The sequence below is a fragment of the Mesorhizobium sp. WSM4850 genome (assembly GCF_055811735.1).
In genome coordinates this window covers 46,185-99,134 of sequence record NZ_JBVVPV010000003.1, presented here as the reverse complement: position 1 = coordinate 99,134, position 52,950 = coordinate 46,185, and the positions used below count along the sequence as shown (strand labels likewise).

Here is a 52,950-nt window from a genome sequence, read left to right as displayed (position 1 = left end):
CGACGCCGGCGAATCGCTCGAGATCGTCAAGCGTATCGTGGCGCGCACCAGGCTGCCGGTCATCGTCGGCGTCTCCGCCCCTGGCTTCGCCGCCATGCGCAGCCTTGCGCGCGCCGCGATGGAGGTTGGCGCTCAGGGCGTGATGATCGCGCCGCCGCCGGCGCTGCGCACCGACGACCAGATCGTCACCTATTTCCGCAACGCATCCGAAGCGGTCGGCGAAGATGTTCCTTTCGTCCTGCAGGATTATCCGCTGACCCTCTCGGTCGTCATGACGCCGGCCGTCATCCGCCGCATCGTCACCGACAACCCGGCCTGCTTCATGCTCAAGCACGAGGACTGGCCGGGCCTGGAGAAGATCAGCGCGCTGCGCGGTTTCCAGAAGGACGGCTCGCTGCGGCCGCTGTCCATCCTCACCGGTAATGGCGGCCTCTTTCTCGATTTCGAGATGGAGCGCGGTGCCGACGGCGCGATGACCGGCTATGCCTTCCCCGACATGCTGGTCGACATGGTGAAACTGTCCGCCGCCGGCGAGCGCGACAAGGCGCACGATCTTTTCGACGCCCACCTGCCCTATCTGCGCTATGAGCAGCAACCCGGCGTGGGACTTGCGGTACGCAAATATGTGATGATGAAGCGCGGCGCCATCGCGTCGGACGCCCAGCGCAAGCCGGGCAGTGCATTGTCGGCGGCGGCCAGACAAGAGGTCGACTATTTGCTCATGCGGCTGGAAAGTCGCGTCCGCAAACAAGCCTTGAGATAATGCACTAGCGGGCTATTTTGCCGCGCAATCACATCAATATACAGCCGCTTGCGTGGAAAGCGCATTTTTCGCCGAGCATTCCCACGTGTCCGTTTAGCGGCACGGTTCGGTCTTTGAAGCAGCTGGCATATGATGGCGGGTCAAACCACGCGGTCAGGGCGCGGCATTCCGCATCCAAACAGCAACGGGTTCGCGCAGTGTTCAGTTTGCACAAACAGTCTTGGAAGGACTGCAGGGAAACAAAAAACGCACAATAAAAATAACAGCCTATTGGATAAAGCTGGTGCGGTCGAGATGCACCCGCACCTGCGTGTGCTTTTGATATCATTGGCGAATTCGGCAAAACTGGAAAATTTGTGGCACGATACGGGGCACAATTGGTGGTACGCGTAGGTGCGGCAAAAGGCCTGTCCGGTTTGCGACATATTCAGCTTTTCTGAGCGCTGTCAGCGCCCTTCCCTCGCCTTACGATAAGCACTCACGTCAACGCGTTTCATCCCGTCGTAGTCGGGAGTGTAGGTCAGGCCGACCTGCTTGCCGCCGCACCTAGCGCATTTCAGCTTTGGAATGAGATCATCCGACATTGCCGGCGCGTCGGGGCCGAGCTTGGCCTTGATCGCCTCCAGGTCGAGCTGGCATTTTGGATTGTGGCAAAACGCGACGAGCCGCATCTTGCCATCGATCAATGATTGTAGTGTCCAGCCTTTCGCCATCAGTTCGATATAGCGCTGGCCCTTGACGAATGCCAAGCCCGCGCCATCATCCCGGTTTGGAGGGGCCCCAATCATCAGCGAGCGCGGATCCTTTAGCTGGTGCGCATGGCAATCTGAAAAGGCATGTTCGACATGAAACCTGGACTACTTGAAGAAGTTCCCTGGTCAGATGACTCCATCACGGCTTACGACAGAGAGCATTTCACCATCTATTGTCAGTTCCTCGACTACTGCGCCGACAATGCCAGCATAGAGGAGATGGCCGAGCGCATTCTCGGCATAGACCCAGTTCAAGAACCGGTCCGAGCCCGCAAGGCTGTTCGCAGTTATATCGACCGGGCGAACTGGATGGTGACGACCGGAGCAGACACTCCTCCTCGACGCGTGCTGTAATCTTGCGGCATGGCTCGCAGCTTGCCTTCTGAAGGACCATGGCTTCGCTCTCGCCAGGAAGAGACTTGTCGCCGCCTAGTCCACGTGGAATCACATGCTCGCGCGTCAGCGGCGGTTGTGTGCTTCCGCAGTAGATGCACTTGCCTATAGGTGGATAACGGGTGCCCCCCATGATGAACTCCAAACCCAAGGACGATGTCAATCAGCGGCGGGACGCGGCGCTGAAGGCGGGCTATGAGATACCCTGGATGTTCTCATTGCGTTCACGATCAGGCGCGAGAGTCAATCCAAACGCAAAAAGCCCGCCGCACCTTGCGGCACGGCGGGCGATCAGTTGTTTTCACCGAGCACCAGGGTGGGCGGGGGGTGGTGTGCCCGGTGCGCAGAAATCCTACGCGTGCCGCGTAACGCGCGTCTACCAACCGGCAGTTGGGTGCGGGCGAGTTCGACCCTGAAGGCGTCAGCCGGCCGGCTGCTCTGGCGTCAGCGGCTCAAGCGGCGCGGGCGCCGGCGTGATGGTGAATTCCACCGACGGAGCCGAAACAACGATCGGCTTTGTCAGCTTGTGCCAGAGGTTGCAGACATAGGAGAAGCGGGCATCATAGCGCGCCTTGCCAACCGCGGCAGCCAGCGGGATGGTGACGGAGCGCTGGTAGCTCTCGCGCCCTTCCGGCGGGTACGCATCGATCAGCGCACGCCGGCCGACCGTATAGGTCGAGGGTACGTGAACGGTTCCCTCCGAATCTGTCACGAACCGCTCGACCGTGGCAGCACATAGACGGCTCTGGACGACGGTGTATTGGATATCGAGGACACCCCCCTGCGGAACCTCCGGCGTCAGCACCATCGCCTGTTCGAACGCGATCGGCGGGTCCCGGTCGAGCGCTGATGAAACCAGGACGGAAAGGCCGACACCGGCGAGAGCGGCCATGATGAACACCATGGCCGCCGGCACGTCGACCTTGCGCCAGAAGGCATTCCATGACCGCTTCAGGATCATTGCTTTCCTCCGGAGGCGCCGAAATAGGCCATGACCTGGTTGAGCGCCACCAGCGTGCCCGCCACGAACAGCAGGAGCTTTGTCGCCGTCTTGGCGACCCACGCCGTTTTCGTCCACAGCTCCACGATCTTGAAGCCGGCCTGGAATTTGTCCTGCTCCAGGGCGAGAAACAGATCGAGGCGTTCGCGCTTGTATTTCGGCAGTTTTCCCGCCCAGATCAGCGCCGTTCGTTCTTCTGTAGTCAGCCGGTCCAACCATCCTACCGTCTCCGGATCGAGGTCGAGGAGCCTTCGTGGCAGCTTTCGATCGTCACTATTTTCCGTCATCGGTTCCCCGCCCGTGCCTGCTTCAGTTTTTCAGTTCGGCGCGGCGATCAGCGCTGGCCTTGGTGTGGCGGTCACATTCGGCGGGCTCGTAGAGGCCGATGGCACAGCCGGGCGCCATGGTGCGATCGATCCTGTTCTGATCCTCGATCGCCTTGCCCTGGGCGCCAGCGAGGCTGCTACCGAGGGCCGAGCGTAGCGCGGGAACACCGCTGACGCCGGAAGTCCCACACCCCACCAGCAGCAACGCACTCGTCAAGAGAGCGGCTGGCCTCAATGCCCTTGCGAATCGCATCCTGATTGTCCTTTTCGATCTTGTCGCGAACCTCTGCCGCGCCTTGTTGCTTGACGTAGGTGTAGACGCCCCATGCCGCGCCCGAGGCGACGACGACGGCCGCGCCGATGGCGATGACGCCGGCGAGCATCCGGTTGACGCCGAGGGCGCCGGCAACTAGGCCGATGAGTGCTGTCATTCGCTGGGTTCCTCTGTGAGGCGTATGCCCTTTGCGTGACGAGGGCCTTTATGCCGAAGGTTCGCCCAGGTCTGAGGTTGGATCTTGAAGTCGATCGGAAGTCCGGTCTGGGATCTCAGCCAATCGGACAGCGCGACGGTATGGATCAGCCACTTCGTGTCGAGCTCGAAAGCGCCGCTATGGATCTCGGCGGCCGGAAACTCTCTCTTGAATGCTTCATCATCCATGATCATGACGACGTCGACGTCACGCCAGTCAGGACGCTCCAACGCGCTGCCAACGAGATAGCAACCGAAGCTGTCATAGGCCTCGTTGAGGTGCTTGCAGGCGAGTTCCAACTTGAACACCGCCGGCACGCCGACATAACTGGTCTTCTTCTTCGCGGCCGGCTTTTCCAGTTCGTCGCTCATGGGATGCCTCCGACGATCTGGCCGTTGGTGATGAAGCCGTGCCAGAGGCCGCCGGGGCTGCCGTCGAGGGACGGGGTGACCGACATCGTTTCGAAGCTGGCGTTATCGATGCCGCCAGCTATCCGCCACCGGGCTTTCGGGTTGCAACCTTGGATCAGGGTCGCACCGTACTGTTCCATCTCGTTGAAGATGGCGAACTGTTCCTTGTGGGGCGGTGGCGTTTCGAAGCACGACTGGTATTCGCGAATTGTGCCAGCGAGCTTGGTCGGCGACTGGAAGATAAAGCCGATCCGCTTACCGTCTTTCATGATCCATCGCGGGGAGAGTTCTGTGAGCTTCATCATGAAATCAGCAATCATCCCTCAGAACGCCGTGATGGAGAAAACCGTGAAAGCCGGGCACGGCGATCGAGCCCGCTCCGGCCGCGCAAGTGTTGCCGTTCTTGTCGACGTGGATCGTTTCGCCGACGGTCCCGTGACGCACCCAGCAGCGATGCTCTTTGTCATCCGGCTTGGTGCAGTTGCTGCACCGGCTGTCGATGTGCCACCAAGTCGTGCCGCGCGGACCCTCGCGAGGAATGACGCATACGATCGACAGGCCGTCCGGCCCCTTGGGACCGGATCCAGCCGAAAACAGGGCGCCGATCGGCAGTCGCGCGGTCTCTTCGCCGGTATCGAGACTGCGATAGATGCAGCGCGAAATGCCATGCTCGTCGGTCGGAGCATGCCGGCCGGTATCTTCCCACCAGGTGTGCAGCGGTATTCGGTCATCGCCGTGCTCCGGTCTTGAAGGCCTCGACACCCTTGGCCTCGCCGTGGCGCGCAATCAGGAACAAGCCCCCGGCGACGCCGGCGATCGCCAGCATCCACATCCAGCCGGGCACATCGCCGGCGGCATCTTTGACCGGCTGCATGAAACCGGAAGCCTCATCGAGATTGCCGAGAATACCGTCGAAGAAGCTGCCGATCAGCGCGGCGATCGTGGTGAAAAACGCGCCGATCTTGGTCAGCCAGTTGGTGCGGACCTCCGGCACCTTTTCGCGCACGATTTGAGGCGCCGCTTCACTGCGCGCCGGTGCCAGCACGCGCGGCTTGGCCTTCTGCAGGGCGAGCAGCAGCGTATCGTCGATGCCATCACCTTCCGGCAAGCCGTTCTCTGCGCGGAAGGCGCGGATCGCAGTCGCCGTCATTGTGCCGGTCTTGCCGTCGACGCCGCCGACCTCGGTGTAGCCGAGATCCTTCAGCTGCTGCTGGACGCGCTCGACCGTTTCCCTGTCGACGGCCGGCGCTGCCGGTTCGGGAGTAGCTCCGGCCGCGAGCTCGGCCGAGGGCTCCTCGGCAGCGACCACGGAAGGCGCTTTAGCGGGCTTAGGCGTCGGAGCGTCTCTCGGCGGCAACGGCGTATCGCGGATCTTCTGCCACTTTGCGAAGGCGGCCGCGAGCTTCGAATCGTAACGGTTCTTCTTGTAGCCGGCCCCGTTGTAGCCCCTGGCGAAGCCGGCCCAGTTGTGGTTGCGCAGCTCGTCGTCGAGCTTGTTGGCCTTGATGAACCGGACCGCGGCCTCGAGGTGCGCCGCCTCATCCGCCATGAAGGCCTGCACCATCGCCTGCACGGTCGTAAAGCCGGCCGCCTTGAAGTTTTCGCCCAGGATCTGGGTCAGGCCCCACGAACCCGACTTCAGCGCCGCCGTCTCGTCGATCTCCATGGCAGCGACCAGGCGCGGATAGCTGTCCTTCGGATAGGATTTTGCGTCCCACTTGGCGTAAGCAAGCCCAGCCCTGACCGCGGCGGTTCGTTTGGCGCCGGCCAGGTTGCGATAAAACACATGCGGCTCGAACAACAGCTTCGGCCGGCCGTGGCGGTCGAATCCGGATCCTGCCGCCTCGACATCCATGAAGGCGTGCATCTCGTCCTCGCCGACGCCGATCATTGCGCCGATGCGCGAGATGTCGCGATCGGCGATGCGCTTCGCGGCGCCCTTGAACGTTTTGTCCATGGCAGTTCCTTTCCGCCCTCCCGGGCAGGTTGAGATGGTTCTTGGGGATTCACTTAGTTGCCGCGCGCCATGGCCAATTCCTTGGCGATGTGATGGATTGCGACGGAAGGGGATATCCAATGACGCTCTACGAGATTTTCAGATCGCAGTTACCTGCAAATGTCTCCCAGCTGATGGATGATCTTGAAGCGTTCTCAGGGACGAAGATCGAGATTCACTACCGGGGGGACGGCGGGACCACCATGGGGGCCGTCCTGGAGGATGGCGGCGCCAGGATTCTGGTGCCGCGAAAGCAGCTTGACGATTTGAACCTGTTCAGCACACACAGCGCTTGTCACGAGTTACTTCATGTCAAACGGTATTGGGTTGATCGCGTGCCACGTATAATAACGAGAGACACACAAAATATCCCCAAGACAGACCAATCTCCCGAGCACATAGCCACTCTGAATAACGAAATAGAACACATTGCCTTTTATAAATCTGAAATCGAGATGGGTTTTGATCCTATCGGATTTTGGGATCACCAGACGAAAACCAAACTGATAGATCCCCTAGCAAGTAACGCCAATTCTGGCACCCTGCTTCTCAATAGGCCACTAATATTTACCACACTCTTAGCTGGACGTCTTATCCGCCCAGAGACGCGCATCTCACTTGAACAATGGGTTCGTCGTTTTGGGGGCGAAGAATTGATCACAGAAGCTCAGCGAGTGGCGAAATTTGCTGTAAGGGATAAGAGAAAGGCTGCGGAAGAATTCGTAAGGCTGATGTCCATCGATAGAACCCGCATTGCGATGAGATATTTTCAGATCAAGCAAAGAAACTCGCTTATTTCACCTCTCTAGTCACTGCCACAGCCGTTCCCATCCGGCAATCAACCGACGCTCTTCTTCCGAGACTGGTAGAAGCAAAAAAAGACTACGCCCGCATCCATAACATTCCATGTCCTGCATGCGGCACAGGAGACACCCGTTGCCCCGACGCTCGCATTCGTCCAGAATCAGCCGGATTTTTTCATCGGGTATCTTCTGTGTCCCGCGACGAGCAGCATCCTCGTCGAGGAAGGCTTTAGCATCCTCGAAGGATGGGGGCTGGTAGCCTTCAGACGCCTCGGCCGATGCCTGCGGCGCGGCGGCCGGGAATTTGAGGCGATCGGCAAGCTCGCCGATGGCGCGCAGCGTCGAAGCATCGAACATGGAAAGTCCTTTCCGGCCTCGCGGGCAGGTTGTGCAGTTTGGGATTTTGGGTAGGATCGGCGCCGCGGAGGTGCCGATGGCGAATTTCAAGGTCGAGACGATGGAAGGCGACATCGTGCTGAGAAGCACGGAAGTCCAATCCAACAGCGATGTTCAGGCCGCCAAGTCGGCAGCGATCCGGCCGGTCGAACCGGGGCGTGCCGGAAGTGGCGGCTGGCTACGGGTGACCCATATCGCCAGCGGCCGGACCAGCGAGTTTCTGTTTGCGTGAACTTCCGCCGTTGACTGTTCCGCAAGGTGAGTGCTTGTATTGCACTGCACAATGGCGGTTAATCAAAATGGCGTTGCGGATCAAGTTGCCGAGAGGCACCCTGAAGGTGAAAACCTATCGCGAGTTGCGAACCCGCGAGCGCGACCGGCGCGTGCCGGTGTTGAAGGTGGGATCAATGTATTTCATCTGGTGGTCTGATACGCAGAAGCCGTCCGGCAATCGGCAACAGGATCGCTAGTTGGGGCTGTACATTTATCCGTTTGACCTACTATAGGCTGGTCATGATACTTGACAGGGCGCTAAGCGCCTAAGGGGGGACTGGTTTCCATGCTGAAGAATGCTCTGCGGCCATTTGTGCTCGGTGCGCGAAAGATCGCGGCCAGATCGAAGCTGCAAAGGCTATCAGGTGAAGGTTTTCCTCAAAGTGTCCTTCCCGCAGTCACTTATTTGGTCACTGAAAAGGCCGACGAAAGGGCCGAAGAGATCGCAGACCGCATCGAGGCAGAGAGGAACCGGCTAGCTTCGTTCGGAAGCCAGAAGGTGGATATTCTATATTCACCAAAGCCAGGTTCGGCTGGCTCAGAAGCAACTGTCGATCTTCGTCCATCCCATGGCGAGATAATGCAGTTCACCATGGAGCAGGTAGCGAAAACCGGCAAAACGAGGCGCTGGGGGCTGTTCATGCACCTGCTTGCTCGCGAGCACCGATCTGCCAACCTTCTAGAACTCGGCACATGCGCCGGTATTTCCGGCTCCTACATCGGTTCATCGCCGCATTGCCGGCACCTAACCACAATCGAGGGATCGCCGGCCCTCGCAGAACTCGCTCGATCAGTGCTGCCGCTGACGGTCAAAAATCCGACCGTGGTCAATTCCCTCTTCGATGAGGCGCTCGACGATATCCTTCCGACAATCGAGCCGATCGATTTCCTTTTCATAGACGGCCATCACGAAAAGATCGCGACGATTCACTACTGGCAACGCATCCGCTCAAAATTGAATGATGGCGCTGTTGTCGTGTTCGACGACATCTCCTGGTCGCAAGATATGCGCGATGGCTGGAACGAAATCGTCCGTGAACCGCATTTCTCTCACGCGATGGACTTCGGCGTCGTAGGTGTTTGCATATACCGCAATAACGGCACAAATCCACCGCGGCAGTGGGATCTGAGAACAGTAGCCGGCGTCGGTAAAGGTGTCGGCGATCCCCACGGGTGGAAAACCCGAGAGGCCGCTGTAGCTGATTAGGCGGCCAGATCATTGGCCCGGGCCTGCATGTGCAGCCTTAACGCCAGAAGGTCTGGCGCGGTCGGTACGTACGGCAGGTGAACATAATCTGCCAGTTGACCGACAAATTGGTCGTTAGTTGCCGCGCCAAGCCAGCCGAGACGATAAGCGCTGATGTCGCTAGGCGCGGCCCCGGATGCCCCAGCGACTGCTGCCGATACGGACTCAGTCCCGAGCAAATCGTGAATCGTCACGAGGTTGTTGGTCCAGTCGAAGACAGCGGCTGCAGCCAGCCACCCGCCTATCCGAACCGGCTCTGCTATCGATACGACGGCGGCGGCAGCGGCTGTGGTCCGTTGAGCGCGAGCCTGCGGTATGCCGGAAGCATCTTCTCGCAGGGTAGCTCTTTGCACCGTCGTGGCGGTTAGATACGCCACCGCTATATTCTCGCGTGTCTTACTGCCAGCAAACGCGTCCGTCACCTTCCACATCGCCGCGAACGTGTATTGGCCAGTGTTCAGCCCACCAAAGCCGAAGTTCTGCATGGTGTACCCTGTGGGGGTAACGGCCAGAGTAGGATCGAATTGAGCAACGTTCACACCGTTAACCGCCACGACAGTCGCGATGTCCATGTTGCTGTTCGCACCATAGAGCTGTCCGTTGATCATGTTTACGAACTCATTGACCTTCCCGGAGGCGATGGTGACGTGGTCTGCATCCAGCCTGATGCCGCCTGGCGGCAGGAGTCGGAATTTAGCGCTGGTCGGAAGCCCGGCAGGAGCGGCTGCATCCTTGTTCAGGTGCAAAATGCGGGTGGTCATATGAATGTGCTCCTGAAGGCCGTCAGGTCGATCGTGATCCTGTCGGCGTTGAAGTTGTAGAACATCGCATACCCGCCGCGCGGCCCGCTGCCGCGCCAGTAGGATACTCTGGAGGTAAGCTCCTCCTTGACTGCGGAACTCTCCCAATACTGCCTGGCATGTCCCTCGGGCCGAGCTATTTTACCTGCCGCACTGTCAAGCGTGAGCGTGTCCCAGTCGTCCACACCCTGCCTTGTGCAGAGTACGAGGTCGCCGTATGTAAGCCACCAGCGAGCCGCCACAATCTCGGTGGGTCGGTCGGTCAGGCAAGCCCCAGCGACATAGCTGGATGTCCCAGCGCTCCTCACGTACTCGCCGTTTAGCGAGACCTCCTCCTCTATTTTTCCGCCGCACCCACACACGGTCTCAACGGTGGTGACGTCGGTAGCCGGGTTGTAAGTGGCTAACTTGTAGTCTCCGGTTATGGAGGACACGCCAACGGTTGGGAAATCGGCGTACAGGAAGCGCACCAAGCCGTCATCGTACTCCCGGGCGTCGAACAGCCGAAGCCTGCGGTCTCCTGTGGCTGTGGCGATCACGGTCACATCTGCATCGTCGAGGATGTCGATAGGCGTCACCTCGGCCCGGATGTCGGCAGAGATCACGGTCCCGTCCCCAGCGACTAGCGACCAATCCCACAGCAGCTTAGCGAGAGTGACCCTCTTAGCGCCAGCCACCGTAGGGTGCCGCACACAGGCAAGCCATGTGCCGTCACCGTCCAGCGCGGGAACGGTCAGGAAGTAGGCTCCGTCCCCGCCAATCTTGTTCTTGTAGTGGGTCCACGAAGCCATGGTGCCCGCAGGGTCGCACTCAAAGAACGCCCACACACCGCTATCAAAGTCACCGATCCTGTAGCAGCCGCGCAACTGGTTTGGACTGGCGCCGTTCCACCACAGCTGGCCGTAGCTGTGATACTCGCCGGCAACGGTCGGTGTCTGCCCCACCAAGGCGAGATCTTCAGGATTGAGCGTTGTAGATCGCCAGAAGCGGGACCACTGGAGGGCGCTGTGGTCGCTCTGGAATACGGCCAGCCGAATGGGGGCCGCGGGGTTGGGGTGCGAGAGGACCGGACCTTTGTTGTGGTCGTCAATTGGGCCGCGATCGGCGTACAGCCCAGAGATTTCCTCAGAGTACCCTATAAGCACCTTCTTGGCAGTCGCCGCATAAGTTTCACGGTACCCAACCCACAGAGGCCCTGGCCGCCCGACAAGGCCAGATCCGCTATCCACGAACGGGCCTTCGGACTTGCCGACTGAACCCCATATCTGTGTGATCCGATCATCATCTTCGACTTCGATCGTGCGAGGCCACACCCATTGCGACCACATCTCGTTGGGGCTGACGAGGTACTTCGTGCCATCGGCATAAGCAGTGGCGGCTCCAGATGAGGCGCCGGGCATGTCATCCTCGTGCAGCGGCGTCATGAACCGAAACTGGCCAGCCAGAGTCACCGCCGCCACGACGGAACCTCCGACCTCTAGGACGGCTGCCACGCCGGCATTATCGCCGCCGCTCACAGTTTCAGCGATAGCTTCGACTTCCGTCTCTAGATCGGCCACCACTCCGGAGAGTGCGCTGGCCGAGGTCGTGCGCACGAACTCGAGAGCCGTCGTGCCCAGCACGATCGGCGACGGTGTCTGCAGCGCCCAGGTCTCTGCCGCATGCGTTCCGGCATCCACATCGAAGCGCGTGCCGAGCATCTCGTCGGCAGTGTCCGTGTCGGCCGACCTGGCGGCAGCTCCGGATGTCGAGACCACGTAGATGCCGTTCTGCGCCGGAGCGGTCTGGCCGGTCAGCGCAACACGATTGCCGGTGGCCAGCACCAGAGCGTCCAGGGTGTCGCCATTCTCAAGCGCAGTTGCGATGTCGACGTTGGTCGTGACGAGCAGCCGCACCGATTGCTTCGGCGGCTTGACGCCGCTGAGCGCTAGCGCCTCGACCTCGTCGACACGTTCGCTGAGGTCTTCGATCTGTCCTGGTATCCCGCCGACGGCGCCTTCCACTGCAGTGACACGAGTGTCCAGACCGTCGACAGAGCCTTGGATGATTCCGCCGATCGGCCTGATCTCTTCCTTTTTGGGATTCGAAGGCTCCAACACTGGTCCATCGGCGTAAACCGAATTGAAGGCATCGCGAATTTCATTCGCCATGGTTTTATATCCCGATCGTTAGAGAGTTAGGTGACGACGACAGCGCCAGACAGCGCAACGAGCGTGCTCTCGACCGCCGAGGCGTTCACCGAGCGAACGAAGTAGTAGTAGGTTCCGGGCGCCAGAGCGGAGTCTGTCCAGGCGTCGGCCGAGGAGGGCGGCCCGTACTCGGTGCGAACCAGCGCCGCCGTGCCCTCGTTGTTTACAGTGTTGCGGCGGATATTCGCCGCGTAGTAGTTGCCCGAGTTCGGGCTGTTCCAGGTTAGGCCCGCCTGGCCCACGCCTCCAGTAACGACCAGATCGGTCACGACGCCGGGCGGCACGGTGTCCACCGTCGACACTACCGTTTCCGTGTCGGACCAGAGATCGCCGTAACTTCCGTTCGAGCCGATGTAGTTGGCCTCGACCTCGATCGACGTGTTCGTCGGGACCGGGTTGGTGTTGAGCACGATCAGGCCACCGTCAGGCTCCGCATCCGGGAACTTCTGCTCCACCCAGGTGCCAGGCACACCGCCGCCAGTGTCGGCGACGCGATAACGAACGACCGGGGTGAGATCGTCGCGATCCGGATCGACCAGAACGACGCGGACATAGACTGATCCGCCCCCCGAGACGGCAGCCACCGTGTCGACGATAGCGACAGGAATGCCTTCCGAGACGGGCTTCGGTGGAACCGGCGGTGCGGCACCTTCATCCGTCGCGGGGTCCCATGCCTCGATATCCGGCGGCATGACGACGAAGGTCATTTGAAAGCCACCCCGAGATACGGACAACACGGAGCGGCGGTTGTTGACGAGCTTCCCGTTCAGCGACGGAATGCTCACCGGCGTCTGCAGCCTGACCCACGGGGCATAGATAGCGTTGATGCCGGTGAAGCGAACTTCCAACGAGCCGCGCTTCTTCTGGCGCATGCGAGCGAACTCGCGCTTCGCCAGCCGCCTGGCCTGTCGCCACTGCTGGACCCACAGATAGTTGCCGTCCTGCGGCAGCACCCGACCTGCCTGGAGTTGGGCCGGAACGTCCTCGAAATAATCCGTGTCGGTCGATGTGTAGTCTGTCGCCGGGTAAGTGAACTTCGGGACTAGCCGATTGCACTCCTCTTCCGGAAGCACATCGTGCTGAATGGTGTAGCCGACGATATCGGCGTCGGTCAGCGTGGCGACGTACTTCTCGCGGAACTTGCCGGCGACGAACAGCAGAGCACCATCGCCGCGCTCGCACATCCAGCCGTCGCATGTGGCGAGGATCGCGTTGGTTCCTGCCTTCGGATCGTGCTCTGTGGTGTCGAAGCCGCCGCACTCGTAACGCTTTTCCGTACCCCCGGCGGCACGCGGAACGAGCTCGTCGCAGACATCGGCCTCCTCCTGCCACATGTCGAGCACCGGTAGGATGGCCTTCTTGAAGTCGCGTTTCGTCCCGAACGGATTGAAACATTCGTGCCAGGCGAGATGAATGGCCGGGTTCTTGGTGAAGACCCACGTCGAAGGATCATCCGGATCCTGCAAGGGATCACGAAAATCCCAGCACAGCGATAGCTCGGCAACCACGGATAGGGCCGGCTTGCCATAGGGGAATGCCTTGGTGAAATTATCCTGTGCCGGCGTGACGCAGAACATCGCGACAGAGGCCTGACCATCGCCCCGATGATTGACTGTCCAGATACCCTGAGCGCTGAGTCTGTCCACTAAAAATGGGAATGCGGTCTCCGGCGCGAGACCTAGGTTGTAGAATATCCGAACCCTGTTCGAGCCGTAACGATTGGAGTGCACCGGGTCTTCAACCCCACCGCCCACTTCCAGTGTGACCTTGTCGTCGTTCAGGTAGAAGTCGACATAGGCGTTGATCCGGTGGGCGACGATCGCCTGCACCGAGTACATGTTGCTGTCGACGGACTCCCACAGCATCATCGCGCCGGCCAGCCTTGCGACACCAACACCCCAGAAGCGATAAGGGATCGGTTGCGTCAGCGGCACACGCCCGTCCTCCGGCTTGGGCGGCTTCGGTGCCATCGCGTAGGTCAGACCCACGGTCAGGGCCGTGGTGACGATGGCCGAGGCGATTGCCGCATAGGAGATCGTGACCGCGCCACCGAACAGCGAAATGCTGCCTGAGCCGAGAATGGCGGTGAAGATCGGCGTGAAGATCGGGTCCCTGTGGACCGGCCAGTGATATTCGCCATTCCATCCCGAGGCGAGAAACTCCTGTGTCGTCGTCGTCTCGAAGGCACCGATGCCAGTGCTGTACGAGATGGCACGACCCTTCAACGCCTCCCGCAGGACGTCGTCGAGCGAACTTATGCTATGCGCCATGCCACGCCGGTCCAATCGAGCTTTTTGACCATTGGTCCGCGCGCCGACATTACCGCCCACAGCGGACCGAACTTGATGCCGGGGATGTCTTTGACTGCGAGCCCGTCAGCGTCGAAGCCGGTCAACGTGCGAATGATGCCTATGTCGCCGTCCGCCGGCTGCTGGACGCGCTGGAAGCCCAGAGCGCCGAGCCTTGCCCCGACGAGGCTCTGGACGCCTCCAGCGGCCTGCAAAACAGCCTCGGCGTCTTCGGCGGTGAAGTAGGTCCCACGCAGATCGGCGGCCGGATCCTTGCCTGTGGCCTCGAATACCCAGGCGGCGCAGAAGGTCGTGCAGTCATCGCCGCCCATGCCTCCCCAGCGCCACCGGTGCGGCAGCCTGATGTATTCTTCGAGGATCATTGTATGCCTCAGTAGTCGGGCCAGGGCGGCGCCACTCCGCGGCCTAGCCGGGCGACGCCAGAGCAGTACTCATCTGTCGGATAGAGAGCCTTCTGATGCGCGGGTGTCCACGTCACCTGGGCTGATCGAGACCGGGTGTTGGTGCCAGAAACGACAGCCAGGCTGAGATTTGTCTTCTTGTCTTCGCCTCCCGTGACCGGAGGCGATGATTCCGTCGGGTGTGAGGCCGTTCCCGTCCACAGCGCCACGATGTTCGACATCGGCTGGTAATACTGGTCCAGCGTGGTGAAGCCGATTTTGATGTCCTTGCCGCGCACATCCGGCATGGTGTCCACCACCTTTTGAGCGGTGGATGGGTCAATACCCGCGATGCCGAACTCTACGCTGCTCGACTGGCCGTTGACCAGCACCTCGAGCGTTGGGACGTTGAGCAGTCGGCCGCCGCCGAGATAGACCGTCCCGTCAGGATCGATGCTGTCGAAGCCGGCCGGGATATCATTCACACCTGCCCAGATGTGCAGTCCCGGGTCGGTCTCCAGGCGAAAGAAGATGCCAAGGATATGGCTTCCAGCCATCGCGTCGAGCACGGCTTGCGGCACGTAATCGACCGAATAGGAGCCGATCAGGCTGGCGTAGGTATCCTGCCAGGCCACTAGAACGCCTCGACGAATTGAAAGCTGACGCTCGACTGCATGAAGCCGCGCGCCTTCCACGCCAGCGTGAATCCGACGGGGAACTTGGCCACACAGCGCGGTCGGGCAAATTCGATGCGGGTTCCCGCGATGACGGCTTCCCGAAGCGGGCGGTCGAGCGAGATTACATATTGCGATCCGCTATAGCTGACGCCATCGACGTCGACGGTAACATCGACAGGATCGGAGGCCTCCCAGTATCGATAGACGCGCCAGCCCTTGACCGTGTGCGATATCGAAAACCAATCCGACCACCGGAGCCGACGACTGGCCCCGAAGATGTTAATCGTCATCTGGCCGGCGTTGAGGGCTGCATTGGCCCCTACGGTTCCGAACACCGTCGCCTGGCTGTAGCCGGAATCATCCGAAAACAGAGAGCCGTCAGAATGCGGGATACCGCCGATGATCGGCTTGGGCACGCCGTTGATCAGTGGGAACGGACCCATCCAGTCCGAACGAACCGGCACGTTCATGAACCGGAAGGAGCCGTTCATGCGGGCCGCTACCCAATTGATGTATTCGTGCTCCTCAGGCCTTTGAGCGAAGCAGTTTTCATAGCTGGCGACGAAAACCCCGCCGCCGGTTGTCTCGATCGTGACGGACTCGCCGAGGCCATTGCGCCCGCCCTCGATGCCGCCGCCCTTGCTGTCGAACGACATTTCCGACGCCTTGATGAAGTCGATGTCGAGCGTGGGCAACCCGGTATAGCGACCCATGCTCTAGCCCTTCTGCGAAGCATATTGCCGCTGTAGTTCACCAAAACCGCCGCTGGCCTGGGCTTGATGATATTGAGCAATGCCCTCATCGAAGGCTTGCCTCGCCAGCATACGAACGTGCGCATCCCCATTCGCGCCGTCGATGTTGACGTTGAATTCAACCCGGCCGTGTTGACCCCGGCCACCGCCCTTGGCACCGTTCCCATTCGCGGCCATGTCCATCGAGCGGCCGTGACTGCGTATAACATCGCCGCTGCGCAGCTTACGCAGTTCCGGACCGCGCTCACCAACCCATGCCCAGCCTTCCGGAGCGTTTTCCGTGCCCTCAGCAAAACCGAACAGTTTCGGGAGGAAGCTGAACAGCATCGACAGGATACCGCCGCCGCCGCCAGCAGCGGGTGCTGGTGCGGCTGCTCCGCCATAGCCGAGGATCGCCGAAAGCGAGGTGTTCGCCTGGAAGTTCGCGGGCTTGAGACCCTCGAGTATTGATGCCAGACCACCTTTGCCGCCAAGGCCTCCAGCCAGCGCGTCGACCGCGCCGGTGACCGAAGTGCCGAGCCCGCTAAGGTTCTGGGAGGCGGCGATAGCGTTCGTCGACATCTTGTCGAGAGCGGCCGAGGCCTTCTCCGCCCCTATGCCGATCGGGTTCGCGCCCGAGAGTCCCTGCCAGTTGCCGACGCCAGCCGCCTTGGCGCCATACCAGGCACCCCAGCCATTCTTGGCGGCGTTGTCCAAGGCAAAGTCGACACCAGCACGAGCATTGGCCGGGTTGGCAGGGTCGAGCCCTGTCTGCCTCATAAAATCGTTACCCAAACCGGCCGGGTATCCGGTCCCAGCGCCGCCTTTGAGCAATTGGAACGGCCCATAGGACGGTTCTCGGATGCCGTTCTTCATGGCATTGCTTTGCCATACGCCTGGTGCCAGTCCCTCGGAACGAGCGACACGAAGGGCAGTGTCAGGATCGATCCCGCGCGCGGTAGCCGCTTGCTGAATGTAGCCGGCCATTCCCGTCAGACTGGGCAGAGGTGCGCGCGTCACCGCGCCCTTCGCGTAATTGTCGTTGGTGGCGGTGCCGCCAGCACCAAGGAACGCGGAGAGCGTCGTATCGGCGACAAAGCCAGCGCCGCCCCCAAGGCCCGCGCCTGGCCTCTGGCCTGTCAGCGCTGCAGCGATCCACGTCCCCAGCCGGTCGAAGATGTCACTCAACTGCTTGTCCATCGACGTCGTCAGCGCATTGAGGATTGATTCCCCAAGCGCCTTGCCGACGTCGCCACCATTACTCATCAGCTCGGATTTGAAATCGGTCAGGAAGCCGACAGCGAGGCCTTTCGCGTCGGCGAACCTGGCGAGGTCACGCATCTGCTGCGCCGCCGGCGAATTGAGGTCGACAGCCAGACCAGCGCCCTGCTGCCGTGACGCGATCTGCTGGTCCTGTGCCGAGCGGAACATCTGGTCGCGCTCGAAATTGAGCTCGCGCGCAAGATTGGCACGGGCGATCTCGTCGGCGAACTTGCCGTAGGCCTCGGCCTTGGCCTTTATCGCAGCGATCTCGCTTTCATCCGCCGCAATACCCTTCTCGGCGGCCTCCTCGCGGATCGCAGCGATCTGTTCGAACTCCATCCGCAGTTTCGCCGCCTCGCCGGCGGTCTTGCCGATCAGAGTGAGGTCGAGTTGCTGGCCGGCCAGCGTCTTGTCAATCGCAAGGCCGCGCGCCACCTGGGCGTCGCGCGCATCGATCGCCTGCCGGTTGCGCTCGGCCTCCAGCGCACGGTTGACCCGGGCTTGCAGGCCTCCGCCCTTGTCGCCGTCTTCCACGGCGCGAGCCCTGACCTGCGCCTCGATCGCAGCGAGTTTTTCGGCATTGGTGCGCGCCCGCGCCATCTGCTGCTCGGCTTCGAACTGGTCGTTCTCGCGGCGAAGCGTTGCATCACGGACGGCGACATACCTGCCGAACGAGCGCAGGTCGGAGAGGCCAGGGCGCGTATTCTCCCGGTCGATCCGCGCCAGTATCTTTTCCAGTTCCTCCGCCTGCCGGGCGAGATCGACGATTTCCTTGCCGGCGATGATGGCTTCGTCAGCGAGCTTTTGCAGGCCATTGGTCTGGCCGATACGCTCGATTTCCTGGTTGAACTGGTAAACATCAGGCGCGCCATCGGCGGCCTCGACCTTGAGCCGGTTGATGGCATCGGCGAATGGCGCGAACTTGCCAGTGACGGTGAAGGCATTGTCGCCGAGCAGGAGGATGGCGTCGGCCGTGTTGCGCAAGGCGGTCGGATCGCTCGCGGCAGGCAGAAGCTTCTGAAACAGACGCTCGACCTCATCGTCGAAGCTGGCGAGGTCGGTCTTGCCTTCGCGTGCGCTTTTGATCAGCGCGTTGATAGGCGCCGCAAACTGGGCCTGGCCGCCGGGCAAATCGCGAAGCCCGGCGATGCCGCCGCCATTGCCGAACAGGCTTTGCGTCCAGCTTGTGCCGCTCAGCTGTTCGAGGAACGGCCCAGCCTTGTCGCGCAGCATCGCGTCCAGCATGGTCTGGTTGCCGCGGGCTTGCGCGGAGATGAAGGCCTGACCACCGATCGAGCCGACACTTTTGACGGCCTCGCCGAGATCACCGTATTCATCTTTCAGGAGCTTCAGGTTTTCGGAATGCAATTTGACGGCGTCGTCCATGGTCTTGGCGCCTTCGCGCCCTTTCGTGAACCACTGGACTGCCGCCGCCGTTGCGCCGACGAGGCCGAGAACGATGAGCGAGGTCGGATTGACGATCGACAGCAACGCAGAACCCAGCGACTTGGCCGCGCCGGCTGCCCCCATCGGGCCGAGCACGGCGGAAAGCTGAGTGCCCTGCTGGAGGGCGATCTGGAGCGGGCTCATGCCCATCGCCGAGGTTACGGCGATGTCCTGGAATTGCGCTGCGATGTTTCCGGTGCTGAACTGGTTGACGCCTCTGTACGCGTTCTGGTTCGCCGCCGAGCGGCCACGGGCCATAGCCTGCGCCTGAGCAAGTTCGTCCGCGCTGATGGCACCTCTTGCCGCCAAAGCGGCGTACTCGGCGATCTCGGCATTGACGCGGTCCTGCGCAGCAGCCAGAGGATTGAGCTCTGCACGCAGAGCCGCGACCTTCGCAGCCATCAGATCTGCCTCACGGCCGGATTCCTCGAAAACAGAGGCTGACGCTCTTGCGGACTTCCCGGAATTCGTCATTACCGACGCGTTGAATTGATCGGCGAACACGGAACCCGCTTGCTGTGCCCGTAGACGCGCAGTCTCCTCCAGCCGGGCAAACTCGGCTTCGAACACCGATGCCGACGCGCGCGCCCCGGCCGACGGCGCTGTCTGAACGCCAAGGACCGTGTTGACCTGGCCTTGGTTCGCCGCGCCGATTTGACGGCTGTTTTCGGTGGACTGGTCTGTCCGGGCTTGCGCAATCATCGCGCGGTGCGCCGCAGCGGCGTGCACCAGCGCAGAAGCTTGACCCTCGATCTGGGCGTTCGCGGCGCCGACTGCGGCCGCGAGCTGGGTTTGTCCTTTGGCGGCAAGTTCCGAGGCGTTGGCGTTCATGCCGAGCTTCTGGTTCATGCCGACTAGGATTGTCGCAGCCTGTTCTACCGACAGCTTGCCGGTTTCGAGCTGGCGGTTTAGGCCGCGAAGGTCGCGCTCAAATGCCTGCGCTTCCTTCTGGCCCTCGACATAGCGACGCGTCAGAATCGACACGACGTTGCCAGATGTGCCGATCTTGGTGTCGCTCGCCGCGACGGCCTCCCCGACGGCGCGAGCCGACGCCACCATGGCCTGATCGGAGGCGACCTTCTGGTCGGCGCCGGCCTTGTATTTCGAGGCGTCGATCTCGGCCGAGGTGACCAATCGGGAAAGCTGTATGGTCATTTGTTCTCAGCCTCCCCTTCCTTTTTCGCAACGTGGATTAGCCACTCGGTGTCGATGGCGGTCATGAAGGCGTGGAAGCGGTCGAAGGCTTCACCCTCGAGGCCGTAGCGCCTGGCGTAAGCGTCATAGGCGATGAACGCGATCGGGGACTCTCCGCCCATCGCGCCGTATTGCCGGTCGAACCGAAGCGCTTCCCAAGCCCGCCAGTAGAAATCGTGCCAGTATTCCGCACGAGCCTCTTCCGGGCGTGTAGGGACCTTCTCTCTCGGCAGTTCCAGCGGGAATTCGGCCGCGATCTTCGCCAGCCACTTGTCCTGGCCATTCCGCTCGAGGTCGTAGCGGAAGGCCGCCGCTAGTTTTTTGTTGCGGCCTTGACGAACTCTACCTTTTTCTTGCCGACGCGGCCGGCGCACCAGAATATCATCTGACGCATAACGCGATGCTCTTCGGCAACGAGGATGGTACCGACCAGGTCGGGCGAATATTCGACGTCGAGGCCCTTCCAACCAAGGAGAAGGTGCTCGACTGACAGCTGGCCTTCAAAGCGCGCCTGAACGTCAGACGGCACCTTGTCGTTAGGGTACTCCTGCTTAAGCTTTTCCAGCACGTCCTGACGCGCCGTCACGTAGTCTGGATAGTTCGTCGACCGCACCAGAAATTCGAGCCCGGGCAACGGCGTAGTCTCGTAGGGCTTTTCCGGGTCAAGACCTAGCCATTCCTTGACAGGGATCCAGTCGCCTTCGCGTTCCTTCGATAGGTCAGCGCTAAGGCTGCTCAGCTTGATGGTCATGATGAAGTCCTTTGTCGGAAGGTTATTTTGAGGGATGGTGAGGGGCAGGCGCAGGATGCGGTTGCCGTACTTGCAGGATGGCATCGTCGCGGAACTCACCTTCGACCAGTATCTCTCCCATGATCTCCAGACGGAGCATCGTGGCGGCCTGGTCCGCGTTGAGGTCGAAGGAGATGCGACAGACGCCCTTAAGCGGCAACCCGTTCATTTCCACGGTACAGTCCCGGAGTTGCTTCCCCACGACGATCTTGAAGTTATTCACATTTCTCTCCTGTCGGGGAGTTGGAGGACCGGGCGGCTCCGACAAGCCGCCCGCCTTCTGCGCAGAACCAGTCCCGGTGTCGGCCGGGAACTCTAGATCAGACGAAATATTCCAGGCGATCGATGATGAGATGGGCAGAGGTCAGCTCATCCTTCGAGGCCTGGCCGACAAGCGGGAGAAGCGTGTCGGTGTTCTTGGCACTCGCCGACGGCGAGCCATCGGTGAAGGTAATCCGCGGAATCGCGAAGATGATTGCCTGGTTGTTCTTGGCGACCCGCGTGTTGATGTTGCTCGGTGTCCCGGCGAAGAGCTTGGTCAGCAGTGCGTCGGAACCGAAATAGGTTGGCGCGTTGATTGTGACGTCGAAGCTGCCTTTGCCGATGTCGACCGGGCCGATCGTCTCGTCGCAGTCGAGCGCGTTGATCATGCGCAGATTGTTGTTGACGCTGATCTGCAGCGACTGCATCCAGTTCGGCGACCCGAGACAGACGCCGTTTTCCGCGATCCTGCCGACATTGACGGCCGCCGCCATGACTGCATTGGTCGGCGCCGCATCCGGCGCGCTGTCGAGCGACGTCGTCGAGGCCTGGCCGCTCATCCCGGAGAAGGTGAACGTGTATTTCGCCTTGTCCTCGGTCGTGAAGTTGAACTGGCCTTCGCCGGCGACCATGCCGCGCTGCGCGATATAGGTCGGTACCGCCTGACCCATGAAGCCGCGCTCGATCGTGCAGCTCTTGGTGTCGACGCCGTTCTTGATCTGGTCACCGAAGAACACCTGGATCGTCTTACCGGTTCCGACATCAGTCGCCCAGCCGGCCGGCAGGTTATCGAGCGTCAGTTTCGCCGCGGCGACCGCCGTGATGCGGGCCCAGGCGTTGCGGCGGGCGATCGCGCCGGCAGTGACCAGGAAGGCGAAGCTGGTGATATCGGCGGTGCCGCCGATCTTGACCCACTGGCCGACGCGCAGGCCGAGCGTGGTGAAGTCGAGCAGCGTCGACCCGAGACCGTCGGCGAGCGCCGTGATGTCAGCCGCGGCGCCCATGAAGCCAACCACCTTCATGCGCGCTGTAGCAGGCGGCGCGGCTTCGGCGACAAAGCCGGCGCCAAGGAAAGCCGGAACCGTCGCGCTGCCGGTCGTGCACTTGAAGACGCCAATGTTCGCCGAGGCGGTGAAGCCGGTGAAGCGCACCAGCTGACCGGCTACGAATGCAGCGCCGGCGGTCACCGTGGCGACGTCAGTTGTGTCGGCCAGCCCGGTGATGACGGAATCGGCGACACCATCATTGTCGCGGAATGGTGTGTTCAGCCAGGTCGAGCACATCAGCGACTTCAGCCAGAGCGACAGCGGCGAATCATCGACCGGGAACGAGAGCTCGCCATTGACCGGACCGCTGTTGGTCTCGCCGATTTTGATCGGGTCCGAGTTCATCCGATCATCGCGGATCTCCTCCGAGGTGACGAAGGTCGGGCGAAATGCCAGCGTCTCGCCTGTGAAGCGCGCCGTGCGCATGCGCGGCGTGACGGGCGTGATGCCGAGGGTCACTTCCTCGACGACGGTCATGCGGGTGCGGTTGGAATCCATTGGAGGCTCCATCGATGGGCCGCCTCAATGGGCGGACGGGGTTGATTGGTTGAGAGGAGAGGCTAGTCCGCCTTGGACGGATCCTGCTTTTTCGTCTTCGCGGCGTGCGGCAGCTTTTCGATATGACCTGTCTCGACCAGCCCGTCGAAGCTCTGCGGCGACAGATCATCCTGCGGCAAGACGCGGTCGCCTTCCTTGAACCGGCGCAGGCGCGTCGGGAATGCTTTCAGCACGAGTGCCATCATTCGTCCCTTTCGAAGTTCACGGTTGCGGTCATGGCGTAGTAATTGGCGAAGGTCCTGCCGGGATCGCCGGCGCCGATCGAGGCATCGCGAAACGTGACGCTGTCGATATCCTGGCCCCTGAACATGCCGACGAGTTGCTTCGCCAGCACGCGCGCCCGGCGGCTGCCGGTGCTGTTCGGGGTCATGACATGCAGGTAGATCTGGCCGGCTTCGCGCCAGAGGTTTTCGTCGCGCAACTCCGCCCCGATTGACACCTGATCGAAGAAGTCCCCGAACACCTCGACGTAGACGAACTCTGTCGGCGTGTCCGGCAGCTCATAGGGATCGTTCTCGAAGACGACATCGGTCAGCCCCCACTGGTCTGCGATCTGCTGGACGACGACGTCGAAAGCTTCAGGACTGGCCATCAGAGTGCGTTGATGATGATCGAGGGATAGGTGATCGGCATGCCGGCCTCACGGTCCTTGCGGCGTGACAGCGTTGCCCTTCCGGCGCGGAACGCACTGGAGCGATTGTTCTGCGCCGCCGCCCTGAGCGGTGCGCCGTCTTTCAGGATGTACGGCATCGCCGGATGCACTCCGCCACCAATGTTCAGGAACCTGGTCTCGAAGCTGAAACTGTCGCGGTACCGATAGGCCATAGAACTTTTCGTGCCATCGAACACGCGCCGGCGCTTCACGCCAGAAAGACCGCCCTCGACCTTGCGGATGTATGGTTGGAAATTGGTGATGATGACTTCCGCAGCAGCTGGGATCGCCGAGAAATCCGAAACGACGGCGCCGCCAGCAATGACAATGAATGAACTCGCGAACCGACCGGAGCGCCGCGGCGACCGCTTCTGCAGTTCGGCGAGGACAGTGGTGACGATCAACGGCCAGTTGACGAATTCATAGATGATCGGCCCGGGTGCCTTCACCGCCTCTTCCGGCGCATTGTGGACGCCGTTGACATAGCGCTCATAGGTCGGGCTCGCGACTCCCTCTCCGATAACGCGCTTGAGCTCCTGCTTGGCAAAAGCCGCCAGAGCCTTGTCGATCGCCTCCGGCTCCATGCCGGCGGTCGCGAGCTTCAGGTCGCGCTCGAAGAACTCGAATCCAGCCATCAGCCGCCAACCGTCAATTCGACCCGCACCAGGACGTTCTGGACCCGGATATGCTTGGCAAACTCGACATTCCTCACCTTGGTGTCCTGCACGATCTTGTCGCCCTTGCGGACAGGCAGTGAGAAGCCATGGTTGATGTCCGTCGGGCTCAGGATCACTCGAGACCAGGTCTGATCGATGCTGCCGGTAAGCTCTTCCGGCCGCAGAGGCCGGATCGAAGCCCTGACGTCGACATCGAACGGGATCTGGATCGCATTCGGACCCAGTGTCACCCGGCGAAGCTTCGCGTCTTCGCCCGCATCGAGCAGCGCTGCATCGAGGTCAGCAATGAGTTCAGCAGGCGTCGTCACCTGGCGTGGATCCTCGCCGAAAGCACGGTGCTGCCGGCATAGGTGCCCGTCGAGACCACTTTCAGCCGGACGCGATCGCCGAGCACGATGCCGGTTGCTGCCGTGTCGTCGGCAAGAGCGCCATCGGTCGGTGTCTGTTCGATGCCGTCAGGCTTCAGACGCCGCGCACGCACCTTGCTTGCGGTCGCACCGGCAAAGCACCATAGATCATTCCACGTCGTCCCCTGATCGAGCGAGGTTTGAAGGAATGCCTTGATCGACGCGCCTCCACTGCCATAGGCGAGCCGCAGTTGCACATCGATCTCAGACACGCCGGCGAGATCGTCGATAACATCGCCGATCTGCGTTCCTGCCGCAGCAACGGCAAAATCGCCGAGCGAGTAGAGGCCAGGATTGTCCATTATGCCACCATCATGTTGCGGAAGCGGGTGAGCTGGCCGGCGACGATGTCAGGCACAGCGCCTTCGTTGGATTGACCAGGAACCGATCCTACCCAGTAGCCGCGCTCGACACGCCGGACGTCAGGAATGTCGATCACCTCGGATTTCAGCGATGGATCCCGTTTCTTCTCCGCCCAGGCCAGCCGCATGAAATCCATTGCGGCCATCTTGAGATCACCCGGAACGTTGACAAAACCGGCTTTGTAGACAACCACGACCTTTGCGGCGCACCAGCGGCGAGGACGATCGTCGCAGAGCCTGGTCGCGATGCCAGATTCCGGATGGACGATGAATGAGGTGTCCACGGTCTGGGCAACACCATCCTCGACGAGGCTGGTGATCTCGATTTCATGCCGGCGCGACAGCACAAGCTCAGCGACATCGACATGCCGGAAAGTCTCGGTGAGCGTCTCCCGGTGGAGTGTCGGTTCAGCGCCCGCGCCGATCGCGATGTCGCATTCCGTCATGATGGCGGCAGCGAGACGAAGATCGAGCGCCGCCAGTTTGATGTCCTGGCTCGAATCGGTCACGCCGATCGCTTCGCGACGCTCAGCTTGGGTCAGCAGCGATAGATCGCTGGCCGGCGTCGTGACCACCAGGACGGAATGCATCGATTATTCCTTGGTGGCGAGGCGAGCGTCGGCGATCTTGGCGACCACGACATCCTTGCTATCGCCATCAACGATCGCGACATTGCCCTCAGCCGCAACGGCGGCAAGTTCCGCGTCGGAGAGCTTCATAAGGTCGTCGAGAAGGGCATCCCGAATTTTCAGCCGCTCGGCTTCCGCCTTGGCTGCGGCCTTCTCGGCTTTCTCAACCTCTTTGGCCTTGGCGGCTTCGGCCTTGGCGAGCGCGGCGTCCTCCGCCGCCACGGCCGCCGCGATTTCCTCGGGAGTGCTGCGCGAAGCATAACCTTTAGGCGGGTAGATCGACGCCAAGTAGCCCGCAGCCACATACTCGCCGACGGTGGGTCCATCCTCGCGAAGGCTCGGAGCCTTAAGCGGAATGTCTCCGATGAGCCCCGCCTTTTTCAGCCCTTCGGCCATCAATCCGAACTCGCGCTCATCTCCCGGCTTCAGGCCTTCTGCCTTGATGCCGTCGAAAGAGCACGGGAATGCTTTCAAAACCTTGTGCATGGGATCATCCGATCAGGAAATGGAACGTCCCGGCTTCGTGTTGCCGCCTGAGGCGACAACGATCTTTGATCCGGTCGTTCGCGATTGCGATGTGGTCATTGACTGCGAAACCTGTCCCCGAACTCGGCCGCGACGTCTGGCGCGGCGCTCTCGAGGCCGACGCGTTGACGTCTACGCCCTCTCGCCTTGGACGAACAAATAGTCGACCAGGACGTTGCGGGCTGCGGCACCGCGGTTGTTGGCGACGATGATGGGGGTCAGAGCAACTGTCGGGGTCACGGCGTCAGGGACCGGATCTCCGATCGCGACGCCATCGATAAACCCCTGAACGGCACCATCAGCGCTGACCTCGACGCGTACAGTGTAATAGGTGGCTGCAGCAGGAGCATCGCCATTGAAGGCCGGCACCGTATCGACGGTGGCTTTCACACCGCCATGGCACCACTCGTCCGTGGTGCCGTCGGTATCGAACAGAACACCGCAGGCATCGTCGGCGGTGCTGTCAATGTCGGCGGCATTGAGGAATATCGGCATCTCGACGGTCGACGCCAGGGCATCGGTGAAGCCGACGAAAACGGCGACAGCCGTGATCGCGTCGATCTGAATGCGCGCCTCCATGACAAGCCCGCCCTGATTGGCCATCCAGTTCAGACCGCCAAGGCACAGGCTGGAGATATTGGCGGCATCAGCGGCATCGGCACTGGATGTCTTGATCTCAACGCGACCACCAACCCCGGCCGAAATCGCAACGGCATTGCCGGTACCGCTGCCGACGCCGGCGAGCAGCTCATCCTCCAGCGCATCGCCGAGGAAATCCGTGAAATAGCTGACGGGCCCACCGCTTTCGATGACGATTAATCCGCCACTCTCGACGGTGATCTTGCCACCCGAGGCAACAACGAACTCGTCACCGCCCTGCTTGCGATAGACCTTCGGTTGATAAGTGTCGTCCATGAGGAGTTCTCCTTTGCTACGAGGTCGCCCGCGGCGCCTCTAGCGCTATGCGCTTTGGAGGAATGGGGCGGGCCCAAAGGCCCGCCGTGGGATCAGACCTCGCTCGGATCGTTTATAAGCGCCGACGCGATTACCGAGGCATCCTGCGTGGTCGGGGCCGACCAAGGCATGTACTGGATCGCGATGATGCCATCGACGACCGCATTTGCGGTGCCGCGCTCCAGTACGGCGCGGACATAGCGTTCTCGCGGTTTATGGACGTCGAGAACCAGAGCCTTGCTGTCGGCGCTGGTGGCGCCGGCCGCAAATGAGGCGGAGCCGACCAGTTCGGCCATTCCGCCAGCCTGGTTGAGCGGGTTCTGCTCGGCCTTCAATGCAAGCGCCGAGGTGTCGGCAACATCGCCGGTCAGCGCGATGAACATGACGCCTTCGAACCCCGCCATATCGAGGATAGATCCATTAACGTCGGTCTGAGCCGCGACCGCCGAAGCAGCGACGCGGGTAATCTTGCAGTTCTTGAGAAGAGACATCGGTTTCGGTCTCCGAAACGAGGAAAAGGAAGGGCGGTAGCGGCGGGATTGCCCCGCCGCCAGAGTTTGCAGGAACCGCTTAAAACTAGGCCGCGATCTTGAGCTTCTTCAGGGCGTCGGGCTGACGGACGCCGCCGCCGACACGTTTCCGGCAGCGGAAGACGACGACGCCATTATCGGCGCCGGTCGTGTAGTCTGGCTGGAACGAGATCGCGACGCGGTCAACGATGACGTAGGCGCGACGGAAGTCGCCATAGGCGATCGGGTAGGTGCCGGCAGCGATGTCGGGCATATCCGGGAATTCCAGATAATTCGCACCGAGGATTGAGTTCGGCACGCTTCCGGCAATGCCCGGCAGCCAGATGTACTGCCCGTCACCGGTTTTCAGTTTCCTAACCGACGCGATAGTCGACCGGTTCATCGTGAAGACGGCGCGGCTGGCATAGCCGGTCTTCAGTGCCGCCCAGAGGTTGATGATACCGTCGCCGGTGAGCGCCGCTGCGGCGCCGCTGACGACTTCCGCAACGCCGGCGCCGGCCAACAGGAAGCCCTGCGCCTGGTTCGATGCACCGGTACCGGACACAAACTCCTGCCCTTCCTTGACCGCGAACTGATCGACGAACTCGCCACGGAGCTCCGCGATCAGGTCGTAGTCTTCATCCTCGAGCATCTGCAGCGAGATCTCGCCACGGGCAAACATCTCCGGTGCCGGGAAGTCGAACATGCCATAGGCAGGGTCGCCCGTGTTGGTACGCGGCTGGACCTCGCCGACGCGAGTTGCGGCGCCGGCCGCTGCGGTGCGCTTCGGCTGCTTCAGGGAGGGTCCGCCGATGATGCGGACGGTTGCGATCGAGCGCATCGGAGACATCTCGATGATGTCCTTGATGATCTCGCGGTTGACGTCCGGAGGAGCCAGCAGATAGCCAGCGCCGGCGTCGTCACCCTTCACCAAGGCGGCGCGCCGCTTGTTGATGAGGTCGACCTGGGCGGTATCGCGGCGGTCCGGTGCACGACGGATGCAGTGATTGAAGGCCGCGTTGTATTCGGCGTCCTCTTCCTGCCCTTCCTTGCCTGTCTTCGGCCTATTCAGGACCTTCTCGACCTTGTCGAGCTGCTCCTGCATGGCCTTTTGGCTGTCCTGAACCTCCTTGGTGAACTTCTGGTTCAGCGGCTCCCACTTATCGAGATGGGCGTTGATCTTGGCTAGTTTCTCTTCGAGCACGACGTCCCGGTTTTTGAGATTAGCATCGTTGGTCTTCTTGAACTCCTCGAAACCGTTCATGAAGTCGCCGACGGACTTCTGCAGGGTTTCAAGCGAGGCTACGGGTGCCACCGTAGCCATGAGCATTTGCCCTGTGTCGATGTGGCCAAATGCCGACAGGATGCCGGACCCGGCGTCCGGGAACGCCATGACGGCGAAGGCGGCGATCAACGCAACAGCGCAAACCGCCGCAAGAATGCGGGTGATTTTCATTTCAGGTCTCCAGTTTCAGGATTTGAAGAGGGATGTCGCGCGGTCGAAAACCGCGGCGAGTTCGGCGATCGCTGCATTCCCGCCCTCTTCGCGAGGCTCGGCGTACGCCTCATCACGAGGCGCCTGGAAAACCCGTTGCGCGGCGGCAGCAAGACGCTTCGCGAGGGCATTGGGCATCTGCTCTGCGTCGCGCAGGAGATGCTCGAATTGGCGGACCTGCGGCGCATCATGCGTCGGCTTCAGGTCGGATGGGGTATGATTGTAGAGTTTCAGCAACGCGGAACGCGCCGCCTTCTTTTCCTTGCCCTTGTTGGGAACGACGGTATCGGCGAAACCGTTGTCAACGGCCTGCTGACCCCTGAACCAGGTCTCGGCGGCCATCAAGTTCTTCAGCTTTTCGTCGTCAAGTTCCGTGCGAGCCGCATAGATGTCGACGATTGCCTGCTCCAGATTGTCGAGGATGGCACCTTCCTGCCGCATGTCGTTGGCATCACCGATCACAAAGCTCCACGGCTTGTGGATCATGATGTTGGCGGACTCGCCGATGCGGACCTCGTCGCCGGCCATAACGATAACCGAGGCGATGCTCGCGGCAATGCCTTCGACATTCATGATGACCTTCGCGGAGTGAGCGGCGAACGAGTTGTAGATCGCGATGCCGTCAAACACGAGGCCGCCAGGGCTGTTGACATGGACGTTCAGCGTCTCGACGTCGAGTGCCGCGATTTCGCGCGCGACATCCTCGGGCTGGATGCCATCCCACCACCCGCCGATGTCGCCGTAGATGTAGATATCGGCGCTGTCAGCCCCGGATTCGGCAGCGACCCGAACGGAGCCGACCCCGATAGAGTTCGGTGCGCGGTTACGCGCGGCCGATGCCTTGAAGGGCGCGAGGTCGATGATGATTTTTTTCATCGTCAGGTTTCCTGTTGCTCGTCCAATTTCGCCAGGACTGCGTCTAGGTTGTCGCGAGCGCTTCGAATTTTGCCTTCATTCTCGGCCGAGAGAACTCGGCCGGCATTCATGCGATCTCGAAGGGCGTTGGCTGCTGCACTTGCATTCTCGGCGGCCTCGTCGTCGAGCGGTGGACCGCCGTTGTCGCCGATCCCGCGGCCAGGCATCGCCTTGGTCGCGTTCTCGACGGTCATCATGTTGCCGGGCACCAGGTGGATATCGCCGCCTTCGTAGCCGTCCTCGTCCTCGAGCTCTGCGATCTGGTTCGGCGACATGCCCATCTGGAATCGCTTCCAGTAATATTCGGCGCGATCCTTGGCGGCGCCGCGCAGCAGCTCGGTATCGAAGAACTTGAAGTAATAGCCGGCCTTCACCTCTTCCTTGGTGAGAAGCGAGCGCCGCATCGACTTCTCAAACCGACGATGCCAAGGCCGGATGGTATGTACGGCATGTGCGAGGAACATCTGTTCGGCGCTGGCATAGGTTGCCGCCTTGTCGGAGAAGCCGACCATGATCGGCATGACACCGAAGGCGCGACAGATCTCCTCGATCTGCAGTTTCCGCGTCTCAATGTGCTGGGCATCGACGCCGGTGAGATCCATCGGATGCCACTTGGCGTTTTTGTCGAGGAGAAGCGGTTTGCCGCTATTTTTGGCGCCGACGTAGTTCTGCGTGATGAAGGCGCGGAGCCGCTTGTATTGGGGCTCCTTCAACTCGCCTTCGACCGAATACATGCCGGTCGACTGGATGCCATTGCCGAACCGTCGGGCATGTGCGTTCTGGGTTGCCATCGACAGGCTGAGTGCTTCGCGGGCCAGTCTGGTGACGTCGAGGCCGGTCCATGAATTCCATGACGGGCCGCGGAAATGCCAGATCGTTTCCTGCGGATACTCTTCGGCCGTCCCGTCCTTTGCGGTGACGTGGTAGACCAGCCTGTAGTCGTCTTTCTGTTCGACGCGGACACAGTCCGGCATCAGCGGGATCATCTCGACGATGCGACCACGCACCCGGTTGAGAAAGATGTAGGCGTTGCCGGTGAAGACGGCGTGGATGGCAACCGTCTCCATAAACTGAAGCGGGTCCATCCAGTCGTTGACCTGATAGCCGAACAGATCGCTGAGCGGATGTTCTTCAGCTTCGGCCCGGCGACCAGTGGCCGGATCCTTCCGCATCACCTTGCACGGCACGGTCGAAACGCCGTCCGAGATTGTCAGCCCGCAACGAAGAGCCGTCGTCTGTTCGAGTGTTGTCTTCCATGTGACGCGCTCGCCCGAAAGCGTCGGCAGCCCTACCCCTAGATCGTCGCGCCAGAACGATTCGCTGAATGCGACGTTCTGTTCTGACTGACGCCGGAAGGTGGCCGACAACTGACTGAATGGCCACATCCGGTGATGTCCCTCTCACGCCGTTTCTGATGCGACATCGTCCGCGGCTTCATCTTCGTCGAACTCAACGTCGTCCCAGAATGATTTGCCTGCCACCAAGACTGGCTCGGGGTTCGTAACCATCACTGAAACTGCATCGAACAGCGCCATGGCCGGATCGATCTTCGCATCGCCGGCATTCTGCTTGGTCGCGCGAATCGCGGTCGCCGTCGGCTCGATCTTGATGTTGCCCACGCACCAGTCCATGAGCTGGCTCGACCCATGCTTGAGGGTACCGTTGGCAAGCTTTCGCTCCGAGGTCTTGATGGCGTTCATCAGCCGGTAGCCTTGACCGACACCGACCAGGTTCTTGTTTTCCTGCGTCACGCCGATCAGCGCCAGCGCATCGGCAAGTTCGCCATATGGCCCCTCGACGTCGATCGCCACCGCGGCCAGCTTGCCGGCTTCAAGGACCCGCGACACCAGGATCAGAACGCCGGCGACATCTTTCGGCAACAGCAGCGCGTCGCAAGGCTCGAGCAGCGGCACCAGGCCTGCGACGTCGACGAACTCATCGTCGATGATCTCGATCTCGCCAACATTGGAGAAGTCCAGCAGCCTGGCGGCAATTGTCTTCCGCCTTTCAAGGACGCTCTTGTGGCACCATGCTTTCGAAACCGACAGCCAGGTCTTGGAGCCTTTCTCGCGGCCGAGCGCGCTCGCGCCGAACAGATCGTCGAGGCCACCGCCGTCGATGCCGACGACGATCGCCTCCGAGCGCTCGATCAGGCTGTCGAGGTCAAGCTCCGGTTCTTCAGCGCCGGCCCAGAACTCGGCGCCAGGCCAGCCGTCGGTCTTGTGCCCGACGCCCATTTCGATGTTGAGATATTGTGACGCCCACTCGCGGATCGAGCGCTCGCCCTTCTCTTTGTCGGAATTCCAGCCTTGGACCAGATCCTTCAAATGAACCGACCGGCCTAGGTTCGGCTGCACCATCGGCCAGTTGGCCGGATCACGCCATTTATCAGGGTCCTTGGCGATGTCCTGCGGGAATTCGAACATCACCGACAGTGTCGGCCTTGCTTCCTTGCCGCGGAATTCGCCGTCGCGATGTTTGCGCGCGCTATGCAGTTCATCTTTGAACGCGCCGGCCGGGATGTCATCGCTCTCGGTCGTCGTGATCAAGAACTTGCCTTCAGGCGTCTTGTCGATGCCGCCGCGGATTTGCCGGATCACCTTGCCGGCGTAGGAAGACTTGCCGAGCAGGTGGATTTCGTCGAGGTGAGCGAAGATCAGGATCGCCCCGGTGAGAATATTGAGGTCGAACGTCTTGACCTTCATTTCCGACCGATTGACCAGATCCTCGATCGTCTTGAGGTGATCGCGCGGGCGAAAGCGCCGCTTGAGGTCAGGCGATTCCTCGATCATGCCGACGGCTTGTTCGTAAGCGCGATCGGAAATCGCCTGGGTTGGACCAATGAACAGGGCCTCTGCACGTGGCCGCCGGTTCATCAGCATCACGGCCAGTGCCAGGCCGGCACCGTATGAGGTCTTCGAAGAGCCCTTGGGTGCAAGGACGAAGATGTCGCGGATAAAGTTCTGCTGCGAGACAGGATCCCACGACCCAAACGAAGTGGCGACAATGTCGCGGAACCACTGCCCTGCGGCATCGCCGAGCCGCGGCTTTCCCGGAACATCCGGCAGTTTCAACTCGTCGAAGAAGGCGAGGCCCATGTCGGCCTCGGATCGGATCAGCGGCAAATCCGGAATGAGAGACCGGCCTGTGCGGATGCGCTCTTCCCAGTCCGGGCAGCTCAGATCCCACATATGAGGCGACGCATCAGTTCACTGGATCCTGCCGGCGCGCCATTAGATCGCCGAGGCGGTTGCCCCGATCCGGCTGGTGAGCCGCGGCGGCTTCGGCTTCCTTTTTGCCGAGCTTGGGAGCTTTTTCCTGCTTCGTCGGCTGCGCGCTCTGCCCGTACAGCATCAGGTCGTTCTTCTCGACCAAGTCTCGGAATTCCTTCCCGGCTGCGACGTTGCCCGCCATGAATAGTTCCCACAGCTTGGTCGCCATGGTTGCGTTTAGGCGGTCTCGGGCCACATCCCTGAACTTGAGCTCGGAAAAATAATGCTTCCGCAAAGTCGGCAGGGTCACGAACAGCGCCGAGGCAATCCGCGCATTGGACCAGCCCAGCGACACTAACATGCTGACGCGATTCCGATTTTTCTGGCTCGCGATGTGCTGCGGTCGACCGCGCTCACCCCAATTCGCCGGAACGGGCTCACCGAAGAGGTCCAAAATCTCGCTCATCGAAAAAAAAACCTCTGAATGAACCCCAAGCGGTTAGGACCCCCGGAAGGCCCTAGAGATTTGCCCCCCCCTCCCCATCAGGGTCGGGCGGCCATCCTCTTGGCCCGCTCGGCCAGCGTCTTCTTGGTGTGCGATGCTCCGCACCGGAGCATGATGTTGCGCTTGTCGAGCGGCGCGCCGCCGTCCCTGAGCTCGACCACGTGATCACCGAACACACGCATGCCCGGCCGATGCGTCCTGCCATCGCATTGCGGGTCCTCGCATCTGCGACCACGCTCGGCGATGATCTCTGCCATCAGCTCGCGCCACTCAGGCGACAGGTAGAACGCATCAGCAGTCTTGGGTGCGACCTTGACCGTGCGGGTGTCGATGGTCCGGATCGCCGGCGCCATCATCTTCAGCTTTGCCACTGGAATCTTATCCATTGCGGGGAAGCATTCCGGGCCGCGCCCTTCGCTTCACCTGGGGCCGATGGCGCTTCCACTTTGCAGTGTGCGACTCTTTCGGCTCGTCCTGGGTCGATTCCGCTAATACGCTTTGCTGATTTGAGCAAGGTCGAGGTCGACCGACACTGCACGCCCGAAGATCATCACTTCGATCATCGCCCGGCCCTTGTCGCTGACAGACTGCACAACGGCAGGGAAGGATGCGAATGGCCCGTCATCCACGCTGACCTCATCGCCTACATTGAACGACTTGATCATCGCCTTGATAGCTTCTGGGTCGTGCTCAACATCAGCACGCAATTTCAACATCTTATCAGCTGGAACCGGAGCCGGACGATCAGCTCCTCCAAGGATGCTAACGACCCCTTTGATGCTCACCAACGCGTGCCAGCACGGCGCACACCAGACCACTTTCACGAAGATGTATCCGGGCAGGAATGGCACCGTTCGGGCCTTAGGTCGCATCATTCCGAAGCGACCACGCCGACGCACAACGATTGTTTCCTGCGCCATCCAGCGCTCAATCCGAGCATCGCCGAGCGACTTATCCACAGCAATATCGAAGCCGTGCTTCACCTGCAGCACATACCAGCGCGCTTCCGGGCCATCCATACCGGCCGCCGCGAGCATCGCCTGCTCTCGCCGGCGCAGGGCGATTCGCTCATCGCTCGTCTGCCAGGCATAGTCGATGTTGATGGGCTTGCCGTCGTGATCGAGCCATGCACGCTCCACGTCACTCGGCCGCTTGCTGTGCATCATTGGTCCCTCGCACCGCCTGTTCGAATTCTTCCAGTCCTGCTGGCCCGCCAGCCGGGAAATACACGCCACGCATCGTTCCGGGATCTGGCAGCCAGGGCCAGCCGCGCAGTTCGTGCTCGACCTTCCAGGCCTTCCAGACTTCACTGCCGACCGGCACGAACTCGCACAACTTCCCGAGCCGCTCTTCATCGGGACCGTAGCCGTGAATGCCGAGCCCGCGCGTCTCGGCTGCCTGGTGCAGCGCGTTGACCATAGGCCACCCTGCCCGCATCCGGTTGCCCTTCTCGAGGGTTTCCCGGTCCAGCCTGCCGTTGGCGATGGCGCTCTCTTCCCAGCCCTTCAGCGGCGCCGGCGGCGCCTTCGGCCCTGTGACCAGGTCGCGCATGCGGATCGCCGCCCACACCGGCCCGAAGGCCGGCGCATAGGCTGGCTTCTCCGGCGCTTCCGGCTTCGGTCCAAGCCGTTCCCAGCGCTTTTCCGAGAGATACACGCCGAAAGCGCAGCGCCCGCCGGAAGCCTTCTCGGCGGCGAGATAGTTAGCCATGCGGTCGGCTGCCACCTCGCGTTCTTCCGCCGTCAGTGCCATCGCCGCGGCGAGCGCGGTCTTGCCGCTGTCGGCGATGAAGGTCGGCCATGTCGGGTGAATGCGCTTCAGCCAGCGCTCCACCGTTTTTCGATCTTCAGGTTCGCGCTCGCGCTCTCTCTCAACAGGTTCACTTACCGGTTCCCTTACAAGGTTAGGCGGCAAATTTTGCCGGTTGAAACTGTCGGAATCTGCCGGTTGAACAGGCTCGATTTCGCCGGTTGCGGCGGGCTCGGAGCTACCGGCAGAATTTGCCGGTTGAAAGTCTGGCTCAAAGCCCAGCCGGTAACGGTTTGAGCCGCGCTTGCCGTTCTCACGGACAGCGTCCCAATCAATCAGGCCGCGCTCGCGCAAATGGGTGAGCTGGTCGCGCACGGCGCGCTCAGCAAGGTTCGTCTTGCTGCAGATGTAGTCCTGGCTCGGGAAGCAGCCGTTGACTGGATTATGGCAGTCCGCCAGCACCATCAGCACCGCCCATTCCGACGGCTTCATGTCGCGGTGAAGCTCCGGCTGGTCGAAAGCCCATTTCGTCGCGGCGTGGCTCATACGAACATCCCCACCTGTTCGTCATAGCGCTCGCGCGTCTTGGCCGACCGCCGATAGTCCGCGAACGGCGTCTTGCGCCAGATCATCGGCGAATTCGCCCAGCGCGCCACGTCACGCAAGAGCTGTTCATTCCAGTCGAATCGAGGAAATGGTCGGCGCTCCAAGGCATTGAGCTTCATGAAGGGCTGCACGTGCGGCTCGCCGCCCCAAGACATCACTTCGCGAATGCGCTCCATGCAGGCCGCAAACGGCTCATTGCCTATGAGGACATAGACGCGCTTCCGGCGGGGTGACACGTCGGCCAGCATCCGCATGACGAGCTCGACGAACGACCGCTCGGCCATGTCGTCGTAGGCGAAGCGCCAGGGACCGCGATTGATGACCTTCCAGCGAGCATAGACTTCGTCGTTGAACGTGCGGGGCTCGAAACCGCTATTGGCGTCGAGCAGCGGCACGCCGGCGGCGCGGTAGCGCGAGACGATGTGATCCTGGTAATCGCTGGGCAAAGCCGACAGGTTGTTGTCACAGAGCACCGGCCGCACCGGGAAGTCTGGAAGCAGCGTGAAGGCTTTCCCCTCCATCTTCGGGACGATGCAGAACCAGCAGCCAACCGGGCAGCCGCGACTGGCGATGGTTGCCATGGGATTGTGCCGCGCCACTGCATCCTCGATCGCACCGCCGATCTCGGCGACGTCCGCAAGGAAGTGCTTGCGCGTGAAGATGCCAGGCCCGCCGGCGCGGACCTTGTAGCCGGCCGCCTTATACCAGCAGGCGCGCTGATAGGCGTCGTTTAGCCGCCAGGTAAAGGCTACCGACAGATACGCGGTGTCATCATCGGTCCACTCAGCGAGGCCGCCAGACCAATGGCCGATGTCGAAGCCTTGGCTCATGCCGGCACCTCGCAGTGAAGGCCGCACTCGACGTCGTATTCTTCGTCGTCGGCGGAATCGAAAAGGCTTGGCGACTTGCGGACTTGACCGATCAGATCTTCCACACTGTCGCGTTTGTCGAATTGTCCGCCGGTTGCAAGCTCTCGTGCTGCCCACCATGCAGGCACAACCATATTGTCGCGGATGATGCGCTTTCGTATCCCTTTCCCTTTCAGGAAACAGAAATCGCAGTTGCCCTCCCAGGGGTGCAGGCCGACGTCGAAACCTTGCGGCAACGGGTGCCCCAATCGTCTCGCGTCCAGGTTCTCGCCGAGCCAGAAGCGCCAAACATCGTCTTTGCGCACCTTCGCCTTTGCCAAAGGATAGGTGACAGAACGGCCGGTTTTTGCCGCCCTTTCCATGCCGCTGAAAATGCGAAGGCCCTCGTCGTCTCTCAGGCCGATCACCTCTTCGTAGCCGCCCGGTTCAAGCCCTAGTTGGTGGCGCATCAGTGCAAAGATCGGCAGAACTTTAAGGTATTCGGTGCACCACCGCTCATGCCCGTTTGGCAGCCGCTGCTTGCTCTCGATCAACGCCCGGAATGGCTCGCCGCGCTGTGACGCGCTGTTGTAGCCGACCAACTCGAATCCTCGCGCCCCCTTGCGCCACTCCACCCAATGGATACGGACGCTCCATCGCGTCTCGCATTCGTGGACAAAGCGCAACGTTTTCATGTGCTCTTTGCCAGTGTTGGCAAAGGCGACAATCACGTCGTCGGGAAGCCTCCCACCATGCGCGCGCAGGATCTCATGCAGCATGAAGGCGATTGTGCGCCCGCCAGAGAACGAGATAAGAGCCGGGCCGGCGATCAGATATGGGTTCGTCACTCCGCAGCCTCCGCGAAGGCGTGCCGGACATTGCATTCGGCCAGCAGCTTGATCATGTGCGGCGGAACGCTGTTGCCGACCAAATGATACTTTTCGGTCTTGGTCAGGCGACGCGTCTTGCCGTCGATGGTGATCTCGGCCGGCAGCGTGCCGGGCTTGAAGCCGTGGGCGGCAGCACCCTCCTCCGGCTCCAGCATGCGGATGCCGATGTCGTCGATGTAGTGCAGGACGCCCTTCACCATCACTTCGACCAGGCCATAGCGGGCCTTGCCGGTCAGCGCGCCGAGCGGCTGGCGCACGTCGTCATCCTGCTTGCCCGAGCCGAAATAGTGCTGGAGGAAGCCGAGGATCAGATTCGCATGATTTCCGCCGGCAGCGACCGTAGCCAGCGGCTCTTCAATCGGTCGCCCGTCGCGGCTCGTGCCATGCAGGTTTCCTAGCGCTGCTGCCACCAACGCGGACTTTCCTGAACCGCCCACCGTGACCGTCGGCGCAGGATCCTCGACGTCCGCTCCGATACTGGCCCCGAACTGGCGCTGAAGACTGACGGCGGCAACGCCTTGCGTCGATCCGAGCGTGACAATGGTAGACAGCGGATCCTCCGCTGATCGCCCGGGCTCGCCGGTGTTGTGCTGGGCGATGAATGCGGCGCTGACACCAACTTGCGGGCTGGTCGTGAAGGCACCAAGCGGCTCGTCGATTGGTCGGCCCGGCCGCGCCTCTTTGCTGCCGTCAACGCGCGGATCGCCGTTGTGCTGTGCTAGGAAAGCCGCGATCAGCGCATGCTTGCCGCCGCCAGCAACCTGCGCGCCGATCGGCTCCTCGACATCGAGTGCGCGGGGTAATTGCCCCTCCCGCTCGCCATAGCCGGCCTGTATGAGGCTGGCGGCGACGACAGCATGCCGAGGTGCGCCCGCCATCACCGTGTCCAACGGTTCCGTCGGCATGTAGCCGTCGCCGTTCTGATTGAACTTGGTCATGTGCGCTGCGACCAGCACCCGGTCTTCTTTGCCGGTTGTCGTGCCAAGCGGTTCCTCGAGGTCTCGCGGCGCCGACTGGGCTGCCCTCCCGCCGGCGCCAACGATGGTCGCTCCCATCATTGCGATGCCGGACGAGGTATGCAGAGTGTTAAGCGGCTCTTCGACAGATTGGACGCCATTGCGAGCCGCGGCGCTCTGCTGATCGGTGCGGATCAATGCCGGCGTCACCACCGACAGTTCGCCGCGGTGTGCCGTGGTCAACGTCCGCAGCGGCTCTCCGGCATCATGAACGCGATCCCCGCCCGAATGCGTGATCGGCACGATGAACGGCTTCGCCGCATCGACGACATAGCGCATGACGCCGCGCGCGGTGCGCCGCAGCGTCGCCTCGGCCAGCGGCTTCTTGCGGCCGAAGATCGACTTCACCGGCAGCGACCAGTCGATGATCGTATGCGCGCCGACCCAAGGCTTGAGGCCGAGCTGCTTGGCATCCTTGCGCGGGGCGTGCGTGCGCACCGGCCAGATCACCGGCCGGCCATCCGCTTGGGCGACACCGAAGAAGCGCTTGCGGATGGTCGGCACGCCATAGTCGGCGCAGATCAGCACGCGATGCTCGAAATTGTAGCCGAGCCCGCGCAGATGTTTCAGCCAGGCGCGCCAGATGCGGCCCTTGTGGCGAGGATCCGGGATCAGCCATTGCTCGGCGATTGGCACGCGCTCGCCCTTGGCGGCGACCGAGCCGTCGAGCCGCAGGACACGCCCGGTTGCCGGATCGCGCTTGGCGACCAGCGGCCCCCATGTGGTGATCTCCTGCACGTTCTCCATGGTGATCGTCTCGGGCCGCACCGCGCCGGCCCAGCGGCAAATCACCCAGGCCAGCGAACGCCGCCGCTTGCTGACCGGCTTCGATCCCTTGGCGACCGAGAAATGCGTGCAGTCCGGCGAGGCATGCAGCGCGCGCACGCCGCGCCCGTTGGTCACCTTGCGCGGATCGGCTTCGAACACGTCGCAGCGCAGGTGCCGCGTATGCGGGTGCCGCTTCTCATGCACGGCAACGGCGACCGGATCGTGGTTGATCGCGACATGGACATGGAAACCGGCCTCTTCCAGACCGTCGCAGCCGCCGCCCATGCCGGCGAACAGCACGACAGTCAGGCGGTTATCGAGGGAAAAAGGTGCGTTCATCGATCAGCCCTCGCGTCCAGCCTGGCGCCGTCGCGCGCCATTGCGAGCGTGCGGCACACCGCGTCCTCGCGCACGGCAAGCACTGCGGCGATGTCGTTGGTGTCGAATTTTCCGCTCGACCACAGGACGATGGCGGCGAGCGCGCTGGAGCCGGTCAGCCAGCCCCCCCCGAGACGCATCAGGATGCGACGAAGCTCTGCTTCCGGGATCTCGACAAGCGGGGTTTCAGCCAGTTTTTTCATCGTCCCGCCTTGCGCCATGCGTCGAAGGCGCCGCGCAGCGCTATCCACGCCTGGCTTGCCCGCCCGCCACTGTTGAGTTCTTTTCGTGATTGCACGCCGAGCAGCGAGCGCACCTTTTGCGTCACGCGTTCATCGGTCAGCGGCTTTTCCAGCCCGTGCTGCTCATGCAGGAAAACCTTGAAGGCCGCGTCCTGACACTTCATCGCGCATTCGGCGGCGAAGTTCTTCACGTCGCGCGCCATCGGTTCACCGCGTTGCTGATCGGCCCGGCGCGGTTCCGGCAGGCCGCGCAATTGGCGAATTTCGCGGAAGGCGGCATCGAGCAGCTGCAGTAGGAATCGCACCGTGTCCGGCGCGTCTGTGACGAAGGCGATCTCGTCAATCGTCGCTTCGTCGAAGCGCGCCAGCACGAACAGCTCGCCCATCTCGCCGCGCGATTCTACGAATGCCGTCTCGCCATGCACGCGCGTCCATACCGCCGGCTCGATGGCCGCCAGCGCCGCGCGGATGGCGCGCAGGCGCGCGGCATCGGGAGAGAGCGCGACGGCGTTCATGCTGAAGCCCTCCAAAGGATGGGCTTCTGATCACGCGGTATGCGGTGGACGCCACGCGCCATCGGATGCTTTGGCGCTCCGCTGGCGGTCTTTCCGAAGCAGAAGAGATCAGGCCAAGGCGCTCCGCCGGACTGGATCGCCTCAACGACATGATCGACCCATGTATCGTCCCACGCGATGGCGCCCCAACAGGCAATGACGATGTCGGCGGCCTTGGCCTCTTGAACCACGATATCGAGGTTGTGCAGCAGCGCGTCACGCGCATACCAGTCGGGGCCATTGTTTTCCCAATCCGCCATCTTGCGGCATTCGGCCGGGCTGCTGGTCACGAACGGATACATGTTCACCGCGACATAGCGGCCGTAGCCGAAGAGTTGCGACCATGCCGTCCACCAAAGGCACGTCGGATCATCGACCTTCTTGCCGGCCCTAGATGGATTGCAGCCGATGAAGCACGCCTTCGGCCCCGGTCCCCAAGCACGCGTCAGCGTGACGCGGTCGTCGCCATGGAAGGTGGCGTCGCGGTGCATCGTGTCGTGGCCGAAGAGGTCGACTTTCATGGCATCCGCCCGTGCTTGCGCATGGCGCGGCCTAGAAAGTTTGCGGCACGTTCCAGCGATTTGCGCGCGGCGATCTCGCCCACACCGAACTTTGCCTGCGCCAGCCTGTCGGCGGCGCTGGCCACCTGGCGGCAGGCCTCCATGATGTCGTCATCGGCCTTGGACTTTGGCTTTGCTACCGGCATCGCCGCAGCAAGCCGCTCGACCTCGGCGATCAACATTTCCCGCACCACCGGCGCCAGCGCGCGCGCCAGCGGATCGACATTCTTGCCGACGGCACTCACGATCCGCCTCCCGCGAATTCCGCCAGGCCGGCGCGCCAGCGCTCGGCCAACGCCGCCAAATCGGTCGGCGGCTTGCCCTCACCGTCACGCACAGCAAGTGACAGTGAGACGCGCACCGCCACGAACTTTGCGCCGGCATCGAAATCCGCGCGTCGGCATGCTCCTTCGATCACGTCGTGATACTTCAGCATGACCGAATCGGGCATGCGCAGCAGCGTGTCAGCCCGCGCCCGATCGCCGTCGGCGTCGTGAAGCTGGCGCAGGATCGGCAGCATGGAATCGGTCATCAGGAGTTCCGTGTTTCACGTTGGACAGGCGGTGTAACCAACTGTTCGGCAATGGTTTTCATGGTCACATGGCGGCGCGGGCACGGCTTGAAATAGGCGTAAGGGTCAAGGCCGGCATAGTTGCAGAGCAGCAGGTAATTGCCGGCCGACAACGTCTTTCCATTGACGGCGCGCGACAGCATCGCCCGGTCGGTATCTGGCCATTTCTGTTCTGCGACGCGCAGCGAATAGCCGAGCGAATCGAGCCGGTCTTGAAAGGCGATAGCGAATGTGTGGAAGGCGATGTCAGCCATGGCCACCGTCGTTCAGCTTGCGGTCGAGCGCGCGCTTCAGCCGCTTCAACTGGCGTTCGGTTTCAGGATCCGGCTTCCGCTCCTTTGGCTCCGGCCAATGCGTGTCGCCGCGCAGCCGCTTCGCCTCTATCGCTGCAGCATAGGAGCCGGCGGAATCCTTGCCGGGGTCGTATTCCGCCGGGCCGCACGGCGCGTGCTTGCCGCCGCCAAAGACGTATTCACGCCATGGCGTCCAGCACCAATTGCCATCCCGATTGCGCAGGAAACCCCATTTGCGCGCCGACTTTCCTTGCCAGATGATCGTGAAAATCTTGCCGGGGCCAACATCACTGACATCGACAAACGGAACGTTCTTGTTGCCCGACCAACGGCCCAGAACCCGATGCGTATGTTCGGCCGGCCGGTATGACCAACGCCACGCCGGAACGACCTGGCGCCGGACATTCATTGCAGGGAGGTCGACAACCTCTTCGACGTAGGCCGTGAGAGGAAAGGTCCAGAAATCCCACGGATGATCGTGCGGATCAGGATCAGCGTCGCCGCGGTGGAAGATATGGACGCGGAGACGCCCGATGCGAATCCGCGTCAGGAACGGTGTCGCGTGTTCGCCATCGACGCCGTAGATCGTCTCAAGGCCAAGGAAGCTTTGTGTCACTCCGCCGCCTCCAGCTCGTCGCCGATGCCAAGCATGTCGAACATGGTCGGCACGGCCATCTGCGCTTCGGCCTTGCGGCAGTAGTGCGTGCCATCATGGAAATAGGTGGCGGATAGCTCGGAGGCCTGCCCGCGCCGGCCCTTGAGGATCGCCCGGTAGGGCACGGTCATCAGGCCGCCGAACGGGTCATAGACGATGTCGCCCTTGTTCGAGTAGCGCTCGATCAGCCGGTCGACGATGTCGAACTGCAGCGGGCAGACATGCTTTTCCAAATTCTTGAACGCCTGCTCGCCGTTCAGCGTCAGCATGCGCACGACGTCGGTCCAGACAGCCTCGTGTTTTGAGGGCGGATCGAGCGTCATGTAGGTTTTCGAAAGGCTGTCCCGCGCGGCCAGTTCCTCGCCGAGCTTTACATGCATCTCGAAATCGTAGACCGCTTCTTCGCTGACCTTCTGGAACAGCGCGCGCAGCGGCTTCGGGCCGAGCCGCACCAGCTCGTCAGTGGTCAAGAGCCGGTCGCCGGAGGACGGCCAGAAGGCGTGCGCGTCGAGCTGCCAGCGCGCCAGCGTGTAGCCGCTGGCCGGCACCTGCGGCCGGCGGTCGCCGTCGCTCCAGCGCCCATGCGTGCCATCCGGCGCGATCACCAGCGGTTTATCGTGCACGACAGGCTCGTCGGCGTAGCCGCGCGAAAGGTCGCTCTGCGGCCGGCGGAACAGCAAGACATATTCCGGACAGCCGACGCCCATCTTGGTGGCGTCCTTCATCATCTCGGAATAGGTCAGCCGGTATGTCTGGTTGTTTTCCTTCACCACGTCGGTGGTGATGGTGATCATGCCGACGAACTGAAACCCGTGCTTGAGGTAGTGGAAGATCGCCTCGGCATGGAAAGGCGAGACGGTCGGCACGCCCTCGCCGGTCACGCTGCCGAACAGCACTCGGTCCTTGACGTGGATGCAGGCCAGCCGGCCGGGCTTCAGGATCCGGAACAGCTCCGGCGTCAGAAAGTCCATCTGCGCCCAAAAGTGCCCGTTGTCGTCGGTGTGGCCGAAATCATTGTAGCTCGCCGTATATTCGTAGTGGTTGGCGAAGGGGATCGAGGTGATGAGCTCGCCGACGCTGGCGCTTGCCGTCTGCCGCGCTTCGAGCACCGCATCATTATGCGCGATGACGAAGCTGTCGCCGCGTTCCTCGCGCCGCGCCACGCCGATCGAGCGTGACAGCACGTCGTCCAGCGGCAGGCCGTCCAGTCCATAGCGTCGGATGATCTCGGCCATGCGCGCCATGAGCTTTTCGTGTTCGGCCCACTTGCCCTCTAGGTTGCGGCGCACCTCGCGTTCGGCCTCAGAGAAGATGATGTCGATGCGGCACTCATGCACCTGGCCGAAGCGCACGATGCGGTGCACCGCCTGGATGAAGTCATGAAACTTGAAGCCAACGCCGACGAAGATCGCCCAGTGGCAATGCTTTTGGAAATTGTTGCCGGCGCCCGACATTTCCGGCTTTGTCGCGAGGTCGCGGAACTTGCCATCCTTGAAGCCGATGGCGTTCTTCTCGTTTGCCTCCAGCCCTTGCGTGCCATAGATCGAGCGCACCCCCGGCACCGCCGCCTCGATCGCACGGCGCTCGTCCTCGAGGTCGTGCCACAGGATGCGGTGCGCCTTAGGATCCTGCGCGATCAGCTCGACCATCTTGGCGATCCGCGCGGCCAGGCTGTCGCGCTTGGCCGCACTCGCCTGGGTGACGCCGAGCGCGGCGTTGCGGATCAGCAGGCCCTGCCCGTCGCGGTCGTAGCCGGCGGTGGAATGGTCGACCGGCACCTCGTGCCAGTTCACCGTTACCGGCGGCAGCACATAGCCTTCGTCGGGGAAGCCGAGGTCGGAAGGCGTCTGCAAAAACACCGCCCAGCTGTGCACCCACAGCCAGAACTCGTCTTCCTTGTGCGGGAACAGGGTGAGGTCGCCGGCCTTTTCCGAATTGCGCTGGAAGAACCGGGTCAACGCCTGGCCGGTGTCCATCACGCCCAAAAAACCGGCATAGTGGATCAGTTCCTTGGTGCGGTTCGGCGACGGCGTCGCGGTGGCGACGAACTTGAAGCGCACCGCCTTGAACAGCGGCAGGAACGTCTGGAAGGTTTTCGTACCGTAGCCGCGCAGAACCGCCGCCTCGTCCAGGCTCGCCCCTACGAACCGCGACACGTCGATCTTGCCGGCAAGCACGCTCTCGTAGTTGGTCAGGTAGATCGTGTCTTCGTCATCAATGCCGGCATCGCTCTGGATGAACTTCAGCTTGACGGCGCAGTCGCCCTGAAAGCGCTCTTCCGCTTCGGCGAAGAACTCATGCCGGACGCCGAGCGGAATGACGATCAGCCTGAGACCAGGCGCGAACCGCCCGACCAGCCGCATCAGCTCGATCTGCATGAAAGTCTTGTGCAGGCCGAACGATGCGAAGATGGCGCGGCTGCCGCCCTTCAGCGCCCAGCGCACGATCGCGCGGCAATGCGGCGCGCCGGCCGGGTTGATGTCATCGGCCGCGACGTCGAAGCCGTCGGCCTTGGCCAGCTGCATCTTGCCGCGCAGGAAGTCGAGATAAGGATCTTCGATGGGGGAAAGCGAGACGGGCGCGTTCATGCAACCTCCCCAAAATCGAATGAAGGTTGCGCGGTGGCAGGACCGGTCAGGCGAGCACTAGCCGCCGTCAGCGCATCCTGCGAAATATCGATGCCGATCGATTTGCGCTGCAGCCTGGTTGCCGCGACCAGCGCCGTCCCACTGCCGCAGGTGGGATCGAGGACCACATTGCCCGGCAATGTCGCTGCCCTGATCAACTCTTCGAGGAGTGCAATCGGCTTCTGGGTCGGGTAGCCGACCCGCTCCTTGTCGGTTGGCCCAAGCGGTGCGGCAACTGCAAAGTCGTCAAAGCGGCCGAAGCCTTCTCCGGTGATCGGATCGCCGTCCAGCGTGCCGATCCGCCACAGCCGCCATTTGGCAGCGCGCGAACGGCCATAGCAGGCGATCGTGTCGTGGATCCTGCCGAATCCCTTGACATTGCCGTGACCGCCCAGCGTGCGCACCCAGACAAGCGTGCCGATGGCATTCTCAGGCCCGAACACCGCATCGCACAGCAGCCGCAGTTCGGCGCCCATCGTGTCGTCGAAATGGAGCCACAGGGTGCCCGTTAATTTCAGGACGCGCCGAAGCTCCACGACGATGCCGGCCATGACGCCGAGATAGGCGCGCGCCGACTTGGTCCGGGCTACGGCTGCAAGCAGCGCTACGCCGGCCGGCGAATGCCGCTGCAGGGCCGCCCAGCCCGCCGATGACGCCGCCGACCATTCCCACCGATCGTCGAACGATCCTGCCTTGCCGGTCCACACCTTTTCGTTGCCGAACGGCGGGTCCGAGTAGACCATATCGGCCGAGGCGTCGGCGATTTCCGTGCGCAGGACATCGGCGGCCGGACCAAGCAGCAGGCGGCTCATAGCGCCACCTGCTTTGCGTTGTGCTTGGCGTTGCTGAGGACGACGGACACCGCTGACGGCGTCGATTCCGTCATCGCCGCCAGTTGCGCCCGATTGAGGTCAGGCCGCGCGGCCGCAAGTGAAAGGATCCTATCGCGCTTGGATTCCGACTTCGCGTATGGCGAGGCGCCTTCATGCGCGAGAAGATCGACAAACCAGAACTTGTCGACCTTACGGATGTCGACGACAGCGACATTGTCTATGACGAAGCGGGCGACGTCGCGCCGATGAATCCACCAGAAATCGTCGGTCGCGGTCGCCTCTCGCCGCACTGCCCGCAACCATCCTTTCGCGATCCACGCGGCAACGGTCTTGCGGTCGACGCCCATGACGCCGGCGAGTTGGTTGGCATTGAGGTGGTGCGGGTCGGTGCGATCGGCACCGAGGCGCTTGAGCCTGACGATGATCGCCGTTTCGGTGCGATCGAACCCTTTCGCTTTCAACATCCGGCGTAGCGTGGCGGGCGCCTTGTGCGCATTGTCGCCGATCAGGTCGAGTTCGGCCTCGCACCATGGCGCCTGTTTGAAGCGCGGCGTCACCAGGCCGAGCTTGGCCGCCCGCTTCGACACCCACCAGCGCGGGCGGCCGCAGGTCGCGGCGCATCGCTGGACGTCGTTCTTGCTCGGCAGCTTCTGATAGGCGCGGCGGATGATGGCGTCGATCGCCTCACTCGACGTCCACGCCAGCCTTTCGTTGACCTTGCCGTTGGCGCCCGGCACGCGCAGGCCAAGCACGGCGGCGCGCTGGTAGATCGACGACGCCGTGCGACCAGGCAGGGCAGCGAGACAAGCAGTGACGCCGCCGCCCGGATAGGTGGCGCGCAACAGTTTCTCTTCGCGACCGGTCCAAAATCGCTTGGCGCCGGCGCGCCGAGCGCCGACGACCGGGTTATGGTCGAGCAGCTCGCGGACACCGCTGACCTCGCGCGCGGCGATGTTCATGGTGCACCTGTCGGTTGGCCGAAGAGATTGAGCTGGTCCTCACGCTTTGGCCCGCGTGATCGCATGAGGCTTTGGCCAGCTGCGGCTCGACAAGCACTCAAGGCGTTTTCGGCACCGCCCAAAGCATCGACATCAATGGAGGAGATGAACGCCAGAGCGGCATCCATGTCTGCCACCGCCGTGAAGGCTGCCGCCGCGGCGCTGCGGAAATGATGCGAGAGCAAGCGAACGTCGAACGCCTCGCCGGCGATGTCTCGCCGATCAACGTCCCATGTTGCGGAACCGCCCTCCAGTCGCTCGACCGACAGCGCCTTCGCCAACCGGGAGGCCTCGACAAGCGCCTGGACAATCGTCAGGGCGCTATGTTCCGGCCCGGAACGCGCCAGGTCGACCGCGTCGGCGAAGCGGCGCGCAACTCCCTCTTCGTTGAAAGATAGCGTTAGGGTGACCTGCTCGGCTCCCATATCGAGCGTCACAAACGAACCGTTGCGATGCGAGCCGACGAAATCCCCGACAACAGACGAAGTGATCTGAGTAGTCATGCCGGCACCGCCTTCTCAGCCGATGCGGCCTTCTGGACCCGATCGAGATCACGGCCGATCATTGCGTGTTGAACGCGCAATGCGGCGAGGTGCGCTGCCATCTCATTCGCGGGGATTTCGTCAATCCGCTTCAGCAAGCGGCGCATCTCAAGCGCGTCGGCGCGGGCGAAGGCCAGATGTCTCTCAAATTCGCTCATGCCGGCACCGCCTTGCGCGGTCGGCCGCGCTTAGGCTTTGGCGCCTCTTCGGCGACGGGCGCCAGATCGGCTTCGACGATGGGCGTGAGGTCGGCCAGCCTCGCGGCTTCATCCGCGCCCAGATCGTCGCCGCGCGCCTTGAGACGGTTGTATTCGGCGTAATCCTTCAACGCGTCGCGGAAGCCACGCCTGCCCTCTAGCTTATCCGGCCCAATCAAGCTCGCGCCTTCGAACACCTTCCAGTCGACGCGCAGCATCTCGGTCGGTCCGTCATAGCTTTCGCTGCCATCTGCCTGTGGCCGTAGCTCCCAGATGAACCAGGCGGTGTTCATGCGGCTGGACGCTTCCGGGCCATCCCAGCCGTCGCGGTGCATCATCGGCAGGCGGCGGCTTAAGACGTAGAGGCGCGAAGGCGGCATCACATCCATGGCGAAGCAGCGGTCGGGATCATCGAAGCCGCAGAGGAAATTGAGGTTGAGCAGCAGCGCCATCTTGCGTGGCCGGTGCACGCGCAGCGCATGCGCGACGAACGCGTTGAGCGCCTGCCCGTAGGGCGGGTTGGTGACGATGTCCGGGCAGTCCTTCCGCGCCGTCGTGGAGAGAAAGTCGCCGACCTCCTGCACTTCGCCATCACGGCTGTGCGTGCCGTAGTCGATGAGATCGGAGAGCGTTACCTCGTATCCCGCATCTTCCAGAACGCGCGAGATCGCGCCGCGTCCGCAGGCGGGTTCCCAGACGGTCGGGCCAAACCGCGTCAGCGACAGCAGCGCGCGCATCGCTTCGACAGGCGTCTCATAAAGATTGTTTCCGCGCTCGGCTGCCGTCGCGCTGTCAGTGCCGACGGCGGCGCGCAGGTTCGGCCTGGTCGGCGGCAGGTCCGCCGCGGCGCGCTTCAGCCCGGCGCGGGTCGGTTCGGTGCCAGCGGCAAGCATCTGGTCGAGAGCCCGGCGAACGATGCCCGGATCCTGCTCGATGGCATCGCGCATCTGCCTCGCCTCGAACACCTGCTTGCGGTTCAGCCCGGCTTCCTCCGCAGTGAAACCGTTCCCGTCCGGAACGGTTTTTGGGCGGCCACCCTTGGCCGCGCCGGCCGACTGGGCAGCATCGTATTCATCGGCAAGCCGGCGCTTGGCCAAGCTCTCGATTTCGAGGGAATCCGCCTGGACGCGATAGGTCGCGCCGATCAATTCGTCATGCGCCTTCTTCGCCTTTTGCAGGCGGGCCGTGCGCTTGGCCATGTCATAGACAGTCGACGCCATGTCCCGCGCGGCCAACACCTCGGCGGCGCTGGTCGCGCGCGCGAGTGCGGCTGCCGCCTCTTTCACAAGAGACGGCAGCTGCGTTTCAGAAGCGATGGCGAGCGCTGTCGGCATCAGGCCTCCGGCGCGCCTTCGAAGGCCGGCAGGCCGGTGGCCTTAGCAGCGGCCTCGAGGTCACTCTCCACCTGCTCGCGCAGGAAGAACTCCCAGCGATAGAGCTGGTAGAACCACATGACCTTGCCGCTGGCGACGCGATAGCGCAGCCGGGCCGGAATGCGCACCGCATCGCCGTCGACGAAAGCCGGCACCGAAAGCATGAACACGCCGGGCACGACGATCGCCTCGCCCTTGGCGTTCTGATGCTCTTCGGAGAACTCGACCACGCGTTCGCCGGTTTGCAGGCGAATGCCCTGCTTGGCGCGCGCTGCGACGAACACTTCCAGGTGACGCGACAGGGAGACGACTTCGGAAGGCGTCGCCATCTTTTCCTTAAACTGCAGCTCATATTCGCTGATCTCGCCTTCCGTCGGCGCGGCCAGTTCGGCGGCATGCTCTTCCAGGAAGGCGGCAAAGACTTCCTGTTCCATCGGCTTGGCGTTGGCGCTGACCCATGCCTTGAATTCTTCGGTCAGCGGAAACGCATAGACAACGCGATGGTCGGCGGGGCGAACCTCGGCCTGGGCGGCATTGTAGTTGAGCACGGCGGTTAGCTTTGGCTCCGGCCAGGCGCACTTTCCGAACAACGCGGACTGAGCGTCCTTGTGCCGATTGATCAGGTTGATGAAGCTCTCGAGCGTCTCGGCCCGGGCCGTGCCCTTGCGCCGGTCTTTGACGTCTCGGAACTCCTGCACCAGGCCCTTCAGCGACTTGAAGCTGGAGGTCGTGCGGTCGAAGGCGACCGGGATGTTGCCTGGGAGATTGTCGCCGAGTCCCGTAGTGTCGATAATGATGATTTCGGGTGCCGCCGCCTGCTTGGCGAGGGCTGTCACGAGTTCGATGGCATGTGGTTCGATAGGCACTTTCGTCTGCGCGTCGGCCATGGCCGGGTCCTTTCTAGGGTTGGGAAAAATCAGGAGGCCGCGGCTTCCTCGCCTTCGTCGTCATCCTCGCTTTGGCGCGAGGCAGCCGCGCGCGGCGCGCGGAACATGTCGATCTGGTTGGGGTGCTCGACCGAAAGCTGCCCGTCGATCGCCCAGAACGGCGTCTTCATGAACTTGACCGTGTCGGGCAGTTTCGCCTTGGCATCGGCCTTGATGTCGATGCGGCCAAGCTCATAGTCGAGCGTGATCTTGACGATGATCTCGGCCTTGCACTTGTCGGCCGGGCACTCCTCGACCGCCTGAATCGCTTCGTTCAGAAGCTTGTCGCAATGGCGTGAGAAATCGCCACGCGACAGCAGGCCGAGCATTTCACGGAAGGTGCGGAGCACGCGGCTCATGGTCCAGTCCTTTCAGGATTGAGGGGAAGCTTCTCTTCGGCCTTCAGCCGCTCACGCACGCGCTCGCCGATGTATCCGACGTCATTGGCGAGGCTGCGTGCCTGGCCGTCGTCGTCTTCGCCGCGCATGATCTTGGCGAGGAAATCGAGGGTCACGGAAGCCAGTGCCAGGCGGTCTTTCAGCGGCAGGTTCATCGCTCAGAGCCCCTCGCCGATGACGCGATAGGTTGCACCGACGCCCATCTTGCCTTTGCGCACCGTCTCCAGCAGACCCGCATCGATCAGCGTTTTGGCGAGCCGGCCGGTCGAGGCGTGGTCGCAGCCGATGTCTTCAGCGAGCAGCGTCTGGAAGCGCTGGACCTTGCCATTCTCGTCGGCATGGACGCGAAGCGCGCACCACAGCTTCGCGGCCATCAGCGCGATGTGGTGGCGCTTGCTGAACGCGACCACATCGAACGCCGCGGCGTCGAAAGTAGCCAGCTTAGGCGCATTTGGCCGAGCATCGAGGATGCTCTCGAAATGCCGCTGCACGAAGGCTGTAACGCTGATGCCGGCCTTGCGTGCTGCCGCCTCAATCTTGGCGTTCATGGCGCGGTCGCACCGCACCGAAAACCGATAGAAGGCCTCGGCCTGATCGATGTTTTCTGCCCGATGAAACGCGCCCATCAAAAACCCCTCGGCGGAACGAACAGGCAGATGGTCTTTCCGTCATTGGCACCGGCGACAGAGCACCAGTGGAACTTGCCGTCAGGACTTTGCCTGATCTTCGGATCGGACATGTTGATCAGTTCGCCGGTGCGGCGGATCTCATAGCCGCGCGCGCCCTCGACGATGTCGGCGTCTGCCACCTCGCGGCAGTCGTAGCCGGAGCAGCAGGAGAACGGGTAGGCCCACCCCGTCGGCGCAACTGCGGTTGACTTTGCGTCGTGCGGCCACGCGTCGGTGGCACAGATCGCAACAATGCCGAGCGCCATGCCGCCTATGGCAAGGCCAACTGCGCAGGCTGCCGGAAGGGAATGGATCATGCTTTCGCCCCTGTTTTGCGCCAGGCTTTGAGGATTCGTGCGATGGTCGCCTCGGTCACGCCCGTCGCTTTCGAGATCGCGGCAACGTCACCATGACCGGCGCAGGCGAAAACCAGCGTGACCTGGCGATCCAGCTCGGCATCGTCGACGGGCGCGGCGCGCTCCTGGCCGATGCGCGCGGCGAAGCCTGCCTCGAACAGCAGCTTGGCGTAGCCTGTCGGCGTCAGGCCCTGCTCACGGGCGCGCTTGGTGATGGCGTCGAACACCTTCGGCGAGACCTGGATGGCGAACTGCTTGCGCTCGGCCGGCTCGAACATCAGGCCAGCCTTTCCAGCACGCGCGGCGCGGCTCGCTCGGCTCCGGTGCCGCGCCCTTCGGTCAGGCGGCGGTGGAATCGGCAGTAGCAGCGACCGGGAGCGCCCGGCAGCCAGTCGGCTTCGGACACTTGCGCGGCGCAGAAGCGCGTGGCGACACCTTCGCCCCGCAGCGGGAACCGGCACTGATGGGTGTCGAGGTCGGCCAGCACGCGGCCCATGCCGTTACTGCCGGCAGCCAGCGGCGCATCACGCCCGGCGATCATGTCGAACACGGTCCTCATTCGCCGCCCACCACCTTGAGCCCGCCGGAGGCACGGGCAGACGCCACCACCTTGCGATACTCGGACAGCGCGTCGACCAGGGCGGCCAGCGAACGGTCGATCCGCCCACTTTCAGACGGGGTGAGCTTGCCGTCGGCGAAGGCGATGGCGCCTTCGGTCATCAGTTCGCCCATCCGAACAACCGCGTCGGCATGGACCGCCATCAGCGACCCATTGGCGGCAACCGCCTCGACGTCCGCCAAACGGCGACCGCGAACGGCGACAATCGCCTCACTCATGTCGAAGCGCCCGGATTCCTCTTCCAGCGCGAAGATCGCCGGCAGTTCCATCAGTTCCGGGCTGTCGAGATTGTTCCAGCGGCCGACCACGCTTTTGGAATAGGAGCAGACTTCCGCGGCGCGCTCGATGCCGCCGGCGGCGGCGATCAGGTCGCGCTGCTTGGCCTTGAGCAGGAAGTGGCGGGCATTGGCATGTGGCACCATGGCTTGTCCTCGCGGCAATAAGGTTTCCCGCGCCGGGAAATCCCGGCGCTGTTTCCCGTGGCGGGAAAGGTTTTTCAGGTTCAGTGTACGGGCGTCAGTTCAACTCAAGGCCCGTCAGATGATGAATTCATGGTCCGCCCCGAAATCGATTGGCCGCCTTGCGGGCAAAGCCCGGCAGGTCGGCAAGGTCGCCAATGTCTTGCGCCCCGCGCGCCAGCAGCGGCGACAGGCCGATGGCCTCGCCGGCAGATGCGATCAGGGCAGCGACGATGTCGCGCTCGGGTCGGCCCTCATGGGCGGCGACCAGCGACAGGATGAAGGCCGAGGCTTCGGAAAGGGCGACTGCTCCGGCGGAACAGCTGGTAACAACCGGGGCGGCGCCCTTGTCCTTCTCGCACGCCCCGTCGATGTAACGGGAAAAAGCCGCGGCGGGCGGGGGGGGGGGGGGCGCGGGGGGCGCGGGGCAACGAAGGAAGGCGTGGGTGGGCGGGGGAGTGGGGGAAAGAGGGACCAGGCCGCCCCGGGAATAGGGAATGTAGGGGGGGCC

General features: G+C 62.4%; 67 protein-coding genes and 1 pseudogene (1 of these 68 cut by a window edge). 6 read left to right on the top strand and 62 right to left on the bottom strand.

Annotation, left to right across the window (positions count from 1 at the left end; translation table 11 throughout):
• Positions 1–763: the 3' portion of a dihydrodipicolinate synthase family protein gene (locus tag AC0L2Z_RS06535; RefSeq protein ID WP_473627225.1), read on the top strand. It extends 167 nt beyond the left edge of the window; only the last 763 of its 930 coding nucleotides appear in the window; its start codon lies beyond the left edge, outside the window; its stop codon occupies positions 761–763.
• Positions 764–1,209: 446 nt separating this feature from the next.
• Here the strand turns inward: AC0L2Z_RS06535 and AC0L2Z_RS06530 are convergent, their stop codons facing one another.
• On the bottom strand, positions 1,210–1,512 hold the full coding sequence (locus tag AC0L2Z_RS06530) for a hypothetical protein (protein ID WP_473627224.1): 303 nt from the start codon (positions 1,510–1,512) through the stop codon (positions 1,210–1,212).
• A 96-nt stretch (positions 1,513–1,608) separates the two neighbouring features.
• Here AC0L2Z_RS06530 and AC0L2Z_RS06525 point away from each other — a divergent pair, with 96 nt between their 5' ends.
• Positions 1,609–1,869 carry a hypothetical protein gene (locus AC0L2Z_RS06525; RefSeq protein ID WP_473627304.1) on the top strand — a complete coding sequence of 87 codons (261 nt, stop codon included), beginning with the start codon at positions 1,609–1,611 and terminating at the stop codon, positions 1,867–1,869.
• Positions 1,870–2,329: 460 nt separating this feature from the next.
• On the opposite strand, the gene AC0L2Z_RS06520 is transcribed toward AC0L2Z_RS06525, so the two are convergent.
• The 7 genes from AC0L2Z_RS06520 to AC0L2Z_RS06490 form a co-directional block, all read right to left on the bottom strand.
• Positions 2,330–2,869 carry a hypothetical protein gene (locus AC0L2Z_RS06520; RefSeq protein ID WP_473627222.1) on the bottom strand — a complete coding sequence of 180 codons (540 nt, stop codon included), beginning with the start codon at positions 2,867–2,869 and terminating at the stop codon, positions 2,330–2,332.
• Complete coding sequence (locus tag AC0L2Z_RS06515; RefSeq protein ID WP_254024998.1) at positions 2,866–3,195, bottom strand: hypothetical protein; 330 nt, start codon at positions 3,193–3,195, stop codon at positions 2,866–2,868. The genes AC0L2Z_RS06520 and AC0L2Z_RS06515 overlap by 4 nt, the downstream gene beginning before the upstream one ends.
• A gap of 176 nt (positions 3,196–3,371) precedes the next feature.
• Positions 3,372–3,665, bottom strand: a complete 294-nt coding sequence (locus AC0L2Z_RS06510; RefSeq protein WP_473627221.1) for a hypothetical protein — start codon at positions 3,663–3,665, stop codon at positions 3,372–3,374.
• On the bottom strand, positions 3,662–4,075 hold the full coding sequence (locus tag AC0L2Z_RS06505; protein ID WP_473627219.1) for a hypothetical protein: 414 nt from the start codon (positions 4,073–4,075) through the stop codon (positions 3,662–3,664). The genes AC0L2Z_RS06510 and AC0L2Z_RS06505 overlap by 4 nt, the downstream gene beginning before the upstream one ends.
• Entirely contained in the window at positions 4,072–4,434 is a 363-nt protein-coding gene (locus AC0L2Z_RS06500; protein WP_473627218.1) for a hypothetical protein, read from the bottom strand. Before AC0L2Z_RS06500 ends, AC0L2Z_RS06505 begins: the two co-directional genes overlap by 4 nt.
• Positions 4,424–4,876 carry a hypothetical protein gene (locus AC0L2Z_RS06495; protein WP_473627216.1) on the bottom strand — a complete coding sequence of 151 codons (453 nt, stop codon included), beginning with the start codon at positions 4,874–4,876 and terminating at the stop codon, positions 4,424–4,426. The genes AC0L2Z_RS06500 and AC0L2Z_RS06495 overlap by 11 nt, the downstream gene beginning before the upstream one ends.
• Complete coding sequence (locus tag AC0L2Z_RS06490; protein WP_473627215.1) at positions 4,842–6,071, bottom strand: N-acetylmuramidase domain-containing protein; 1,230 nt, start codon at positions 6,069–6,071, stop codon at positions 4,842–4,844. The genes AC0L2Z_RS06495 and AC0L2Z_RS06490 overlap by 35 nt, the downstream gene beginning before the upstream one ends.
• A 119-nt stretch (positions 6,072–6,190) precedes the next feature.
• On the opposite strand from AC0L2Z_RS06490, the gene AC0L2Z_RS06485 reads away from it, so the two are divergent.
• Positions 6,191–6,919 (top strand): hypothetical protein, encoded by a 729-nt coding sequence (locus AC0L2Z_RS06485; RefSeq protein WP_473627213.1) that lies wholly within the window; start codon positions 6,191–6,193, stop codon positions 6,917–6,919.
• On the opposite strand, the gene AC0L2Z_RS06480 is transcribed toward AC0L2Z_RS06485, so the two are convergent.
• A complete protein-coding gene (locus AC0L2Z_RS06480) occupies positions 6,920–7,270 on the bottom strand; it encodes a hypothetical protein (RefSeq protein ID WP_473627211.1) in 351 nt (116 codons plus the stop codon). It lies immediately after the preceding gene.
• Between the two features lie 76 nt (positions 7,271–7,346).
• On the opposite strand from AC0L2Z_RS06480, the gene AC0L2Z_RS06475 reads away from it, so the two are divergent.
• The 3 genes from AC0L2Z_RS06475 to AC0L2Z_RS06465 all read left to right on the top strand — a co-directional run bounded on the left by AC0L2Z_RS06475 (position 7,347) and on the right by AC0L2Z_RS06465 (position 8,789).
• Positions 7,347–7,541: a hypothetical protein gene (locus AC0L2Z_RS06475; RefSeq protein WP_473627209.1), complete on the top strand. Its 195-nt coding sequence runs from the start codon at positions 7,347–7,349 to the stop codon at positions 7,539–7,541.
• 67 nt (positions 7,542–7,608) lie between these two features.
• A complete protein-coding gene (locus AC0L2Z_RS06470; protein ID WP_287262967.1) occupies positions 7,609–7,779 on the top strand; it encodes a hypothetical protein in 171 nt (56 codons plus the stop codon).
• An 89-nt stretch (positions 7,780–7,868) separates the two neighbouring features.
• Positions 7,869–8,789, top strand: coding sequence for an O-methyltransferase (locus tag AC0L2Z_RS06465; protein ID WP_473627207.1), 921 nt, complete (start codon positions 7,869–7,871; stop codon positions 8,787–8,789).
• Here the strand turns inward: AC0L2Z_RS06465 and AC0L2Z_RS06460 are convergent.
• The 53 genes and pseudogenes from AC0L2Z_RS06460 to AC0L2Z_RS06200 form a co-directional block, all read right to left on the bottom strand.
• On the bottom strand, positions 8,786–9,589 hold the full coding sequence (locus AC0L2Z_RS06460; RefSeq protein WP_473627206.1) for a hypothetical protein: 804 nt from the start codon (positions 9,587–9,589) through the stop codon (positions 8,786–8,788). The two genes, AC0L2Z_RS06465 and AC0L2Z_RS06460, sit on opposite strands and share 4 nt — an antisense overlap.
• Complete coding sequence (locus AC0L2Z_RS06455) at positions 9,586–11,778, bottom strand: hypothetical protein (protein ID WP_473627204.1); 2,193 nt, start codon at positions 11,776–11,778, stop codon at positions 9,586–9,588. Before AC0L2Z_RS06455 ends, AC0L2Z_RS06460 begins: the two co-directional genes overlap by 4 nt.
• A 26-nt stretch (positions 11,779–11,804) precedes the next feature.
• On the bottom strand, positions 11,805–14,087 hold the full coding sequence (locus tag AC0L2Z_RS06450; protein ID WP_473627202.1) for a phage tail protein: 2,283 nt from the start codon (positions 14,085–14,087) through the stop codon (positions 11,805–11,807).
• Positions 14,072–14,488 carry a DUF6950 family protein gene (locus AC0L2Z_RS06445; RefSeq protein WP_473627200.1) on the bottom strand — a complete coding sequence of 139 codons (417 nt, stop codon included), beginning with the start codon at positions 14,486–14,488 and terminating at the stop codon, positions 14,072–14,074. The genes AC0L2Z_RS06450 and AC0L2Z_RS06445 overlap by 16 nt, the downstream gene beginning before the upstream one ends.
• 8 nt (positions 14,489–14,496) lie before the next feature.
• On the bottom strand, positions 14,497–15,141 hold the full coding sequence (locus AC0L2Z_RS06440; protein WP_473627198.1) for a hypothetical protein: 645 nt from the start codon (positions 15,139–15,141) through the stop codon (positions 14,497–14,499).
• A complete protein-coding gene (locus AC0L2Z_RS06435; protein WP_473627197.1) occupies positions 15,141–15,896 on the bottom strand; it encodes a hypothetical protein in 756 nt (251 codons plus the stop codon). Before AC0L2Z_RS06435 ends, AC0L2Z_RS06440 begins: the two co-directional genes overlap by 1 nt.
• A gap of 3 nt (positions 15,897–15,899) precedes the next feature.
• A complete protein-coding gene (locus AC0L2Z_RS06430; protein WP_473627195.1) occupies positions 15,900–19,778 on the bottom strand; it encodes a phage tail length tape measure family protein in 3,879 nt (1,292 codons plus the stop codon).
• Complete coding sequence (locus AC0L2Z_RS06425) at positions 19,775–20,191, bottom strand: phage tail assembly chaperone (RefSeq protein ID WP_473627193.1); 417 nt, start codon at positions 20,189–20,191, stop codon at positions 19,775–19,777. Before AC0L2Z_RS06425 ends, AC0L2Z_RS06430 begins: the two co-directional genes overlap by 4 nt.
• On the bottom strand, positions 20,131–20,568 hold the full coding sequence (locus AC0L2Z_RS06420; RefSeq protein WP_287317203.1) for a hypothetical protein: 438 nt from the start codon (positions 20,566–20,568) through the stop codon (positions 20,131–20,133). Before AC0L2Z_RS06420 ends, AC0L2Z_RS06425 begins: the two co-directional genes overlap by 61 nt.
• A gap of 22 nt (positions 20,569–20,590) precedes the next feature.
• Positions 20,591–20,830: a hypothetical protein gene (locus AC0L2Z_RS06415; RefSeq protein WP_473627192.1), complete on the bottom strand. Its 240-nt coding sequence runs from the start codon at positions 20,828–20,830 to the stop codon at positions 20,591–20,593.
• Between the two features lie 97 nt (positions 20,831–20,927).
• The gene (locus AC0L2Z_RS06410) at positions 20,928–22,412 is read right to left on the bottom strand and encodes a phage tail tube protein (RefSeq protein ID WP_473627191.1); all 1,485 of its coding nucleotides are present in this window, start codon (positions 22,410–22,412) and stop codon (positions 20,928–20,930) included.
• A gap of 62 nt (positions 22,413–22,474) precedes the next feature.
• Positions 22,475–22,657 (bottom strand): hypothetical protein, encoded by a 183-nt coding sequence (locus AC0L2Z_RS06405; protein WP_473627190.1) that lies wholly within the window; start codon positions 22,655–22,657, stop codon positions 22,475–22,477.
• Positions 22,654–23,064, bottom strand: coding sequence for a hypothetical protein (locus tag AC0L2Z_RS06400; RefSeq protein WP_473627189.1), 411 nt, complete (start codon positions 23,062–23,064; stop codon positions 22,654–22,656). The genes AC0L2Z_RS06405 and AC0L2Z_RS06400 overlap by 4 nt, the downstream gene beginning before the upstream one ends.
• Positions 23,064–23,759 carry a hypothetical protein gene (locus AC0L2Z_RS06395; protein WP_473627188.1) on the bottom strand — a complete coding sequence of 232 codons (696 nt, stop codon included), beginning with the start codon at positions 23,757–23,759 and terminating at the stop codon, positions 23,064–23,066. The genes AC0L2Z_RS06400 and AC0L2Z_RS06395 overlap by 1 nt, the downstream gene beginning before the upstream one ends.
• The gene (locus tag AC0L2Z_RS06390; RefSeq protein WP_128185763.1) at positions 23,759–24,109 is read right to left on the bottom strand and encodes a hypothetical protein; all 351 of its coding nucleotides are present in this window, start codon (positions 24,107–24,109) and stop codon (positions 23,759–23,761) included. Before AC0L2Z_RS06390 ends, AC0L2Z_RS06395 begins: the two co-directional genes overlap by 1 nt.
• A complete protein-coding gene (locus AC0L2Z_RS06385; protein WP_473627187.1) occupies positions 24,106–24,510 on the bottom strand; it encodes a hypothetical protein in 405 nt (134 codons plus the stop codon). The genes AC0L2Z_RS06390 and AC0L2Z_RS06385 overlap by 4 nt, the downstream gene beginning before the upstream one ends.
• A complete protein-coding gene (locus tag AC0L2Z_RS06380) occupies positions 24,510–25,160 on the bottom strand; it encodes a hypothetical protein (protein ID WP_473627185.1) in 651 nt (216 codons plus the stop codon). The genes AC0L2Z_RS06385 and AC0L2Z_RS06380 overlap by 1 nt, the downstream gene beginning before the upstream one ends.
• Before the next feature lie 3 nt (positions 25,161–25,163).
• Positions 25,164–25,595 (bottom strand): hypothetical protein, encoded by a 432-nt coding sequence (locus AC0L2Z_RS06375; protein WP_473627184.1) that lies wholly within the window; start codon positions 25,593–25,595, stop codon positions 25,164–25,166.
• A gap of 261 nt (positions 25,596–25,856) precedes the next feature.
• Positions 25,857–26,639 carry a hypothetical protein gene (locus AC0L2Z_RS06370; protein ID WP_473627183.1) on the bottom strand — a complete coding sequence of 261 codons (783 nt, stop codon included), beginning with the start codon at positions 26,637–26,639 and terminating at the stop codon, positions 25,857–25,859.
• Between the two features lie 92 nt (positions 26,640–26,731).
• The gene (locus tag AC0L2Z_RS06365) at positions 26,732–27,169 is read right to left on the bottom strand and encodes a hypothetical protein (RefSeq protein ID WP_473627181.1); all 438 of its coding nucleotides are present in this window, start codon (positions 27,167–27,169) and stop codon (positions 26,732–26,734) included.
• Positions 27,170–27,254: 85 nt separating this feature from the next.
• Complete coding sequence (locus tag AC0L2Z_RS06360) at positions 27,255–28,643, bottom strand: phage major capsid protein (protein ID WP_473627180.1); 1,389 nt, start codon at positions 28,641–28,643, stop codon at positions 27,255–27,257.
• 15 nt (positions 28,644–28,658) lie between these two features.
• Entirely contained in the window at positions 28,659–29,558 is a 900-nt protein-coding gene (locus AC0L2Z_RS06355) for a head maturation protease, ClpP-related (RefSeq protein ID WP_473627179.1), read from the bottom strand.
• A gap of 2 nt (positions 29,559–29,560) precedes the next feature.
• Positions 29,561–30,982 (bottom strand): phage portal protein, encoded by a 1,422-nt coding sequence (locus AC0L2Z_RS06350; protein WP_473627177.1) that lies wholly within the window; start codon positions 30,980–30,982, stop codon positions 29,561–29,563.
• A gap of 15 nt (positions 30,983–30,997) precedes the next feature.
• Positions 30,998–32,788, bottom strand: a complete 1,791-nt coding sequence (locus tag AC0L2Z_RS06345) for a terminase large subunit (protein WP_473627176.1) — start codon at positions 32,786–32,788, stop codon at positions 30,998–31,000.
• Positions 32,789–32,801: 13 nt separating this feature from the next.
• A complete protein-coding gene (locus tag AC0L2Z_RS06340; protein WP_473627175.1) occupies positions 32,802–33,275 on the bottom strand; it encodes a hypothetical protein in 474 nt (157 codons plus the stop codon).
• Between the two features lie 77 nt (positions 33,276–33,352).
• Positions 33,353–33,700: an HNH endonuclease family protein gene (locus AC0L2Z_RS06335; protein WP_473627173.1), complete on the bottom strand. Its 348-nt coding sequence runs from the start codon at positions 33,698–33,700 to the stop codon at positions 33,353–33,355.
• Positions 33,701–33,802: 102 nt separating this feature from the next.
• The gene (gene nusG, locus AC0L2Z_RS06330) at positions 33,803–34,480 is read right to left on the bottom strand and encodes a transcription termination/antitermination protein NusG (protein WP_473627172.1); all 678 of its coding nucleotides are present in this window, start codon (positions 34,478–34,480) and stop codon (positions 33,803–33,805) included.
• The gene (locus tag AC0L2Z_RS06325; protein WP_473627171.1) at positions 34,455–35,609 is read right to left on the bottom strand and encodes a helix-turn-helix domain-containing protein; all 1,155 of its coding nucleotides are present in this window, start codon (positions 35,607–35,609) and stop codon (positions 34,455–34,457) included. The genes nusG and AC0L2Z_RS06325 overlap by 26 nt, the downstream gene beginning before the upstream one ends.
• Entirely contained in the window at positions 35,606–36,499 is an 894-nt protein-coding gene (locus tag AC0L2Z_RS06320; RefSeq protein WP_473627169.1) for a hypothetical protein, read from the bottom strand. Before AC0L2Z_RS06320 ends, AC0L2Z_RS06325 begins: the two co-directional genes overlap by 4 nt.
• Positions 36,496–37,296, bottom strand: coding sequence for an adenine nucleotide alpha hydrolase family protein (locus AC0L2Z_RS06315; protein WP_473627168.1), 801 nt, complete (start codon positions 37,294–37,296; stop codon positions 36,496–36,498). The genes AC0L2Z_RS06320 and AC0L2Z_RS06315 overlap by 4 nt, the downstream gene beginning before the upstream one ends.
• Positions 37,297–37,361: 65 nt before the next feature.
• Positions 37,362–39,530: a DNA cytosine methyltransferase gene (locus AC0L2Z_RS06310; protein ID WP_473627166.1), complete on the bottom strand. Its 2,169-nt coding sequence runs from the start codon at positions 39,528–39,530 to the stop codon at positions 37,362–37,364.
• On the bottom strand, positions 39,527–39,772 hold the full coding sequence (locus AC0L2Z_RS06305; RefSeq protein WP_473627165.1) for a hypothetical protein: 246 nt from the start codon (positions 39,770–39,772) through the stop codon (positions 39,527–39,529). The genes AC0L2Z_RS06310 and AC0L2Z_RS06305 overlap by 4 nt, the downstream gene beginning before the upstream one ends.
• The gene (locus tag AC0L2Z_RS06300) at positions 39,769–40,326 is read right to left on the bottom strand and encodes a hypothetical protein (RefSeq protein ID WP_473627164.1); all 558 of its coding nucleotides are present in this window, start codon (positions 40,324–40,326) and stop codon (positions 39,769–39,771) included. The genes AC0L2Z_RS06305 and AC0L2Z_RS06300 overlap by 4 nt, the downstream gene beginning before the upstream one ends.
• Positions 40,323–40,886: a DUF1643 domain-containing protein gene (locus tag AC0L2Z_RS06295; RefSeq protein WP_473627162.1), complete on the bottom strand. Its 564-nt coding sequence runs from the start codon at positions 40,884–40,886 to the stop codon at positions 40,323–40,325. The genes AC0L2Z_RS06300 and AC0L2Z_RS06295 overlap by 4 nt, the downstream gene beginning before the upstream one ends.
• A complete protein-coding gene (locus tag AC0L2Z_RS06290) occupies positions 40,883–41,170 on the bottom strand; it encodes a hypothetical protein (protein WP_473627161.1) in 288 nt (95 codons plus the stop codon). The genes AC0L2Z_RS06295 and AC0L2Z_RS06290 overlap by 4 nt, the downstream gene beginning before the upstream one ends.
• On the bottom strand, positions 41,167–41,457 hold the full coding sequence (locus AC0L2Z_RS06285; RefSeq protein WP_473627159.1) for a hypothetical protein: 291 nt from the start codon (positions 41,455–41,457) through the stop codon (positions 41,167–41,169). Before AC0L2Z_RS06285 ends, AC0L2Z_RS06290 begins: the two co-directional genes overlap by 4 nt.
• Complete coding sequence (locus tag AC0L2Z_RS06280; RefSeq protein WP_473627157.1) at positions 41,457–41,750, bottom strand: hypothetical protein; 294 nt, start codon at positions 41,748–41,750, stop codon at positions 41,457–41,459. Before AC0L2Z_RS06280 ends, AC0L2Z_RS06285 begins: the two co-directional genes overlap by 1 nt.
• Positions 41,743–42,405 carry a hypothetical protein gene (locus tag AC0L2Z_RS06275; protein ID WP_473627156.1) on the bottom strand — a complete coding sequence of 221 codons (663 nt, stop codon included), beginning with the start codon at positions 42,403–42,405 and terminating at the stop codon, positions 41,743–41,745. Before AC0L2Z_RS06275 ends, AC0L2Z_RS06280 begins: the two co-directional genes overlap by 8 nt.
• The gene (locus AC0L2Z_RS06270; RefSeq protein ID WP_473627155.1) at positions 42,402–45,032 is read right to left on the bottom strand and encodes a DNA methyltransferase; all 2,631 of its coding nucleotides are present in this window, start codon (positions 45,030–45,032) and stop codon (positions 42,402–42,404) included. Before AC0L2Z_RS06270 ends, AC0L2Z_RS06275 begins: the two co-directional genes overlap by 4 nt.
• A complete protein-coding gene (locus tag AC0L2Z_RS06265; RefSeq protein ID WP_473627153.1) occupies positions 45,029–45,883 on the bottom strand; it encodes a DNA-methyltransferase in 855 nt (284 codons plus the stop codon). Before AC0L2Z_RS06265 ends, AC0L2Z_RS06270 begins: the two co-directional genes overlap by 4 nt.
• Positions 45,880–46,863 (bottom strand): hypothetical protein, encoded by a 984-nt coding sequence (locus AC0L2Z_RS06260; protein ID WP_473627151.1) that lies wholly within the window; start codon positions 46,861–46,863, stop codon positions 45,880–45,882. The genes AC0L2Z_RS06265 and AC0L2Z_RS06260 overlap by 4 nt, the downstream gene beginning before the upstream one ends.
• Positions 46,860–47,405, bottom strand: a complete 546-nt coding sequence (locus AC0L2Z_RS06255) for a hypothetical protein (protein WP_473627149.1) — start codon at positions 47,403–47,405, stop codon at positions 46,860–46,862. Before AC0L2Z_RS06255 ends, AC0L2Z_RS06260 begins: the two co-directional genes overlap by 4 nt.
• Positions 47,402–47,602, bottom strand: coding sequence for a hypothetical protein (locus AC0L2Z_RS06250; RefSeq protein WP_473627147.1), 201 nt, complete (start codon positions 47,600–47,602; stop codon positions 47,402–47,404). Before AC0L2Z_RS06250 ends, AC0L2Z_RS06255 begins: the two co-directional genes overlap by 4 nt.
• Positions 47,599–48,975, bottom strand: coding sequence for a TRM11 family methyltransferase (locus AC0L2Z_RS06245; protein ID WP_473627145.1), 1,377 nt, complete (start codon positions 48,973–48,975; stop codon positions 47,599–47,601). The genes AC0L2Z_RS06250 and AC0L2Z_RS06245 overlap by 4 nt, the downstream gene beginning before the upstream one ends.
• Positions 48,975–49,901, bottom strand: coding sequence for a DUF2303 family protein (locus tag AC0L2Z_RS06240; RefSeq protein ID WP_473627143.1), 927 nt, complete (start codon positions 49,899–49,901; stop codon positions 48,975–48,977). Before AC0L2Z_RS06240 ends, AC0L2Z_RS06245 begins: the two co-directional genes overlap by 1 nt.
• Before the next feature lie 29 nt (positions 49,902–49,930).
• The gene (locus tag AC0L2Z_RS06235; protein WP_287260103.1) at positions 49,931–50,299 is read right to left on the bottom strand and encodes a hypothetical protein; all 369 of its coding nucleotides are present in this window, start codon (positions 50,297–50,299) and stop codon (positions 49,931–49,933) included.
• Positions 50,296–50,493, bottom strand: coding sequence for a hypothetical protein (locus AC0L2Z_RS06230; protein WP_473627141.1), 198 nt, complete (start codon positions 50,491–50,493; stop codon positions 50,296–50,298). Before AC0L2Z_RS06230 ends, AC0L2Z_RS06235 begins: the two co-directional genes overlap by 4 nt.
• A 3-nt stretch (positions 50,494–50,496) precedes the next feature.
• Complete coding sequence (locus AC0L2Z_RS06225; protein WP_473627139.1) at positions 50,497–50,964, bottom strand: hypothetical protein; 468 nt, start codon at positions 50,962–50,964, stop codon at positions 50,497–50,499.
• Complete coding sequence (locus AC0L2Z_RS06220; RefSeq protein ID WP_473627137.1) at positions 50,964–51,323, bottom strand: hypothetical protein; 360 nt, start codon at positions 51,321–51,323, stop codon at positions 50,964–50,966. The genes AC0L2Z_RS06225 and AC0L2Z_RS06220 overlap by 1 nt, the downstream gene beginning before the upstream one ends.
• On the bottom strand, positions 51,320–51,640 hold the full coding sequence (locus AC0L2Z_RS06215) for a helix-turn-helix domain-containing protein (RefSeq protein ID WP_473627136.1): 321 nt from the start codon (positions 51,638–51,640) through the stop codon (positions 51,320–51,322). Before AC0L2Z_RS06215 ends, AC0L2Z_RS06220 begins: the two co-directional genes overlap by 4 nt.
• Positions 51,640–51,921: a hypothetical protein gene (locus AC0L2Z_RS06210; RefSeq protein WP_473627134.1), complete on the bottom strand. Its 282-nt coding sequence runs from the start codon at positions 51,919–51,921 to the stop codon at positions 51,640–51,642. Before AC0L2Z_RS06210 ends, AC0L2Z_RS06215 begins: the two co-directional genes overlap by 1 nt.
• Positions 51,918–52,403, bottom strand: coding sequence for a phage regulatory CII family protein (locus AC0L2Z_RS06205; protein ID WP_473627132.1), 486 nt, complete (start codon positions 52,401–52,403; stop codon positions 51,918–51,920). Before AC0L2Z_RS06205 ends, AC0L2Z_RS06210 begins: the two co-directional genes overlap by 4 nt.
• Positions 52,404–52,530: 127 nt before the next feature.
• Positions 52,531–52,950, bottom strand: a pseudogene (locus AC0L2Z_RS06200) (hypothetical protein); the annotation flags it as partial.

Bases quoted from the DNA above. Each gene is read 5' to 3' on its own strand.
- AC0L2Z_RS06525 (WP_473627304.1), top strand. From the start codon at position 1,609: ATGAAACCTGGACTACTTGAAGAAGTTCCCTGGTCAGATGACTCCATC.
- AC0L2Z_RS06520 (WP_473627222.1), bottom strand. From the start codon at position 2,869: ATGATCCTGAAGCGGTCATGGAATGCCTTCTGGCGCAAGGTCGACGTG.
- AC0L2Z_RS06515 (WP_254024998.1), bottom strand. From the start codon at position 3,195: ATGACGGAAAATAGTGACGATCGAAAGCTGCCACGAAGGCTCCTCGAC.
- AC0L2Z_RS06510 (WP_473627221.1), bottom strand. From the start codon at position 3,665: ATGACAGCACTCATCGGCCTAGTTGCCGGCGCCCTCGGCGTCAACCGG.
- AC0L2Z_RS06505 (WP_473627219.1), bottom strand. From the start codon at position 4,075: ATGAGCGACGAACTGGAAAAGCCGGCCGCGAAGAAGAAGACCAGTTAT.
- AC0L2Z_RS06500 (WP_473627218.1), bottom strand. From the start codon at position 4,434: ATGATTGCTGATTTCATGATGAAGCTCACAGAACTCTCCCCGCGATGG.
- AC0L2Z_RS06490 (WP_473627215.1), bottom strand. From the start codon at position 6,071: ATGGACAAAACGTTCAAGGGCGCCGCGAAGCGCATCGCCGATCGCGAC.
- AC0L2Z_RS06485 (WP_473627213.1), top strand. From the start codon at position 6,191: ATGACGCTCTACGAGATTTTCAGATCGCAGTTACCTGCAAATGTCTCC.
- AC0L2Z_RS06480 (WP_473627211.1), bottom strand. From the start codon at position 7,270: ATGTTCGATGCTTCGACGCTGCGCGCCATCGGCGAGCTTGCCGATCGC.
- AC0L2Z_RS06475 (WP_473627209.1), top strand. From the start codon at position 7,347: ATGGCGAATTTCAAGGTCGAGACGATGGAAGGCGACATCGTGCTGAGA.
- AC0L2Z_RS06470 (WP_287262967.1), top strand. From the start codon at position 7,609: ATGGCGTTGCGGATCAAGTTGCCGAGAGGCACCCTGAAGGTGAAAACC.
- AC0L2Z_RS06465 (WP_473627207.1), top strand. From the start codon at position 7,869: ATGCTGAAGAATGCTCTGCGGCCATTTGTGCTCGGTGCGCGAAAGATC.
- AC0L2Z_RS06460 (WP_473627206.1), bottom strand. From the start codon at position 9,589: ATGACCACCCGCATTTTGCACCTGAACAAGGATGCAGCCGCTCCTGCC.
- AC0L2Z_RS06455 (WP_473627204.1), bottom strand. From the start codon at position 11,778: ATGGCGAATGAAATTCGCGATGCCTTCAATTCGGTTTACGCCGATGGA.
- AC0L2Z_RS06450 (WP_473627202.1), bottom strand. From the start codon at position 14,087: ATGGCGCATAGCATAAGTTCGCTCGACGACGTCCTGCGGGAGGCGTTG.
- AC0L2Z_RS06445 (WP_473627200.1), bottom strand. From the start codon at position 14,488: ATGATCCTCGAAGAATACATCAGGCTGCCGCACCGGTGGCGCTGGGGA.
- AC0L2Z_RS06435 (WP_473627197.1), bottom strand. From the start codon at position 15,896: ATGGGTCGCTATACCGGGTTGCCCACGCTCGACATCGACTTCATCAAG.
- AC0L2Z_RS06430 (WP_473627195.1), bottom strand. From the start codon at position 19,778: ATGACCATACAGCTTTCCCGATTGGTCACCTCGGCCGAGATCGACGCC.
- AC0L2Z_RS06420 (WP_287317203.1), bottom strand. From the start codon at position 20,568: ATGACCATCAAGCTGAGCAGCCTTAGCGCTGACCTATCGAAGGAACGC.
- AC0L2Z_RS06410 (WP_473627191.1), bottom strand. From the start codon at position 22,412: ATGGATTCCAACCGCACCCGCATGACCGTCGTCGAGGAAGTGACCCTC.
- AC0L2Z_RS06405 (WP_473627190.1), bottom strand. From the start codon at position 22,657: ATGATGGCACTCGTGCTGAAAGCATTCCCGACGCGCCTGCGCCGGTTC.
- AC0L2Z_RS06400 (WP_473627189.1), bottom strand. From the start codon at position 23,064: ATGGCCAGTCCTGAAGCTTTCGACGTCGTCGTCCAGCAGATCGCAGAC.
- AC0L2Z_RS06395 (WP_473627188.1), bottom strand. From the start codon at position 23,759: ATGGCTGGATTCGAGTTCTTCGAGCGCGACCTGAAGCTCGCGACCGCC.
- AC0L2Z_RS06385 (WP_473627187.1), bottom strand. From the start codon at position 24,510: ATGGACAATCCTGGCCTCTACTCGCTCGGCGATTTTGCCGTTGCTGCG.
- AC0L2Z_RS06380 (WP_473627185.1), bottom strand. From the start codon at position 25,160: ATGCATTCCGTCCTGGTGGTCACGACGCCGGCCAGCGATCTATCGCTG.
- AC0L2Z_RS06375 (WP_473627184.1), bottom strand. From the start codon at position 25,595: ATGGCCGAAGGGCTGAAAAAGGCGGGGCTCATCGGAGACATTCCGCTT.
- AC0L2Z_RS06370 (WP_473627183.1), bottom strand. From the start codon at position 26,639: ATGGACGACACTTATCAACCGAAGGTCTATCGCAAGCAGGGCGGTGAC.
- AC0L2Z_RS06365 (WP_473627181.1), bottom strand. From the start codon at position 27,169: ATGTCTCTTCTCAAGAACTGCAAGATTACCCGCGTCGCTGCTTCGGCG.
- AC0L2Z_RS06360 (WP_473627180.1), bottom strand. From the start codon at position 28,643: ATGAAAATCACCCGCATTCTTGCGGCGGTTTGCGCTGTTGCGTTGATC.
- AC0L2Z_RS06355 (WP_473627179.1), bottom strand. From the start codon at position 29,558: ATGAAAAAAATCATCATCGACCTCGCGCCCTTCAAGGCATCGGCCGCG.
- AC0L2Z_RS06350 (WP_473627177.1), bottom strand. From the start codon at position 30,982: ATGTGGCCATTCAGTCAGTTGTCGGCCACCTTCCGGCGTCAGTCAGAA.
- AC0L2Z_RS06345 (WP_473627176.1), bottom strand. From the start codon at position 32,788: ATGTGGGATCTGAGCTGCCCGGACTGGGAAGAGCGCATCCGCACAGGC.
- AC0L2Z_RS06340 (WP_473627175.1), bottom strand. From the start codon at position 33,275: ATGAGCGAGATTTTGGACCTCTTCGGTGAGCCCGTTCCGGCGAATTGG.
- AC0L2Z_RS06335 (WP_473627173.1), bottom strand. From the start codon at position 33,700: ATGGATAAGATTCCAGTGGCAAAGCTGAAGATGATGGCGCCGGCGATC.
- nusG (WP_473627172.1), bottom strand. From the start codon at position 34,480: ATGATGCACAGCAAGCGGCCGAGTGACGTGGAGCGTGCATGGCTCGAT.
- AC0L2Z_RS06325 (WP_473627171.1), bottom strand. From the start codon at position 35,609: ATGAGCCACGCCGCGACGAAATGGGCTTTCGACCAGCCGGAGCTTCAC.
- AC0L2Z_RS06320 (WP_473627169.1), bottom strand. From the start codon at position 36,499: ATGAGCCAAGGCTTCGACATCGGCCATTGGTCTGGCGGCCTCGCTGAG.
- AC0L2Z_RS06315 (WP_473627168.1), bottom strand. From the start codon at position 37,296: ATGCTGCATGAGATCCTGCGCGCGCATGGTGGGAGGCTTCCCGACGAC.
- AC0L2Z_RS06310 (WP_473627166.1), bottom strand. From the start codon at position 39,530: ATGAACGCACCTTTTTCCCTCGATAACCGCCTGACTGTCGTGCTGTTC.
- AC0L2Z_RS06305 (WP_473627165.1), bottom strand. From the start codon at position 39,772: ATGAAAAAACTGGCTGAAACCCCGCTTGTCGAGATCCCGGAAGCAGAG.
- AC0L2Z_RS06300 (WP_473627164.1), bottom strand. From the start codon at position 40,326: ATGAACGCCGTCGCGCTCTCTCCCGATGCCGCGCGCCTGCGCGCCATC.
- AC0L2Z_RS06295 (WP_473627162.1), bottom strand. From the start codon at position 40,886: ATGAAAGTCGACCTCTTCGGCCACGACACGATGCACCGCGACGCCACC.
- AC0L2Z_RS06285 (WP_473627159.1), bottom strand. From the start codon at position 41,457: ATGACCGATTCCATGCTGCCGATCCTGCGCCAGCTTCACGACGCCGAC.
- AC0L2Z_RS06280 (WP_473627157.1), bottom strand. From the start codon at position 41,750: ATGGCTGACATCGCCTTCCACACATTCGCTATCGCCTTTCAAGACCGG.
- AC0L2Z_RS06270 (WP_473627155.1), bottom strand. From the start codon at position 45,032: ATGAACGCGCCCGTCTCGCTTTCCCCCATCGAAGATCCTTATCTCGAC.
- AC0L2Z_RS06265 (WP_473627153.1), bottom strand. From the start codon at position 45,883: ATGAGCCGCCTGCTGCTTGGTCCGGCCGCCGATGTCCTGCGCACGGAA.
- AC0L2Z_RS06260 (WP_473627151.1), bottom strand. From the start codon at position 46,863: ATGAACATCGCCGCGCGCGAGGTCAGCGGTGTCCGCGAGCTGCTCGAC.
- AC0L2Z_RS06255 (WP_473627149.1), bottom strand. From the start codon at position 47,405: ATGACTACTCAGATCACTTCGTCTGTTGTCGGGGATTTCGTCGGCTCG.
- AC0L2Z_RS06250 (WP_473627147.1), bottom strand. From the start codon at position 47,602: ATGAGCGAATTTGAGAGACATCTGGCCTTCGCCCGCGCCGACGCGCTT.
- AC0L2Z_RS06245 (WP_473627145.1), bottom strand. From the start codon at position 48,975: ATGCCGACAGCGCTCGCCATCGCTTCTGAAACGCAGCTGCCGTCTCTT.
- AC0L2Z_RS06240 (WP_473627143.1), bottom strand. From the start codon at position 49,901: ATGGCCGACGCGCAGACGAAAGTGCCTATCGAACCACATGCCATCGAA.
- AC0L2Z_RS06235 (WP_287260103.1), bottom strand. From the start codon at position 50,299: ATGAGCCGCGTGCTCCGCACCTTCCGTGAAATGCTCGGCCTGCTGTCG.
- AC0L2Z_RS06230 (WP_473627141.1), bottom strand. From the start codon at position 50,493: ATGAACCTGCCGCTGAAAGACCGCCTGGCACTGGCTTCCGTGACCCTC.
- AC0L2Z_RS06225 (WP_473627139.1), bottom strand. From the start codon at position 50,964: ATGGGCGCGTTTCATCGGGCAGAAAACATCGATCAGGCCGAGGCCTTC.
- AC0L2Z_RS06220 (WP_473627137.1), bottom strand. From the start codon at position 51,323: ATGATCCATTCCCTTCCGGCAGCCTGCGCAGTTGGCCTTGCCATAGGC.
- AC0L2Z_RS06215 (WP_473627136.1), bottom strand. From the start codon at position 51,640: ATGTTCGAGCCGGCCGAGCGCAAGCAGTTCGCCATCCAGGTCTCGCCG.
- AC0L2Z_RS06210 (WP_473627134.1), bottom strand. From the start codon at position 51,921: ATGAGGACCGTGTTCGACATGATCGCCGGGCGTGATGCGCCGCTGGCT.
- AC0L2Z_RS06205 (WP_473627132.1), bottom strand. From the start codon at position 52,403: ATGGTGCCACATGCCAATGCCCGCCACTTCCTGCTCAAGGCCAAGCAG.